At 58.9% G+C, this 57671-nt stretch carries 50 protein-coding genes and 1 tRNA gene (2 of these 51 cut by a window edge); 30 read left to right on the top strand and 21 right to left on the bottom strand.

Annotation, left to right across the window (positions count from 1 at the left end; all coding sequences use genetic code 11):
- Nucleotides 1–324, bottom strand: partial view of an ArnT family glycosyltransferase gene (locus tag HU773_RS02310; RefSeq protein WP_186625108.1) — the start only. Its footprint begins 1317 nt before the window's first position; the window shows 324 of its 1641 coding nt (coding positions 1–324); its start codon is at nt 322–324; the stop codon falls past the left edge of the window.
- A gap of 326 nt (nt 325–650) precedes the next feature.
- Here HU773_RS02310 and HU773_RS02305 point away from each other — a divergent pair, with 326 nt between their 5' ends.
- A complete protein-coding gene (locus tag HU773_RS02305; protein ID WP_186625107.1) occupies nt 651–1559 on the top strand; it encodes an alpha/beta hydrolase family protein in 909 nt (302 codons plus the stop codon).
- Nucleotides 1560–1629: 70 nt separating this feature from the next.
- The gene (locus HU773_RS02300) at nt 1630–2043 is read left to right on the top strand and encodes a hypothetical protein (protein WP_186625106.1); all 414 of its coding nucleotides are present in this window, start codon (nt 1630–1632) and stop codon (nt 2041–2043) included.
- A 255-nt stretch (nt 2044–2298) separates the two neighbouring features.
- On the opposite strand, the gene gabP is transcribed toward HU773_RS02300, so the two are convergent.
- Nucleotides 2299–3690 (bottom strand): GABA permease, encoded by a 1392-nt coding sequence (gabP, locus tag HU773_RS02295; protein WP_057437117.1) that lies wholly within the window; start codon nt 3688–3690, stop codon nt 2299–2301.
- 553 nt (nt 3691–4243) lie between these two features.
- On the opposite strand from gabP, the gene HU773_RS02290 reads away from it, so the two are divergent.
- From HU773_RS02290 to HU773_RS02270, 5 genes are all read left to right on the top strand, one after another.
- Nucleotides 4244–5017 carry an ABC transporter ATP-binding protein gene (locus tag HU773_RS02290; RefSeq protein ID WP_128593020.1) on the top strand — a complete coding sequence of 258 codons (774 nt, stop codon included), beginning with the start codon at nt 4244–4246 and terminating at the stop codon, nt 5015–5017.
- 13 nt (nt 5018–5030) lie between these two features.
- A complete protein-coding gene (locus HU773_RS02285) occupies nt 5031–5783 on the top strand; it encodes an ABC transporter substrate-binding protein (protein ID WP_032862321.1) in 753 nt (250 codons plus the stop codon).
- 74 nt (nt 5784–5857) lie between these two features.
- The gene (locus HU773_RS02280) at nt 5858–6553 is read left to right on the top strand and encodes an ABC transporter permease (protein ID WP_057437111.1); all 696 of its coding nucleotides are present in this window, start codon (nt 5858–5860) and stop codon (nt 6551–6553) included.
- 38 nt (nt 6554–6591) lie between these two features.
- A complete protein-coding gene (locus tag HU773_RS02275) occupies nt 6592–7281 on the top strand; it encodes an ABC transporter permease (protein WP_029295855.1) in 690 nt (229 codons plus the stop codon).
- Nucleotides 7262–8485 carry a methyltransferase gene (locus HU773_RS02270; RefSeq protein ID WP_186625105.1) on the top strand — a complete coding sequence of 408 codons (1224 nt, stop codon included), beginning with the start codon at nt 7262–7264 and terminating at the stop codon, nt 8483–8485. The genes HU773_RS02275 and HU773_RS02270 overlap by 20 nt, the downstream gene beginning before the upstream one ends.
- A 230-nt stretch (nt 8486–8715) precedes the next feature.
- On the opposite strand, the gene bcsQ is transcribed toward HU773_RS02270, so the two are convergent.
- Together bcsQ and HU773_RS02260 are read right to left on the bottom strand one after the other, a co-directional pair.
- Nucleotides 8716–9621, bottom strand: a complete 906-nt coding sequence (gene bcsQ / locus HU773_RS02265) for a cellulose biosynthesis protein BcsQ (RefSeq protein WP_437181144.1) — start codon at nt 9619–9621, stop codon at nt 8716–8718.
- Between the two features lie 136 nt (nt 9622–9757).
- A complete protein-coding gene (locus tag HU773_RS02260) occupies nt 9758–10606 on the bottom strand; it encodes an SDR family NAD(P)-dependent oxidoreductase (RefSeq protein ID WP_186625104.1) in 849 nt (282 codons plus the stop codon).
- 252 nt (nt 10607–10858) lie between these two features.
- On the opposite strand from HU773_RS02260, the gene HU773_RS02255 reads away from it, so the two are divergent.
- Nucleotides 10859–10934 (top strand) — tRNA-Thr (locus tag HU773_RS02255).
- 747 nt (nt 10935–11681) lie between these two features.
- Nucleotides 11682–14042, top strand: a complete 2361-nt coding sequence (locus HU773_RS02250; protein WP_186625102.1) for an AAA family ATPase — start codon at nt 11682–11684, stop codon at nt 14040–14042.
- A 558-nt stretch (nt 14043–14600) separates the two neighbouring features.
- Here HU773_RS02250 and HU773_RS02245 read toward each other — a convergent pair.
- A complete protein-coding gene (locus tag HU773_RS02245; RefSeq protein ID WP_186625100.1) occupies nt 14601–15578 on the bottom strand; it encodes a retron St85 family RNA-directed DNA polymerase in 978 nt (325 codons plus the stop codon).
- Nucleotides 15575–16570 (bottom strand): retron St85 family effector protein, encoded by a 996-nt coding sequence (locus HU773_RS02240; protein WP_186625099.1) that lies wholly within the window; start codon nt 16568–16570, stop codon nt 15575–15577. The genes HU773_RS02245 and HU773_RS02240 overlap by 4 nt, the downstream gene beginning before the upstream one ends.
- Before the next feature lie 1040 nt (nt 16571–17610).
- Between HU773_RS02240 and HU773_RS02235 the strand changes: the two genes are divergently transcribed.
- Nucleotides 17611–17901: a DUF3077 domain-containing protein gene (locus HU773_RS02235; protein ID WP_057437100.1), complete on the top strand. Its 291-nt coding sequence runs from the start codon at nt 17611–17613 to the stop codon at nt 17899–17901.
- 43 nt (nt 17902–17944) lie between these two features.
- Here the strand turns inward: HU773_RS02235 and HU773_RS02230 are convergent, their stop codons facing one another.
- Nucleotides 17945–18742, bottom strand: coding sequence for an AraC family transcriptional regulator (locus HU773_RS02230; protein ID WP_186625098.1), 798 nt, complete (start codon nt 18740–18742; stop codon nt 17945–17947).
- A 119-nt stretch (nt 18743–18861) separates the two neighbouring features.
- On the opposite strand from HU773_RS02230, the gene HU773_RS02225 reads away from it, so the two are divergent.
- The 4 genes from HU773_RS02225 to HU773_RS02210 all read left to right on the top strand — a co-directional run bounded on the left by HU773_RS02225 (nt 18862) and on the right by HU773_RS02210 (nt 23204).
- Nucleotides 18862–19740 carry an EamA family transporter gene (locus tag HU773_RS02225; protein ID WP_186625096.1) on the top strand — a complete coding sequence of 293 codons (879 nt, stop codon included), beginning with the start codon at nt 18862–18864 and terminating at the stop codon, nt 19738–19740.
- A 136-nt stretch (nt 19741–19876) separates the two neighbouring features.
- Nucleotides 19877–21223, top strand: a complete 1347-nt coding sequence (locus tag HU773_RS02220; protein ID WP_186625094.1) for a CHASE2 domain-containing protein — start codon at nt 19877–19879, stop codon at nt 21221–21223.
- 37 nt (nt 21224–21260) lie between these two features.
- A complete protein-coding gene (locus HU773_RS02215) occupies nt 21261–21626 on the top strand; it encodes a hypothetical protein (RefSeq protein WP_057437096.1) in 366 nt (121 codons plus the stop codon).
- 12 nt (nt 21627–21638) lie between these two features.
- Nucleotides 21639–23204 (top strand): M48 family metallopeptidase, encoded by a 1566-nt coding sequence (locus HU773_RS02210; RefSeq protein ID WP_186625093.1) that lies wholly within the window; start codon nt 21639–21641, stop codon nt 23202–23204.
- Nucleotides 23205–23279: 75 nt separating this feature from the next.
- Here the strand turns inward: HU773_RS02210 and HU773_RS02205 are convergent, their stop codons facing one another.
- Nucleotides 23280–24575, bottom strand: coding sequence for an OprD family porin (locus tag HU773_RS02205; RefSeq protein WP_057958017.1), 1296 nt, complete (start codon nt 24573–24575; stop codon nt 23280–23282).
- A 460-nt stretch (nt 24576–25035) separates the two neighbouring features.
- Between HU773_RS02205 and HU773_RS02200 the strand changes: the two genes are divergently transcribed.
- Nucleotides 25036–27108 carry a TonB-dependent receptor gene (locus HU773_RS02200; protein ID WP_169989230.1) on the top strand — a complete coding sequence of 691 codons (2073 nt, stop codon included), beginning with the start codon at nt 25036–25038 and terminating at the stop codon, nt 27106–27108.
- A 186-nt stretch (nt 27109–27294) separates the two neighbouring features.
- Here the strand turns inward: HU773_RS02200 and HU773_RS02195 are convergent, their stop codons facing one another.
- From HU773_RS02195 to HU773_RS02180, 4 genes are all read right to left on the bottom strand, one after another.
- Nucleotides 27295–27507, bottom strand: coding sequence for a hypothetical protein (locus HU773_RS02195; RefSeq protein ID WP_057958013.1), 213 nt, complete (start codon nt 27505–27507; stop codon nt 27295–27297).
- A 243-nt stretch (nt 27508–27750) separates the two neighbouring features.
- The gene (aguA, locus tag HU773_RS02190) at nt 27751–28857 is read right to left on the bottom strand and encodes an agmatine deiminase (protein WP_057437092.1); all 1107 of its coding nucleotides are present in this window, start codon (nt 28855–28857) and stop codon (nt 27751–27753) included.
- Nucleotides 28858–28862: 5 nt separating this feature from the next.
- Nucleotides 28863–29741 carry an N-carbamoylputrescine amidase gene (gene aguB, locus HU773_RS02185; protein WP_057437091.1) on the bottom strand — a complete coding sequence of 293 codons (879 nt, stop codon included), beginning with the start codon at nt 29739–29741 and terminating at the stop codon, nt 28863–28865.
- A gap of 211 nt (nt 29742–29952) precedes the next feature.
- Nucleotides 29953–32862, bottom strand: coding sequence for an aminotransferase (locus HU773_RS02180; protein ID WP_186625092.1), 2910 nt, complete (start codon nt 32860–32862; stop codon nt 29953–29955).
- A gap of 213 nt (nt 32863–33075) precedes the next feature.
- On the opposite strand from HU773_RS02180, the gene rfbB reads away from it, so the two are divergent.
- From rfbB to HU773_RS02150, 6 genes are read left to right on the top strand one after another with little or no spacing between them, the layout of a single operon-like run.
- Complete coding sequence (gene rfbB, locus HU773_RS02175; RefSeq protein WP_120731259.1) at nt 33076–34158, top strand: dTDP-glucose 4,6-dehydratase; 1083 nt, start codon at nt 33076–33078, stop codon at nt 34156–34158.
- Nucleotides 34155–35030 (top strand): glucose-1-phosphate thymidylyltransferase RfbA, encoded by an 876-nt coding sequence (gene rfbA, locus HU773_RS02170; RefSeq protein ID WP_120731257.1) that lies wholly within the window; start codon nt 34155–34157, stop codon nt 35028–35030. Before rfbB ends, rfbA begins: the two co-directional genes overlap by 4 nt.
- On the top strand, nt 35027–35917 hold the full coding sequence (gene rfbD, locus HU773_RS02165) for a dTDP-4-dehydrorhamnose reductase (protein WP_225923831.1): 891 nt from the start codon (nt 35027–35029) through the stop codon (nt 35915–35917). The genes rfbA and rfbD overlap by 4 nt, the downstream gene beginning before the upstream one ends.
- Before the next feature lie 35 nt (nt 35918–35952).
- Nucleotides 35953–37761, top strand: a complete 1809-nt coding sequence (locus HU773_RS02160; protein WP_186625091.1) for a sensor histidine kinase — start codon at nt 35953–35955, stop codon at nt 37759–37761.
- A complete protein-coding gene (locus HU773_RS02155) occupies nt 37758–39140 on the top strand; it encodes a sigma-54-dependent transcriptional regulator (protein ID WP_120731254.1) in 1383 nt (460 codons plus the stop codon). Before HU773_RS02160 ends, HU773_RS02155 begins: the two co-directional genes overlap by 4 nt.
- Nucleotides 39141–39166: 26 nt before the next feature.
- Entirely contained in the window at nt 39167–39622 is a 456-nt protein-coding gene (locus tag HU773_RS02150; protein WP_057437082.1) for a thioesterase domain-containing protein, read from the top strand.
- A gap of 81 nt (nt 39623–39703) precedes the next feature.
- On the opposite strand, the gene cysQ is transcribed toward HU773_RS02150, so the two are convergent.
- Together cysQ and nudE are read right to left on the bottom strand one after the other, a co-directional pair.
- Nucleotides 39704–40540 carry a 3'(2'),5'-bisphosphate nucleotidase CysQ gene (gene cysQ, locus HU773_RS02145; protein WP_057958007.1) on the bottom strand — a complete coding sequence of 279 codons (837 nt, stop codon included), beginning with the start codon at nt 40538–40540 and terminating at the stop codon, nt 39704–39706.
- On the bottom strand, nt 40537–41103 hold the full coding sequence (gene nudE / locus HU773_RS02140) for an ADP compounds hydrolase NudE (RefSeq protein WP_057958006.1): 567 nt from the start codon (nt 41101–41103) through the stop codon (nt 40537–40539). The genes cysQ and nudE overlap by 4 nt, the downstream gene beginning before the upstream one ends.
- A gap of 91 nt (nt 41104–41194) precedes the next feature.
- Here nudE and yrfG point away from each other — a divergent pair, with 91 nt between their 5' ends.
- Complete coding sequence (gene yrfG / locus HU773_RS02135; protein ID WP_057958005.1) at nt 41195–41857, top strand: GMP/IMP nucleotidase; 663 nt, start codon at nt 41195–41197, stop codon at nt 41855–41857.
- A gap of 127 nt (nt 41858–41984) precedes the next feature.
- Here the strand turns inward: yrfG and lysM are convergent, their stop codons facing one another.
- A complete protein-coding gene (gene lysM / locus HU773_RS02130; RefSeq protein ID WP_057437074.1) occupies nt 41985–42425 on the bottom strand; it encodes a peptidoglycan-binding protein LysM in 441 nt (146 codons plus the stop codon).
- 133 nt (nt 42426–42558) lie between these two features.
- On the opposite strand from lysM, the gene HU773_RS02125 reads away from it, so the two are divergent.
- The 4 genes from HU773_RS02125 to HU773_RS02110 all read left to right on the top strand — a co-directional run bounded on the left by HU773_RS02125 (nt 42559) and on the right by HU773_RS02110 (nt 47430).
- Nucleotides 42559–43428, top strand: a complete 870-nt coding sequence (locus HU773_RS02125; RefSeq protein WP_057444600.1) for a LysR family transcriptional regulator — start codon at nt 42559–42561, stop codon at nt 43426–43428.
- Nucleotides 43429–43543: 115 nt separating this feature from the next.
- Nucleotides 43544–44383, top strand: a complete 840-nt coding sequence (gene fdhD / locus HU773_RS02120) for a formate dehydrogenase accessory sulfurtransferase FdhD (protein ID WP_057958003.1) — start codon at nt 43544–43546, stop codon at nt 44381–44383.
- Nucleotides 44380–46728 carry an FdhF/YdeP family oxidoreductase gene (locus tag HU773_RS02115; RefSeq protein ID WP_186625090.1) on the top strand — a complete coding sequence of 783 codons (2349 nt, stop codon included), beginning with the start codon at nt 44380–44382 and terminating at the stop codon, nt 46726–46728. Before fdhD ends, HU773_RS02115 begins: the two co-directional genes overlap by 4 nt.
- Nucleotides 46729–46950: 222 nt before the next feature.
- The gene (locus HU773_RS02110) at nt 46951–47430 is read left to right on the top strand and encodes a glycine zipper domain-containing protein (protein WP_057437072.1); all 480 of its coding nucleotides are present in this window, start codon (nt 46951–46953) and stop codon (nt 47428–47430) included.
- Nucleotides 47431–47564: 134 nt separating this feature from the next.
- Here HU773_RS02110 and HU773_RS02105 read toward each other — a convergent pair whose 3' ends face one another.
- The 3 genes from HU773_RS02105 to HU773_RS02095 form a co-directional block, all read right to left on the bottom strand.
- Nucleotides 47565–47996, bottom strand: coding sequence for an acyl-CoA thioesterase (locus tag HU773_RS02105; RefSeq protein WP_057437070.1), 432 nt, complete (start codon nt 47994–47996; stop codon nt 47565–47567).
- A gap of 23 nt (nt 47997–48019) precedes the next feature.
- Nucleotides 48020–49957 carry a RecQ family ATP-dependent DNA helicase gene (locus HU773_RS02100; RefSeq protein WP_169989225.1) on the bottom strand — a complete coding sequence of 646 codons (1938 nt, stop codon included), beginning with the start codon at nt 49955–49957 and terminating at the stop codon, nt 48020–48022.
- A gap of 273 nt (nt 49958–50230) precedes the next feature.
- Nucleotides 50231–51406: a tetratricopeptide repeat protein gene (locus HU773_RS02095; RefSeq protein WP_057437068.1), complete on the bottom strand. Its 1176-nt coding sequence runs from the start codon at nt 51404–51406 to the stop codon at nt 50231–50233.
- Between the two features lie 292 nt (nt 51407–51698).
- Between HU773_RS02095 and HU773_RS02090 the strand changes: the two genes are divergently transcribed.
- Together HU773_RS02090 and HU773_RS27600 are read left to right on the top strand one after the other, a co-directional pair.
- On the top strand, nt 51699–52181 hold the full coding sequence (locus HU773_RS02090; RefSeq protein WP_120731243.1) for a hypothetical protein: 483 nt from the start codon (nt 51699–51701) through the stop codon (nt 52179–52181).
- Nucleotides 52182–52455: 274 nt separating this feature from the next.
- The gene (locus tag HU773_RS27600) at nt 52456–52812 is read left to right on the top strand and encodes a DUF1493 family protein (protein ID WP_057437676.1); all 357 of its coding nucleotides are present in this window, start codon (nt 52456–52458) and stop codon (nt 52810–52812) included.
- A 115-nt stretch (nt 52813–52927) separates the two neighbouring features.
- Here the strand turns inward: HU773_RS27600 and HU773_RS02080 are convergent, their stop codons facing one another.
- Together HU773_RS02080 and hslO are read right to left on the bottom strand one after the other, a co-directional pair.
- Nucleotides 52928–54469 carry a phosphoenolpyruvate carboxykinase gene (locus HU773_RS02080; protein WP_057437065.1) on the bottom strand — a complete coding sequence of 514 codons (1542 nt, stop codon included), beginning with the start codon at nt 54467–54469 and terminating at the stop codon, nt 52928–52930.
- A 179-nt stretch (nt 54470–54648) separates the two neighbouring features.
- Nucleotides 54649–55551, bottom strand: coding sequence for an Hsp33 family molecular chaperone HslO (gene hslO / locus HU773_RS02075; RefSeq protein ID WP_057437064.1), 903 nt, complete (start codon nt 55549–55551; stop codon nt 54649–54651).
- Nucleotides 55552–55677: 126 nt separating this feature from the next.
- Between hslO and HU773_RS02070 the strand changes: the two genes are divergently transcribed.
- Entirely contained in the window at nt 55678–56478 is an 801-nt protein-coding gene (locus tag HU773_RS02070; protein ID WP_057957999.1) for a phosphatase PAP2 family protein, read from the top strand.
- A 41-nt stretch (nt 56479–56519) separates the two neighbouring features.
- Here the strand turns inward: HU773_RS02070 and HU773_RS02065 are convergent, their stop codons facing one another.
- A complete protein-coding gene (locus tag HU773_RS02065) occupies nt 56520–56927 on the bottom strand; it encodes an RNA-binding S4 domain-containing protein (protein ID WP_186625089.1) in 408 nt (135 codons plus the stop codon).
- 282 nt (nt 56928–57209) lie between these two features.
- On the opposite strand from HU773_RS02065, the gene rimB reads away from it, so the two are divergent.
- Nucleotides 57210–57671 carry the 5' portion of a retropepsin-like aspartic endopeptidase RimB gene (gene rimB / locus HU773_RS02060; protein ID WP_057958014.1) on the top strand. It continues 21 nt past the right edge of the window, so only the first 462 of its 483 coding nucleotides appear in the window; its start codon is at nt 57210–57212; the stop codon falls past the right edge of the window.

The following is a 57671-nucleotide window of genomic DNA, read 5'->3' as shown; positions in this document are numbered from 1 at the left end:
GGGCACCAGCAAGCGGTAGACCAGGGCCACGACCCCAGCCGACGCCAGAGCGGTGGGCAACACGTTAGCCAGGTCGTTAGGCGCACCGAACAGCCGGGCAAAGAGCAGGCTGAAATAGGTCGCCGTGCCCGGATAATCCGGGTAAGGCTCACCGTAGGTGGTGGGGAAGAGGCTCGCGCCGTGGCGAAACATCTCCTGCATAAACACCGCCCAACGCCCGTCAAACCCTTGCGGCGACTGATCCCAGATGCCCAGGGTAAATAACAACAAGGCCACCAGGAAAACACCCAGGGCCTCCACACGAAAACGGTTGCGGTGTTCCATGGTTTAACCTGTCAGGGCGGGGGAGATGCTGGCGTATATTGCCGGCAGCACGGCTGAATCACGCCTGAACCGAATGCAACATTTACCTGTACACACACACCTGTGGCGAGCGGGCTTGCCCGCGCTGGGCTGCAGGGCTGTCCCATTTTTTGGGGCCGCTGCGCGACCCAACGCGGGCAAGCCCGCTCGCCACAACCGCCTTTTTTACGGGATTGGCTGGCAGGTATCGCGCGCCTTTGGCTGGCGATTTTGTTAGTGTCAGCCTCCAATAAAAACTGCGCACGGGTCGTCACCCCCCATCGAAAGCGCATGGATCGAGGCCAGTGATGAACCTGCCCAGCCGCCCGCACCCCGAGACATTCCACGAGCCCGCCGCCGACCACTACCCCATCGGCGGCTTCACCTGGCGCCATATCCGCAGCGATATCGAACGCCCAGTGGTGATCATCAACGCCGCCACCTCAGTGTGCTGCCGCCACTATTCGCGCTTTGCCGAGTACCTGTTTGCCAAGGGTTTCGATGTCATCACCTACGACTATCGCGGCATCGGCGAGTCGCGCAGTGGCTCGTTGCGTGGGTTCAAGGCCTCGTGGTCAGACTGGGGCCGGCTGGATTTCGAGGCCATCCTGCGACGGGCGCAACGCGAGTTTGCCGGGCAGCCCATTGATGTAGTCGGCCACAGCTTTGGCGGCTGCGCGGCCGGTCTCGGGGCCTCCGGCGCCGCGATCAGGCGCCTGGTAACGGTGGGCGCGCAGTTCGCCTACTGGCGTGACTATCAAGCGAGCGGGCGCTGGCGGATGTTTGCCAAGTGGCACCTGGTGATGCCGCTGGTGACTGCCGTGTGCGGGTATTTCCCGGGCAAGCGCCTGGGCTGGCTGGAAGACACGCCCGCCGGCGTGGTGCGCGACTGGAGCACACCCACCCCCACCTACGAGACACGCCCCAGCGGACGGGCCTTGGACGAGTTGCCCTTTGCCCGCGTGCAGGCACAGATCCTGGCGATCAGCATCAGCGACGACCCGTTTGGCACCGTGCCCGCCATTGAGCGCCTGCTGAATTACTTCCAGGCCAGCGAGCGCACGCACCTGCGTATCGCGCCGGGGGATATTGGCGAAGAGGTCGTCGGGCATTTCGCGTTTTTCCGCAGTGAATATCAGGATCGGTTGTGGCCGATTGCACTGGCGTGGCTGCAGCACGGCCAACTGGCGCCCGACACACCGGGCACCCGGCTGTAGAAACCCTTGGGATTTCGCCAGACCTGCGCTTCAATACGCCACCCAGATCCTGAACCAAGGACGTGAGCCCATGGCTTCGCCAAACAAGCAGCAAAAACGTGCCCAACGGGCAAAAGCCAAGGCCAAGCAGAACCGCACCCAGCGCGCCAATGCGCCGAAGCCGGATGCGTTTGCCGGTGACGACGACCGCATTGACCTTGAGTCGGTGGACTTGACCGAACTGTTCGTGGAAATGCGCGCGGCCGGCGAGACCAGCCAGCAGGCGCTGTGTGCGGCATTCCTGGCGCACCCGTTGCTGGCGCTGGTGCTGGAGCAGGAGGGCGAAGAAAACGCCACGGACTTTATCCTGGCGGCGCTGATCGAGTATCGGCAGTGGTCCACCGACAGCGATGATGAAGCGGCGGCGTTGGCCTGGATTGAATCGCCACAATTCCAGGCGGACTACGTGGCGGCATCCCAGGCGCTGACCAGCGCGCAGGATTGATACAAAACCAATGTGGGAGCCGGGCAAGCCCCAATGCCGATCAGTTAAGCGAACGCAATGCTCAAAGCAGTGAAGATCAAATGTGGGAGCGGGCTTGTCGGATCGCCGCATCGCCGCGAAGACGTCGGCCCAGCCAACATTGATGTTGACTGACCCACCGCTTTCGCGAGCAAGCCCGCTCCCACAGGGGATCTGCGCTTAACTGCCCGGCTCCCACAGTGCTTTGTGGTGCCAGGCAGCAAGCATTTCAACTCGTCAGTTGAGTACCGCAGCCCCCAACTTCTGGGCCCGGCGCCGGCTCGCCACCAGCAACCCCGCCAATACCACCAGCAGGCTCAACACACCGGTCGCAATAATCTCCACCCGGTGCGCTTCCTGGAACAGCATGATGGTCAACGCGCCGACGATAAACACGATCACCGCATAGGTCAGGCCCGGAAACAGCCACATCTTGAAGGCAATCTTCTCGCCCGCCGCGGTCCGTTTCTGACGCATGCGCAGTTGCGACACGGCAATCACCAGGTACACCAGCAGCGCAATCGCGCCGGAGCTGGCCAGCAGGAATTCAAACACCGCCGCCGGGGCCACGTAGTTGGCGAATACCGCGAGGAACGCCGCGCCGGTAGACAGCATCACCGCCCAGTAAGGCGTGCCGCTCTTGTTGGTGCGTTTGGCCACTGCCGGCGCATCACCACGCCGGCCCAGGGAAAACAGCATGCGCGACGCGGTGTACAGCGCCGAGTTCAAGCAACTGGTTACGGCGACCAATACCACCAGGTCGACGATCAGCTTGGCATTCGGGATGCCCATGCGTTCCAGCACAGTCTGGTAGGAACCAACGGCTGCCAGGGTCGGATCGTTCCATGGCACCAGGGCCACGACGATGAAGATCGACACCAGGTAGAACAAGCCGATCCGCCAGATCACCGAGTTGGTGGCCTTGGTGATCTGCTGGCCAGGGTTCTTTGACTCTGCGGCCGCGATGGTCACGATCTCGGTGCCCATGAACGAGAACATGGTGGTCAGAATCGCCGCCAGCACCGCGCCCATGCCGTTGGGCAAAAAGCCTTGGGTGTCGAACAGGTGCGAGACGCCGCTGACCTGGCTGCCTGGCAGCAAGCCAAAGATCGCCAGTACGCCGAGGATCACAAAACCGATGATCGCCACCACTTTGATCAGGGCAAACCAGAACTCGAACTCGCCGTAGTTCTTCACACTGAACAGGTTGGTCGCGGTCAGCAGCAGGGTGATGACCAAGGTGAAGGCCCAGATCGCCACATCAGGGAACCAGGCATGCAGGATGGTCGCGGCGGCGTTGGCTTCCAGGGGAATCACCAGCACCCAGAACCACCAGTACAGCCAGCCGATGGTAAAGCCGGCCCAATGGCCGATGGCCCGGTCGGCGTAGGTGGAAAATGAACCGGTGTCTGGCGAAGCAACGGCCATCTCGGCCAGCATGCGCATCACCAGCACCACCAACGTACCGGCTGCGGCATAGGCCAGCAGCACGGCAGGCCCGGCTGCCGCAATCGCGTGGCCGGAGCCGACAAACAAACCGGCGCCGATCACACCGGCAATCGACAACATGGTGACATGCCGCGGTTTGAGCCCCTGTTCGAGGTCATTGGAGCTTTGCGTACTACTCATTGACACACCTTTGCGAGGAATTGCGTATTCGGTCCACCCGGCTTGCTGATTCTTCGTGAAAAGAAACAAACGGGGCGTTCTTTATTTTTTACGCAAGATTTGCGCCAAAATGTTACAAAGCCAAGGTTGACGCGGCCTGTAGGACAATCCATCAGCGCTCGCAAGCCATTGAGATTACTGGCAATCCGCCACAGCGTTACCGCTCGACTCACTTCAAGAACGAATGAGCGCACCAAAAACACACACAAAAAGTCAGTGACGCCCAATTAAAGGGCCGATAGGTGCCGTTTACCCGTTTAACCCTTCCAACACCCGGCCAAAGCTGGCACCATCGCGCCCTTTTTTACGCGACTGCCACGGGTTTATCGGTTAAAACGGCTGTTCGGTTGTTGATGGCGCGACACGCTACTGTGCCGATGCGACAACCTGTCACACACCGCCTGTTTAACGCCCGTGGCGCTGTTGGCTGTCATCCGAACGCTATGCTAGCTTGGCGCCACGCCAGGAAGGCGACCCAACAGCAGGAACGCAATGAACACAATGAGGACCGCACATGGCTTTGGCCGCGCCCGCGCTTGAAATCCGCAACTTGCATAAACGCTATGGTGAGCTGGAGGTGCTTAAAGGCATCTCGCTGACCGCTCGCGACGGCGATGTGATCTCGATCCTGGGTTCGTCCGGTTCCGGCAAGTCCACATTCCTGCGCTGCATCAACCTGCTGGAAAACCCGCACCAGGGCCAGATCCTGGTGGCCGGCGAAGAGCTCAAGCTCAAGGCCGCGAAAAACGGCGAGCTGGTGGCCGCCGACGGCAAGCAGATCAATCGCCTGCGCAGCGAAATCGGTTTTGTCTTCCAGAATTTCAACCTCTGGCCGCACATGAGCATCCTCGACAACATCATCGAGGCCCCACGCCGCGTGCTCGGCCAGAGCAAGGCCGAAGCCATCGAAGTGGCCGAAGCGCTGCTGGCCAAGGTGGGCATTGGCGACAAACGCCACGCCTACCCGGCGCAATTGTCTGGCGGCCAGCAACAACGCGCGGCCATCGCCCGCACCCTGGCGATGCAACCTAAAGTCATTCTGTTCGATGAGCCCACTTCGGCACTTGACCCGGAAATGGTTCAGGAAGTACTTAATGTGATCCGCGCGCTGGCCGAAGAAGGCCGCACCATGCTGCTGGTCACCCACGAAATGGGCTTTGCCCGCCAAGTGTCCAGCGAAGTGGTGTTCCTCCACCAGGGGCTGGTCGAAGAGCAAGGATCGCCACAGCAGGTGTTTGACAACCCGCTTTCGGCGCGCTGCAAACAATTCATGTCCAGCAACCGCTAACGGAGCAACATGCATGCAGAACTATAAAAAATTCCTCCTGGCCGCCGCCGTTTCCATGGCGTTCAGCGCCACGGCCATGGCCGAGACTTTGAAAATGGGGATCGAGGCGGCTTACCCGCCCTTCAACAATAAAGACGCCAGCGGCAACGTTGTCGGCTTCGACAAAGACATCGGCGACGCCCTGTGCGCCAAGATGAAAGTCGAGAAGTGCGAAGTGTATGTCTCGGACTGGGACGGCATCATCCCGGCCCTGAACGCCAAGAAGTTCGACTTCCTGGTGTCGTCGCTGTCGATCACCGACGAGCGCAAGCAGGCCGTTGATTTCACCGACCCGTACTACTCCAACAAGCTGCAATTCATCGCGGCCAAATCCATCAAAGACTTCAAGACCGACGCCGGCTACCTCAAAGGCAAGATCATCGGTGCCCAGCGCGCGACATTGGCCGGTACCTACCTGGAAGACAAACTGCCAGACACCACCGCCAAGCTCTATGACACCCAGGAAAACGCCTACCTCGACCTGACGTCCGGCCGCCTGGACGGGATGCTCGCCGACAAGTACGTGCAATACGAATGGCTCAAGAGCAAAGACGGTTCGGCCTACGAGTTCAAAGGCGATCCGGTTGTAGAAAGCGACAAGATCGGCATCGCCGTGCGCAAAGGCGACCCACTGCGCGAGCGCCTGAACAAGGCCCTGGCGGAAATCAAGGCCGACGGCACCTACAAGAAGATCAACGACAAGTACTTCCCTTTCAGCATCGAATGATCCTGATTGGCCAGTCCGGCGCGCTCGCTTGAGCGCGCCGGCTTTTCGCAAGCCTTGCGCGATATGAAAAAACCATGAATTTCGATCTCTACGGATTCGGCCCCGCACTCGCTGCCGGCGCGCTGATGACCGTCAAACTGGCACTCACGGCGTTATGCCTGGGGCTGGTGCTCGGCCTGGCCGGCGCCTTGGCCAAGACTTCCCCGTACAAGTTCCTGCAATGGCTTGGCGGCGCTTACTCGACCATTGTCCGGGGCATTCCCGAACTGCTGTGGGTCCTGCTGATTTATTTCGGCACGGTCAATATGATGCGTGCCCTCGGGGAGTTCTTCGGTAACCCCGACCTGTCGCTCAGCGCCTTCGCTGCCGGCGTGATTGCCCTGGGCCTGTGCTTTGGCGCCTACGCCACCGAAGTGTTTCGTGGCGCGATCCTGGCGATCCCCAAAGGCCATCGTGAAGCGGGCATCGCCCTGGGCCTGTCGAAGCTGCGTATTTTCACCCGGTTGATCATGCCGCAGATGTGGCGCATCGCCCTGCCGGGCCTGGGCAACCTGTTTATGATTTTGATGAAGGACACCGCGCTGGTCTCGGTGATCGGCCTGGAAGAAATCATGCGCCACGCGCAAATCGGCGTGACCGTCACCAAGCAGCCTTTCACCTTCTTCATGGTCGCGGCCTTCATGTACCTGGGCCTCACCGTGCTGGCCATGGTCGGCATGTACTTCCTGGAAAAACGCGCCGCTCGCGGCTTTGCGAGGAGCACGCAATGAACGGCGACTACAGCTGGCTGTCGCATTTCGACCTGGGCCTGAACTGGGCCGTGATCATCAAGTGGCTGCCACGACTGGCCCAGGGCGCGACCCTGACCCTGGAACTGGTGGCCATCGCGGTCATCGCCGGGCTGCTGCTGGCGATCCCCCTGGGCATCGCCCGTTCTTCGCGCCTGTGGTACGTGCGCACCCTGCCCTACTGCTACATCTTCTTCTTCCGTGGCACACCGTTGCTGGTGCAGCTGTTTTTGGTCTACTACGGCCTGGCGCAGTTCGACGCCGTGCGCGAGAGCGCCCTGTGGCCCTACCTGCGGGACCCGTTCTGGTGCGCCACCGTCACCATGACCCTGCACACCGCCGCTTACATCGCGGAGATCCTGCGCGGCGCGATCCAGGCCATCCCGCCCGGGGAAATCGAAGCGGCGCGGGCGCTGGGCATGTCCAAGCCCAAGGCGCTGTTCTACATCATCCTGCCGCGCGCCGCGCGCATCGGCCTGCCGGCCTACAGCAACGAAGTGATCCTGATGCTCAAGGCCAGCGCCCTGGCCAGTACCGTGACCTTGCTGGAACTGACCGGCATGGCCCGCACCATCATTGCCCGCACCTACCTGCCGGTGGAGATCTTCTTTGCCGCCGGGATGTTCTACCTGCTGATGGCCTATGTGCTGGTGCGCGGCTTCAAGCTGCTGGAACGCTGGTTGCGGGTCGATGCCTGCCAGGGACGCTGACAGCGGGTTGACGGGCGAGCGACTGCTGGCCCGTTTTCTCGCGCTGGATGCGTTCCTCACCGAACATCAAGGGCTGTGGCGACCACGGCCCTTCACCCATCTGCAATTGCCTTGGGAGGCCCAGCATCCAGCGCTGGCCCAATGGTTGCGCCGGCGCTCCCTGGCAGAAGCCGAAAGCAGCCATAACCTGCCCACCGAACTCCAGGCCCCAGCGCCGTTTCCCCAATGGGCGCAGCTGGCCGCCCAGCTCAGTGCTGTGGATAAGTTACCGGCGGGCGCGCTGCATGCGCCGTCGGCGCGCCTGAATGTCGATGTACCGGGGCGCAAATGGCAGCAAATCGAGGCGTTTGGCAGCGCCCTGCAGTTTGCCGAGCGCCCCACCCATTGGCTCGACTGGTGCGCCGGTAAAGGCCACCTCGGCCGGCGGCTGCTGCAACCGGGGCAACACCTGACCTGCCTGGAGTACGACCCGGCGCTGATCGCCGCAGGCCAGGCCCTCAGTGACCATCATCACATGCCCGCCCGCCACCACCCACAAGACGTGATGGCCGAGGACGCGGTGCAACAACTGCGCGGCGAACACACCCCCGTCGCCCTGCACGCCTGTGGCGATCTGCACGTACGCCTGCTGCAATTAGCCAGCGCCGCCGGCTGCAAGCACCTGGCCGTGGCGCCCTGCTGTTACAACCGCATCAGTAGCGAGCAGTACCAGGCGCTGTCGGCCCCGGCCCGCGCCTCGGCGCTGCGCTTGTCGCGGGAGGACCTGGGCCTGCCCCTGAGCGAAACCGTCACCGCCGGCTTGCGGGTGCGCCTGCAACGCGACACCTCCATGGCCCGGCGCCTGGGTTTCGATCAGTTGCAGCGGCAACTGCGCGGGTGCGATGAGTACCTGCCCACGCCTTCGTTGCCCAGCGAATGGCTGCATCGGTCCTTTGCTGACTACTGCCAGCACCTGGCGGCGCTCAAGGGGTTATCCACAGGCGAGCAGGACTGGGCCGCGCTGGAGCAGCACGGCTGGCAACGCCTGGCGCAGGTACGAAACCTGGAGTTGGTGCGTGGGCTGTTTCGCCGCCCGTTGGAAATGTGGCTGGTTCTGGATCGGGCACTGTTTCTTCAAGAGAACGGCTACCAGGCTCAAGTAGGCCGCTTCTGCGAAACAGCACTGACCCCGCGCAACCTGATGGTGCTCGCCGAGCGCGATTAAAGGGCAGGACGCCCTGTGGATAAGTCTGTTGATGAAATTCTGTCGAGTGCCGTAAAGACGGGCGCCACAGGCACAAATGCTGACTGGTCATTATTTGCTCACAAAATAAAACGCACGCAAAACAGGCAGTTGCAGCGTAATGAGAACATCTTCACAAAATGGCTGTTTCAACACTTGTGCGACCAACAAATTGTGCATAAGCATTTGCGCCTAACCGTATAAGACGTGGTTCAGGCCGCGCCTGGAGGGCCATCCAGTAACTGGCACAGCCCATGGATATCGTCACAGGCCAGGCTCGCGGCCTCGTTATCCAGGGGGTCCTCGCCAAAGGCCAGCGCCTCGCTGATCTGCGAGTCACGATGGATCACTTCCACGCCACCCTCCCCAAGACGCTGCTTGAACAGGTCCAGCATATCCAGGCTGAAGGCACTGCCCTCATCCAGTTGGTTGACCAACACCAGGCAACGTGGCGCCGACGGGCGCGCAAGATACGGCGCCAACAATCGCTGCATCTGCTCCAGCGTGCCCAGCGACGCCGCGTCTGCCAGGGCCAGCACCACCACGGTATCGGCGACGTGTAAGGCCTGGTGCAGGTAAACATTATTGCCGGCGGGGGTGTCGATGATGACCGTGTGTTGCTCACGCAAACCCAGGCGAGACAAGTGCTGCGCCAGCCACTCCGGGTCCTGCTTGAGCCAGCGCTGCAGGTCTTCCTGCTGCTGCATATCGGTCTCGCCGAAGACCACCACCTGGCAGCCGCAGAAACCGGGCTGGGCGAGCTGATCCCAAGGTTGATTACACAGGCTGGCACGACCGAGGCCCGGGGTGCCTTGGGGCAGGTCAAAGTGCAGGTACAGGGCGTTTTGCGGATCCAGCTCCAGCACCGTCACCGCCCGCCCGAGGCGCTGCAAGCCGCTGCCCAGTGCCGTCGCCAGCGTGCTGCGGCCCACCCCACCATTGACCGAGGCCAACACCACCACCCGTGGGCGTTTTGCTGAAGCGTCGATTGGCTGGGGTTGCTCCGCAGGGGAAGGCGCGTCGTCGATGGGGGTGTCTTCGAAGAACTGCAATGTCGCCGTCATCGGGTGATCCTGACGGATAGCATGCATTGCAAAACCTTCGTCGGCCTGGCTCACAGCCCCTCCTTGTCCCGGCACCGCTTGCAGAGCATGGGCGCACATGTTGTTCAGGCAGTCTGGGACAGGTCGGTGGAGGTGTCATTATTTTGGTGTTTTTTATCATGTTCATTTAGACGAGCGGTGAAGAGTCAATCTAGTGACTCTGCTTTATGCGCTCCCACTGCTGCGCAACGTGCTCGGCACTGGACGCACTCACTCGCGCCAGGTCGACGGGATACTCCACACCCTGATTCTCGACAAACCGCGTCGCGGTAAATTGACCATTACTGGCGCGCAGTATGTAGCCCGTGTCCTGGCATTGCCCCGACGCCAGGAACACCACCCCCGGCGCCACCCACTCCGGCTTGAGATTGTCCGGCTCACCCTCGATGCCCCACATGCGCGTCTTGGCCACCGGTGACACCGCATTGACCAGGATCCCGTCCTTCGCGCCTTCCATACTCAGGGCATTCATGATGCCCAGTTGCGCCATCTTGCCCGCCGCATAGGCCACCAGCCCGGGCTGGGCATATTGCTGGTACATCGCCCGATCAGACGACGTCAGCACCACCCGCGCGGCAGTGGATGGCTTGAGGTATTGCCAGGCATGTTTGCATAGCCAGATGGGCGCATAGACATTGATATCCAGCGCACGCCCGATAAACGCCGCGTCCGCCTCCTCAATGGATTGATAACCCACCCAGCCGGCGTTATGAATCAGGATATCCAACTGCCCAAACGCCGCGATGGCCGTCTCGACCAATTGCCGACAGCCTTGCTCGCTGGACAAGTCACCCTGATGAGCAACCGCGCTCAACCCCTGGGCCTCAAGGCGGCGTGCCGCGTCCAGGGCGATGGCGTAGTCGCTTCCCGAACCGAGGTTATCGGCGCCGATATCACTGATCACCACATTGGCCCCGCGCTGGGCCAGTGCTTGTGCGTAGACAAACCCCAAGCCACGGCCTGCGCCGGTGATAACGGCGGTTTTCCCTGCGAAATTCATTGGCTTTTCCTCATTGAGTGCCACTTCAACTTAGCAATGAACAACGGCGTTGTTTAATACTGATCAAGGGGCGGTTTGATACCTTCTGCGTATCAAGCCCTACGCCCCCCAAGGCCTCGGCACCGGCACGCATCACCCCTTGCCAAAGCGCTGGAGCGCGCGACCGGCAGCGGAAAAACCACGTTCTGAAAAATAGTCAGAATTCAGGGGTTTACAGAACCTTTCCAATCGCTATAATCGTCGCCCTAACACGCCGGTATAGCTCAGTTGGTAGAGCAACTGACTTGTAATCAGTAGGTCCCGGGTTCGACTCCTGGTGCCGGCACCATACAAAACGAAGCCTCCACAGAAATGTGGGGGCTTTGTTGTTTCTGGGGTTTGGGGGTTTGAGCGTACCCGTGTTTTCCACTCTGCCGCGTAAGCCCTCACCTGGCTACTTACCACCCGACGTACTCACTGCCTGCATATTACGGGTGAAAATAAATCCGTCCTCTTTTCCGAGCATGAGGAAGCCATTTAATATGGAGCTGTTATTAGCCAGGGTGCTGAAGGGTGCAAATGCCACTCGTGAACGTCACATACGCCAAGCCAAGGCTATTCAGGCAGCCATTTCTAAATGCTGGGGTCGAGATAATCCTTGGGAGTGGCAACAAAAACATCTGATTTGGTTTTTGAGCCATTGCCTTGAAGCGCGGTCCCAATCGACACGCTGTTACTACCTTTTGACCATACGCCTAATCGGTCAGCGCACTAGCAGGTCTTGGTATCTCAGATGCTACTCAAAGACTTAGCCTTCCAACCTGAGCACGTCACACGCAGGACACATTAAGCCGAAATTATGAGGCTAATTCAGGCCAATCTTTATCCAAAGAATCGGCCACCGATCGGCATCTTGCCACGACAGACAAAGCTCGCTACAAAGTAGCGTATCTCGTGCAACCAAGCACGGCATACACAGGAATTGCGGCATTATGCACATTGGACCCTATGGACCTTTTTCTCGAGTTACTGTCCTCTTGGTGAATCCTTTTACCCAACCGATCTATAGCAGCTGTTTATCGACACGGACTGAGAGATGCTAACAAAATTTCGTCACATCAAAAACTTTGCTGTATTCAAGGAATGGGACTGGGATACAAGCATTAGAGACAAAGGAAACAACATTGTAAGCCTCAAAAAATTAAACATAATTTACGGAAGAAATTACTCAGGAAAGACAAGTCTTTCTCGAATAATTCGAAGCCTCGAAACAGGCGTGAAACACCCAAAATATTTAAATTCCTCATATGAATTTTCGCATACGAATGGGGGATCGCTAAGTGACAAGAACCTCTCAGCGTGCCCGTATACAGTCAGGGTTTACAATAAAGACTTTTTAGATGAAAACTTAAAATGGCTTTCAAATCCAGACGGGAGTATCAAGCCGTTTACAATTCTCGGCGAGAAGAATATTGAGATTGAAAATGAAATAGCAAAAAACGAAAAGATGTTGGGTTCAATAAAAGAAAAAATGGGTCTACACTGGGATTCGTTCTGCAAAGCATCCGAGCACAGAGAGCTTGAGGACAAAGTACAACGAAAGAAACGTGAACTGGATGACAAGCTCCGTGAAAAGGCAAACACAGACATAAAGCAAAACCCCATCTATCGAAATATTAATTACAACATTGGAACAATAAAGTCTGATATTGCAACTATTGGAATCGATAAAGCTTCAATATTGAGCGCAGAACAAAAAAGCGAACTCACTCTGAGCCTGACAGAGGAATCAAAGGGCATAATTGATTTCCAGCTTAGCATTGATAACAAACTACCTATCTACAGAAACGCTGCTGCAGATCTGCTGAGAAGGACGATTAACCCAACGCATATCACTCAAGAGCTTCTTGAAGACCCTCTCCTTGAAGAATGGGTTAGGAATGGACTGGCTCATCATAAGCATAAGGAAAGCTGTCATTTCTGCGGAAACAATCTTACTGCCCAAGTGTGGGAAAAACTAAATGGCCACTTTAACAAAGACTCCGAGAACCTAAGGGATTTAATAGACAACTTAATAGTCAGCATTCGTGATGAGCAAAAAAGAGCTAGAGAATTTTCTTTGCCTAACGATGCAGGCTTCTATTCATCCCTACAAGAGAAGTTCCGAGATATCAAATCCCGACTTACTGAAGAAGTAAAGCAATACATTAAAGCTCTTGAAATCCTAATTACCGAGCTAGAGTCAAGAAAAAGCGACATCTACAAGAATCGATGCCTTCCCGATATACGCCAGGATTACAAAATCTCCGCAACCATTCAAGAAATAAAGGGCGTCGTAAAAGCCCATAATTTCAAGACATCATCATTATCCAGTGACCAAGATCAAGCAAGACGAATACTAAGGCTTTCAGAGGTGGCCACTTTCACTAGGGATATCGACTACAGCAATAAGTCTCATGAAATCGATCGCCTCTCAGGTGAATTGCGTCAATTAAAGATCGCCATTGAAAACCTCAATGAAAAATCCGCAGAGACTTTGGGGAAAATTTCAGAACTTCACAACCAACTTCAAGACGAGCACAAAGGTGCTAATCTTGTAAACCACTACCTGAAAAATCATTTTGGGCATGAAGCTTTACAGTTGAACGCCACAGAAAATAATGACTCCAAGGTTATAACTTTTAGCATTACAAGAAATGGGGAGCTAGCGTATAACTTGAGCGAAGGGGAATGCAGCCTAGTTGCATTCTGCTATTTCATTGCAAAGCTTCAAGACACAAACACCGTAGGCAAAGAATTAATCATTTGGATAGACGACCCGATCTCCAGTCTTGATAGCAATCATATTTATTTCATCTTTAGCTTGATAGAAAATACTATAGCCAAACCGATAAAAGAACCGACAACATCTGTCACCACCTATAGATACAACCAACTATTTATATCCACTCACAATTTAGATTTTTTGAAGTACCTCAAGAGAATCTCTAAACCAAAAAATGATAACGAATTTTTTACCATTGAGAGAGGCGCCGGATCCAGCAAAATAAAACTGATGCCACGCTATCTCAAAAGGTTTGTGACTGAGTTCAACTACCTCTTCAGCCAAATTCACAAATGCGCCAACCCAGATGCTGAATTGGAAGATCACGATGCCTTCTACAACTTCGGAAACAACCTGAGAAAATTTCTTGAAGCTTACCTTTTCTATAAATACCCGAACAATAAGTCAAATGACGAAAAACTATTACTCTTCTTCGGCGGCAATGACTTACATACAGATTTAACCAACAGAATCAACAATGAGCTTTCTCATCTGGAGGAGATTTTTGATAGAAGCATGAGGCCTATGGAAGTCCCCGAGATTCCAAAGTTAGCGAAATTTGTACTGGAAACAATTCAGCAAAAAGATCCCGATCAATATTCTGCACTTCTTGAAAGTATAAGAGACATTTAATTAGTTTTCACGAGCAGCTAGGTAGGTGTATTCCGCGAGTTTAAAGGCTTGACAGATTACAGGCTTTGACTTAGTGCACACGCGTACAATCAGTTTATGGAAACAAAAGTTTGAGGCGATGGCGTATGTATCAAGGTGGACGCCGCCCGCTCTTAATGCGGAATTAGCTAGATGTATTCGATGCAGCGTATGCCGTCACGAGGATTTAACCCTTCCAAGGCAATTGCCTTGGGAGTGCAGTTAGGCATGAAACCCGGTCACGACCTGCTCACTGCCAATACAGCCAATGTCGCACGAACCAAGGGGGAGCCTTCGCTATCAGTGGCGGCGCGACCTGTCGACCTGCGCCTTGCTCAAGCCAACTCTAGCTCTTGGCCGTAAGAAGCCGTAAGTCCCGTGTTAGTGGACAACCCTCAAAGGCCGCAGGGGCCTTGATCCTTGATAACACTCAACATTCTTGGCGGGACGACCTAGTGAAGGTGCTTCAAGAGGCGTTTGATTATGGCTTTACCTCCCCCCGAAAATTGATCACCGGCGGATATTACTTAAAAACGTCACTTACGGGAACTGCCTCTTTATTTCCAGAGACTCAATGACTTTTGGATTAGATTGAAAGGTTTCGATCAAGTACAAAGCCGGCAGACCATACTTGTCAAGTACGGACTTGTAGAATGTAGGCTCAATATATTTTGCAAATGCCAGCAACCCCTTCAAGTTATGCATTTCTTCATCTGTCAGACCTCCTAGGGAGCTCTTGTGGATCAAGGATCGTATATATCGCTTACGCTCTCTTCCTAAAGAAATTTGGTTTTCATTATTTATAACTAGGCCAGTAACATGACGATTACTTTTTTTAGAAGAGAATACAGTTTTTTGTTCATTCACCTTAAGGGTCGGATAAGCGATTTCCTTGCAGATGCTTCTAACGTAGTTTGGCATATTTAGAAGCAAACCCTTCACGTTTGTGGTAAGGGTGATATCGTCTGCATATCGAGTGTAGGTAACTCCTATTTTTTCGCAATAATCTTGGAGCACACAATCAAAACTATACATAAGAGTGTTAGATATAAAAGGAGAAGATGGAGCGCCAATACTTAATCTATATGTAGGATCCTGCTTTCTGGCCCAAAAAAATAATTTTCGGACCATGTATGCGTCTTCAGACGTTATAGCTCCCTTATGTTTCACTATATGATTTATAAGGTCCGCTGGTGCCATCGAAGGAAAAAAATCTGAAAAATCCATTTTAAGTAAATATTGATTCTTTGCATGAGCCTCTGCATTATCCTTAATGCTCAACCCTTCTCTGTAGGCTGCTGCGCATGAATGAACAGGCAATTCGGACAAGAACTCTTCAAGTACCATCCGCTGCATCATTTTTAACACATCACTCGGCTGAGCAATTAACCGAAAGCCTTTTCCGCTCCTCTTAGGTATGGGATAAACCTTGTACCTGTACGGAGCAGTTTTTATAAAGGAGCGCAATTCATTAGCGCTAATCATAAATTTTTGCGAAAGTGATTCAAGAATACTCATACTGCCGCTCCAACTTCAGGTAGTGCTGCTACAACTGGCGGAGGTGGCGTTGATGAAGGCGGTAAGCACACAGCCTTTATCACTTGAAGCCTTTTAGACTCACTATCATTAGTTAAATAGAATCTCATTGCAGAAAGCTTTGCCGCTGTTGGCTCAAATTTCCCAGCGAAATTAACCTTCGCAATGTCTTTAGTGGCATAGTAATACTCTGCATGTCCGCGCTTAGCCATGCCTATGAGCTTGAACTTTGTAAGTAGAAATATAAGCCGCTTCGTCTTTTCTCTTCCGATAGCAAGCCCCAACTTACCAAGAAAACTTTCAATCTCTGTAATTTTTAATGCTTGAAAAGTTTTTACAATTTCATATATTACAAAGCTAACGTGCCCCTCGTTATCTTTATTGAAAAGTTCTGACTTATCTTGATCTGAGACGATGGCTAAAATATCGCTTCGCATTTCAGCCAAAGAATCCTTAAGGGATCCTTTCATATCTACTTTTTCAGTGTTTTCAATTTTTTCCCATGGGTACGCGCACACACTTGACTCTTTAATATCTTGTAAATGCCGAAGAGGGCCAAGCTTAATAAACGAATTTTCCTCATAGTGTTTTTCGTTCACAAAAACTAGAATCTTATTTCGCAGAGCTCTATTTCTTACAAATAACCCTAGCTCAGTAAGCGCTCCAGCACTCTCCAATATTATGACTATAAGGGATGATATGTGGGCTATATCACTTTCAAAGACCAATAGATCACGATATATGGAGTCATGTATCCAGTCCTTAAATTCCTCAGCGAGAGTTATGCTTTCTGCGAGGTCACAACGTGTTTTATTTAGATGCTCGACAAGAGCCCCGCGTACCGACTCGGGCTCAACAAGCTGGACATCAACCTTTCCGCCGCAAAGAAATAGGATCGGTTGATCATGCACAATTCGAGAGGTTTCGAGCGTGATCTGAGCGAGATGTTCTTCCCTTTTATCATCGAACTTCACTGTTATCACTCAAATGCGTGTTTCTTATCTCATGTCACCGCCACCCTAATGGCCTGAGAGAATAGAGGGAGGGCTCTTTACCAAAGATATAGCGACGAAGTCCCGCGTGGGCTTTAGGAGGAGGAACGACGACTGAGGCCCACGCGGGACTTCGTCGCAACTAAAGCCGATCAATAAATTAGAGTCTGGCTATACACCCGACTAGAGCACGAAGCCCCAAAGCACGTAAAGAGACCTCCATTCTAGGGGCGAAGTGCCAGCAGTCAAGGGGGGTGGCGGCTTTTTTTAAAAAAACTCATCTAGGCTGCTTCACTCAAAAACGAGGCAAAGTGGCCTCACACTGAGGCTTAAGGATTAATTCGTTCCTTTCAATTTTAGGCTACTGGATTTCGAAAGAGTGGTCACAATGCTCTCGCTCCAAGATTGCGAATTCAACCATAGACTGGGGCAAGTAAACACTCCAATAGAACGGGGCCAACAATAAGGATAGCCTTGGGGATAAAAAATAAATCTGAACATAAAGTTGTTTATTTACATATAGTTATGATGCTTTTCGACTCTTGGTGCCGCACCATACAAAACGAAGCCTCCACAGAAATGTGGGGGCTTCGTTGTTTCTGGGAATTGGGTTTCAGAACCGCCGAGATTCCGGAGAACTGCTCCACCAGAAAAATCCCACACCCTGCAAGTTGCAGCCCATAAGCCATCGCGCTAACCTCCTCCCCGTCGCTGCTCATCAGTGACCGGGCCTGGAAACCCGATGCTTAAGGACGCTACAGCGTCGTCAATCACTCAGCAGGCGCTTTTTTTATGCCTGTTGTTTGTGCTTTTTGGCGGCTGTACGTGGGAGGCCTTGTGCCTGCCGGGTTCCTTTTGCCTCGGTTTCCAGCCCGCGTACAGCTGCCACCTTTCGCCTGGAAACGTCTGGGGCAGCTCTTTTTGTTCATGCAAAGGGAGTTAGCTATGCCGTACGAAATACCGCCTGAAACCATTCGCTCCTTGGGTAGCATTTGCCGACTTCCACTATCCGGAGGCCAGCAATGAACACTTCCCCCCCAGCAACCACCCTCGGTGCCGTAACCTTCGCAGACTGTGGCGAAAGCAAACACGATATGAAGGTCTTCCGCGTCAATGCCGGCATTCCCTTCCAGGAAGCCCTTGAACACGCCTCCCACCTGCTCTACTACGCCAATGTTCTCTCGCTCGATGCCGCCATGGATGTAGACGGGGAAAAGTATGCGTTTTCTTCGCACTACCTGGGCGAAATGGGTAAAGCGATCCTCGACGATGTGCTCCTGGCCATGCAGCCCGAGGGGCCTGAGCCGCAGTAAGCCGTTCGCGCCCGATGCTGTGCGTCGGGCGCCTAAATGCTCATTAGGCCTGAGCCCAAGCAACCGAACTCTTCGCAAAGTACCGACTAGGCACCTCCCCCAACACCCGCCTGAAAACACTCGTAAACGCACTCGAGCTGCTATACCCCAAATCAATCGCCACCCGCGTCACCGACTCCCCGTTCCCCAACCTGACCACCGCCGCCAACAGGCAGGCTTGCTGGCGCCATTCCACAAAGCTGATGCCCGTCTGCTGGCGAAACAAGCGGGTGAAGGTGCGGCGGCTCATGCCGAGGCGCTGGGTCATGTCGTCGATGCTGGTTTCCAGTGATGGCTGTTCCAGCAGGTGGCGGCAGATGGGGGCCAGCCGGGGGTCGTTGGGGAGTGGGGCGTTGAGTGACAGGGGGCGCATGTCGGCTATTTCGTCGAGCAGCAGGGTCATCAGACGGCCGTGCAGATGGTCCTTTTCGTACAGCGCCGGTATGTCGATGGCGCGGGTCAGCAGTTCGCGCAGCAGCGTCGATACGCCGAATACCTGGCACTGCACGGGCAGGTTCAGGCGGGTTGCGGCATGGGGGCGGATGTAGGTGTTGAGCATGGTCACCGGGCCGCTCATGCTCATTTCGTGGGGCACGCCCGCCGGGACCCAGATGGCGCGGTGGGGTGGCACCACCCAGTTGCCCTGTTGGGTGAAGACGGTGATCACGCCGCAGGCGGCGTAGGCGAATTGCCCGCGGCGATGGGTATGCACCGCAAAGTGCTGGCCATCGGCATAGTCGTTGGCGGTGACCACGGCGTCGCGGGGGGTGTTTTCGTAGGGGTCGATGTCAGTTTGGCGCATGGCCCGAATTTAATGATTTATGACCTGATAGTGCAAGCGAGCCATCGCGCCTATTGCGCATAGTTGCGCCTTGGCTGGCGCACACAGGTGCCGGCGCTGCTTTGTGGAATCAGAACACCATGCAAAAGAAGCATCTGGCCCTGGCCGTGTTGGTGACGGCTGTCTGGGGGCTGAATTTTCCGATTACCAAGTTGGGGCTGGCGGGGGTTGATCCGCTGTTGCTGACTGCGCTGCGCTTTACGTTGGCGGCGTTGCCGTGGGTGTTTTTTGTGCGGCGCCCGGCCATTGCCATGAAGTGGTTGGTGGCCTACGGGCTGATTTTCGGGGTGGCAATGTGGGCCTTGATCAACCTGGGGATTGAATGGGGTGTACCGCCAGGTACGGCAGCCTTGTTGATCCAGTTCAGTGCGTTTTTTACCCTGGGTTGGGGGGTGTTGTTGTTTCGCGAGCAACTGAGCGTCGGCCAGATCCTCGGGGTGGCGCTGGCGGCTGTAGGACTGGTCGGTATTATCGCCAGCAGCCCGGGCGAGGCGACAACCCTGGGTTATGGCCTGTTGCTGGTAAGTGCGTTCAGTTGGAGTGTGGGCAACGTCATCATCAAGCAATCAAAAGTGCGCGAGATGTTTGCCTTTGTGGTGTGGGCCAGTCTGTTCCCGCCGCTGCCGTTGCTGCTGCTGACGTGGCTGGCCCATGGATCGGCGCCGTTCACTGCGCTGGTCACCCATATGGAGTGGCTGACGGTGTTCTCGCTGTTGTTCCAGGTGTACGCGGCCACGCACTTTTGTTACTGGGGCTGGAACCTGCTGCTGCGCGAGTACCCGGTCTCCAAAGTGGCGCCGTTGTCGTTGCTGATCCCGGTGTTTGGCGTCACCGGCTCCATGCTGTTGCTGGGGCATCAGGTCGATCTCAACGAGGGAATCTCGATTGCGCTGATTTTGTCGGCCTTGGCAGTGGGGCTAGTGAAATGGCGCCCAGCGAGGACGTCATCTGCCGCTTGATGCCAAGGGCGACGCGCGCAAGATGGCACTTAGCCATATTTCTAATTGACACCCCCCTCCCCGTCCTTTAAAACCCATGCATTCGCTGCGGGAACCCTGCCCCCAACAGCACCCGCCGTTTTTTATCGAGACATGGATGTCGAAGAACCCGCCGCTTTTTAATCGTCGTCGCTATTTGCTCGCGTTTTTTATCGTGTTGCTGGCGGTGCTCGACCCCTTCGGCCTGGCCAGTTCCAGTGACAAGGCATCCGCCCAGTGGCTCAACCGGATGTTCTCCAGCAATTACCCGAGCACCGGCCAGCAACATATCACCGTGGTGTTGATCGACGACGCCTACCTGATGCGCAACAACACCTCATGGCCGATGCCGTATAGCGAGCAGAGCAAGTTGTTCAAGCGCTTGCTGGCCTACAAGCCCAAGGCGGTGTTTGTGGATTTGCTGTACAGCCACGATCACTCCCTGGGCGACCCGACGCGGGGCAGCCAGTTGTTGGCGAATGTGTTCGAGCGCTATCAGCGCCGGGGCATTCCGTTGCTTCTTGCCAACACCGGGGTGACACGGGGCGAGAATGGGCAGGCCAATACCCTCGAGCAATTTTCCGCGTTCAGCCAGCCAGGGCTGGTGGTCTGGGACGGTGTGGACGACAAGTACCCCTTGGCGATGCCGACCGCGCTGGGGGTAATGGAAACCCCGGCCCTGGCGCTGTACCGCCAGTTCTGCAAGGGCCAGCCGTGTGCCGACCAACTGCCGCGGGATGCTGAAGCCGCTGCACAGCTACAGCCGATCGCCGTGCAGTGGGGCTTGAAGCTGGCGCCGCAGCAGGCGCAGATCGCGGATATCCGGCACTGCGCACCACCGCGCAACTTTGTGCTGGATTGGGTCGCGCAATTGTTCCAGGCGGTGTTCTGGAAACTCGACGACTCCGCCCAGGCACGCTGCCCGTATAGCCTGACCCTGTCGGCCAGCGACCTGGAGGTCAGCTCGCCGGAAGACCAGGCGTTGGTGGCCGGGTTGCTGCGCGACCGCCTGGTGATGGTCGGGGCCAGTATCACCTCCACCGGCGACCTGGTGCAGTCGCCCGTGCATGGCCTGATCCCCGGGGTGTACCTGCATGCCATGGCCCTGGACAACCTGATCAACAAGGGCATGGATTACGACCGCGAGCCGGCCAATTTCCCGAGGTTGAACCTGCACTGGGTAGACGTCCTGGAGCTTGGGCTGCTGGCGCTGATTATTGTGCTCAAGGCCCTGCATGCACGGCGCCTGGCCGGTTTGCAAACCTGGACTCGCTGGCGGGATCACGAAACCCGCTTCTTCACCTCGCCCTACCCGTCGTGGGGGCTGGTGATGCTGGTGCTGCTGGCGGTGTGCTGGGTGCTGTATCTGAACCACATCACCCTGGTCAACGTGCTGGGTATTGTTTTGCTGTCATTGGCGCTGTTCAGCGAGCGGATCGAAGCTTTCTTCGACCGTGGCCGCTGAGGGTGCCGCCATGTCGTCTCACTCAAGGAAACCAAGGATGAACAGAATCCTCATCGTGTTACTCGCCGCGCTCTACAGCCAGGGTGTGCTGGCCGAAACCCACGTCATCAAGGAGTTCCTGGCCGACCCGGTGGAGGTGGTGGACGAGCAGGGCAAGCTGCAGCGGGAAATCGCCCGTAAAGACACCCCCAAGCAACCCGTTCAGGTGTTGAAACTCAACAAGGAACTGGAACTGGTCCAGGTGGAGCTGGCTGGGCAGAAAGTCTGGCTGGATACCGGGGACCTGCGCATCGAGCCGCCCTTCCACGTCACCGAGCTGCCGTGCCAGCTCATGCCCCAAAGCCTGGCCAAGGACAGTAACAACAAGTCCACCCTCGGCTACGGTGCCGGCTGCAATCAATAAGGGAGTATCGCGGTGAAGGGATATCTATTGCTGGCCAGTGCATTGCTCAGCGGCTGCGCCACCTTGAAGGGGGCAGACCAGGCGTTTATGAACCTGGTGGGGCCATCGACGCAGTCGCGCGTCGAAGGCCACTATGTGGATAACGCCGACGTGCGCCAGTACTACAAGCTCGACCCGCAGCGCGCGGGCCAGCAGCGCTTGAGCTACGACGGCCGCACCGTACCTGCCGCCGAGGCGCGCCAGCAGAACCTGGTGGATATCCCAATGCTGCAGGTGTACTTGCAGGGCATCGTCACGCGCCTGTCCAAGGGCTGGCCGGGGCAGTTGCCGCTGTTGCAGGTGAAGATCACCGACAGCTACACCTTCGGGCCGTCGGCGGACCCGTACGGCAATATCTTCGTGCCCCTGGGCATGCTGGAAAACGTCGGCAGCGAAGATGAAATCGCCGCCATGCTCGGCCATGAAATGAGCCATGTGCTGCTGCATCACCACGACCGCGCCGCTGCCTTCCAGCAGCAGAAGGATATGTTCACCACCGTGGCGTCCACTGTGGCCCTGGCAACCGTGGCGGCCAACACCGGGGTGGACCGCAGTTCGGGCACCATGAAACTGTTCAGCAAGGACCCGGCCGGCACGCAAAAAACCATCGGCAATACCGTGTTGTATACCTCGCTGGCCAACAGCTTTTCCGACAACGTGTGGAGCACTGCGTGGGGCCGCAGCCAGGAAGACCAGGCCGACCTGCTCGGCACCGACCTGATGATCCGGGCCGGCTACGCGCCCCGTGCGGCCACCCACAGCCTGGAGCGCCTGAATGATTTCCAGGGCAAGCAGAAACCATTGCTGACGGGTTTTCTCACCGCCCGCAAGGATGCGATGCAAGACTCATTGCAGCAGTTCAACCTCGACCGCTTTACCAAGGAGCTGGACGTGCTGGTCAAGGACGGCCTGACCAATACCATCACCGCCACCACCGATTACTTCAACCGCTCCCACATGTCCGCCATCGACCGTGACACCGAGCTGCGCCAGTACCTGCAACGCGAGTACCGCAAGGAGCGCCGCGCCCGGGTCAACACCACGAACTGGCCGAAGGTGCGTGACGCCGCCCCTGTGGCCAAGGCCATGCAGGGTTACAAGGACGCCTACGCCGCCACCGCTGCCCTGGCAAAAAACAAGGTGCCCGAAGCCGATGCGTTTATCCGGCGCGCCTTGAGTTCACCGGTCAAGGACCAGCCAAACATCCGCCGCACCGCCTACGCCGTGCGCCTGGCCCAGGGCAAAAACGCCGAGGCGCTCCAGCAATTGCAGGCGATCAAGGACTGGTCCCTGGCCGGGCCTTCGACCTATGACTTGATGATCAGCTACTACCTCAAGCGCGGCGATGGCAAGGCCGCGCTGGCCATGATCGACACAGCCGAGCGCCACTTGGGTTCGGAAGAGTTGTTTATCACCGAGAAGCTGCTGGCCAATCAGCAACTGCAGAACACCCAACAGGTGCAAAGCGTACTGCGCAAATGCGGGCAGTACCCGACACGCAAGGCCAACTGCCAGAAGTTGGCGCAGGTCAAGGCGTAAGGTTTCAGGCAGCCATAAAAAAACCCCGACACGTCGGGGTTTTTTATTGCCTGGTATCAGGCACGACGCACGATCTTAGAACACGTTGATCGGGTAGTCGGCGAACAGACGGATTTCGTTACCACCAACGTTGTAGTTGTTGGCGTTGGTCGAAACACGCAACCAGGAGGCACGGGCACGCAGGCTCAGGTCTTTAGCCGGGCCGCTCTGTACCACGTACTTGAACTGGTTGAAGATTTCACGCTCGGTGCCATCGCCACGGTTGCTACCGTCGTCGATGTTGGTGCCGCGCACGTAAGCGATGTTGTAGCTCAGGCCCGGTACGCCAAAGGTGGTGAAGTCAATGCCGTAGCCGACCTGCCAGGAGCGCTCGTCTTTACCGTTGAAGTCAGACCAGAAGGAGTTGGCCAGCAGGATGGTGTTACCACCGTCGCCGATACCACTACCCTTGGTGTTGTTACGGTAGCCGCCGTACATGTAGCCGGTGTCACCGGTGCTGCGCTGGTGTGCCAGGGTCAGGCTGTGCGGACCGAAGGCCCAAGTGGCGCCCAAACTCCAGATTTTATTGTCGCGAGCGTCGGCATCACCTTGAGTCAGCTGGGCGAAGCTCTTGTCCAGCTTGGTCTTGTAGCCGTTGAAGTCAAACGTCAGGGACTGCTCTTGCGGCAGGGCCAGCACGTAGTTGACGTTGACGTATTGCTTCTTCAGCACGTCTTCCATGTCGGATGCGTACAGCGCGGCCGACAGGCTTTCGGTGAATTTGTAGCTACCGCCCAGGTAGGCGATGTTTTTCAGGTTGCCGCTGTCGGTGCCTTCGGCGCCTTTTTGGGCTTCCTTGGTGAAGTAACCGCCTTGCAGCTCCAGACCCTTGATCTCTTTGGAAACGATCGAGGTACCGGTGTAGGTTTCCGACAACAGACGGGAGTTGTCGTACTGCAGGACCGGCACGGCTGGCATCTGGTCACCGTACTTCAGTACGGTGCTGGAGATGCGTGCCTTGACGGCTGCGCCGCCCTTGGCCAGGTCGTGTGGTGCTGCGCCGCTGTCGCCTTGCTTGAAGAAGTTGATGCCACCAGCGCCGCTGCGACCTTTACCACCGTCCAGACGGATGGCGTATTGGCCGATCACGTCCACACCCACACCGACGGTGCCTTGGGTGAAGCCGGACTCAAACTTACCGATAAAGCCTTGGCCCCATTCAGCTTTATCTTTACCGCCGTCTTTGTAATCGCGGCTGATATACGCATTACGCGCCGCGATGTTCAGGTGGCTGTCTTCCACGAAGCCTTTGGATTGCTCCTGGTCGTTTGCCATTGCCTGAGTAGCGCTCAAAATCCCCAGAGCAATCAGACCCATCCGTTTATTCAACATTTTCTTATTCCTTATTACTGGTTGAGTACGCGCTGTGACACCTGGCTCCATTTGGCTTTTTTGGTATCAACTTTCCCCGGATAAAAAAAGGCCCGCGGACGACCGAATATGCCGCGGGCCTTTTTTTATAGGGAAGTCATGGCGGTTAGCCACAGGCGTTGAGGCGAATCCTATCCGCGCCCTCAGCCGCATGTCAATTTAGTGAATCGTCTGTATTTAGGCAAAAAAAGTCTAAGCGATATTATTTAGCCATTATTTACGCGATATATACGCTCGGCCAATTCATCGCCTGAATAAGCCGCTGGTGGGTAACGCATTTTCCCCTGCGGCGTAAAATTCTATAAAAAACACATCTTGAAACATTTGTTTTCGTGGAAGGTCGAGGAATGATTAACGCGCGCAAATAGCAAGCATTATCATTCGCGCGTTTTCTTCCTCCTTCTTACGGATACGCCCCTAGATGCCTGCCTCTCGCCTGACGCCCATAACCCTTGGGCTTTCCGCACTGCTGTGCGCCGGATTTGCCTGCGCCGCGACCACACTGCCCGCCACCTCCATCAGCGCCGAAGCTGACGAGGACGACCCGCGCGTCAAAGACACCAACACCGCCACGCGCACAAGCACGCCGGTGCGCTACGTGCCCCAGGCGATCGACTCGGTAAAGACCGAGAACCTGCGCGCCTACGGCACCAACGATCTGGGCCAGGCCCTGAGTGGCATCCCCAACGTCAGCAGCGGCGCCGACACGCGCTTCGACAGTTTGCGCATCCGTGGCTTCGATGCCAGCAACGACTTCTACCTCGATGGCATCCGCGACGACAGCCAGTACGTACGCGACCTGCACAACATCGAACGCATCGACGTGCTCAAGGGCCCCGCCGCCGTGTTGTACGGCCGTGGTGGCCAGGGCGGGATCGTCAACCGCGTCAGCAAAATGCCCCAGGCCGGGCGTGCTTCCAGCCTCGAGGCCCAAGGCGGCACGAACGGGCTGCGCAGTCTGTACACCGACTTGAGCGCTGACCCGACCGAGAACATCAGCCTGCGCCTGAACATGGGCAACGAGGACACCGACAGCTTCCGCGACGGCATCAGCGGCAACCGCAAACTGTTCGCGCCGTCGATAAGCTGGCAACTGACCCCGCAACTGAACTGGCTGGTGCAATACGAATACAGCCGCTACGACCGCACCCCGGACCGTGGCATCCCCGGCGTGCGCGGGCGTCCGGCCGATGTGAGCCGCGACACCACCTACGGCGACCCACGGGACTATATCGACGACACCACCCAGTCCCTGCGCTCCAAGCTCGCCTATGAACTCAACGACAGCTGGCAACTGCGCCACACCCTGGGCGTGTTCAAGCTCGACAGTGACTTCGACAATACCTACCTGAACGGCTACGACCCCAAGACCAACACCGTCGCGCGCCAGCGCTGGCAGCAAGACCTGACGACGCGCAACGTATTCAATAACGTCGAACTCGAAGGTGGCTTCAATACCTTTGGCCTGGAACACCGCCTGCTGACCGGCGTGGAGCTGGGCAGCCAGCGCCGTGATCCGAAGTTGTACAGCGCGGTAACGGCCACAGTGCCCGGCCTCGATCTGAACCACCCCAACCGCCACCTGAGCCATACCGGGCCGATGACGATCTCGAGCAACAACCACACCGAGGTCGAAAGCCAAGGCCTGTATGTGCAGGACCAACTGCGCCTGAACGATCAGTGGCAGTTGCTCGCAGGTTTGCGCTACGACCGTTTTGAAGTGGACACCACCAATAAAATCATCAACCTGGGCAAAAAGGTCGACAGCCACAACACTAGCCCACGGCTGGGCGTGGTGTGGACGCCAGTGGAGAACCATTCGTTCTACGCGTCGTGGAGCAAGACGTTTTCCCCCACCGGCGGCGGCCTGATCGGCATCACCCCGAATGCGAAGGACAATACCAATGACCTGAGCCCCGAGCTGACCAAGCAAAAGGAAATCGGGGTCAAGAGCGACTGGTTCGACGACCGCTTGAGCACCACCCTCGCCGTGTATGAACTGGAACTCTACAACCGCCGCACCCGCGACCCGGAGAAACCACTGATCACCCTGCTCAGCGGCCTCCAGCGTTCCCGTGGTATCGAGCTGACCACCACCGGCAAAATCGCCGGCAACTGGTATGTACGCGGCGGCATCGGCGTACAGGATGCCAAGGTGGTGAAAGACAACAATAGCTTTGAAGGCAAACGCATCAGCGACGTGGCCAAGCGCAACGCCAGCCTGTTCGTTACCTGGAAACCGGAAATGGGCTGGTACGCCGAAACCGGCCTGACCCTGGTGGGTGATCGTTATGCCGATAACGCCAACACCGTGGTGTTGCCGGGCTATGGCCGCTGGGACGCCCTGGCCGGGTTCCGGCACAAGGACTGGGATGTGAAGGCGGCGCTCAATAACATCAGCGACAAGACGTACTACGCGTCGGCGACCAGCGCCAACCAGATCCAGTTTGGTGAGCCGCGCAGCCTGGTGGTAACGGGGACGTACAACTTCTAAGCCACATGCGGCTCATGGGGGAGCGGGCTTGTCGGATCGCCGCATCGCCGCGAAGACGTCGGCCCAGCCAACATTGATGTTGACTGACCCACTGCTTTCGCGAGCAAGCCCGCTCCCACAGGGGATCTGCGCTTAACTGACTGGCATTAGGGCAAGCCCGCTCCCACACTTGCAGATCAGTGGCAGTCAGTTGCGGATCAATTCGCATAGCACTTGCACCTCATCCTCACTGAACAACCCCAGCGGGTAGCGCTCACTCATCACCCTGCGTGGATCAGCCTGCCGGATCCGGCGCGAGCCGTTTTCCTTCAACCAGAGTGCCAGCGCGTGAATCGCTTCGCCCCGAACTGCCAGGGGGTGGGGCGCGCGTGTATAGACCAGGTTGATATCGGCGTTCATTTCAGCGCTCTCTCCTACTGCTTGAGCGGCTAACTTACTCAAGGTTTATGACAGAACTGTGCAGTCACAAACCCCGATCACTGTCACAACGCCGATACAAGAGCTATGCCAATAAGCCCGATTTACGGGCTTGCACACACAAAAAAGCCCACGGCCCCAATGGGCCGTGGGCTTGTTGTTATTGCCCAGTGCAGTGGCTGACGATCAGCCGTCGTACGGCGAAATCGCCTGTTACAAGTGCACTCAGTTTTTGTGCGGCGCGGGCTGTTGTTGGGTCAGACAGTGGATATTGCCGCCCCCCAGTAACAGTTCACGACCTGGCACCATCACCACTTCATGTTGCGGGAACAGACCCTGAAGGATTTCCTCGGCGCGGCTGTCCAGCGGGTCATCAAAACTCGGCGCGATGATGCCGCCGTTGACGATCAGAAAGTTGACGTAGGAACCGGCCAAACGCACGGTCGGATTACGCTCCTGGGAACCGTCCACCGGATCGACACCGGCGCACTCTTCCTCAGTGGCGTACAACGGCCCCGGGATCGGCATTTTATGTACGATAAACGCGCGGCCCTTGGCGTCTGTGCTGTTTTGCAGCACGTCCATGGCGGCATGGCAGCGTGCATAGTTCGGGTCTTGCGGGTCGTCGGTCCACGCCAGCAAGACTTCGCCCGGGCGCACGTAGCAGCAGAAGTTATCCACATGGCCGTCGGTTTCGTCGTTGAACAGACCGTCGGGCAGCCAGATGATCTTATCCACAGCCAGGTTGGCGCTGAGGACCGCTTCGATCTCTTCGCGGCCCAGGTGCGGGTTGCGATTACGATTAAGCAGGCATTCCTCGGTGGTGATCAGCGTGCCTTCACCATCAACGTGGATCGAGCCGCCCTCCAGCACAAAACCTTCGGTGCGATAACGCGGGCTGCGCTCGATCTCAAGGATCTTGCCGCCCACCTGGGAATCGCGGTTCCACGGGGCATACAAGCCACCGTCAAACCCGCCCCAGGCGTTGAAATCCCAGTTCACGCCACGCACTTCGCCCTGGTCATTGATCACGAAGGTCGGCCCGCTGTCGCGTACCCACGCATCGTCGCTGGACATCTCCACCACTCGGATATTCGGCACATCCAGGCGCGCCCGGGCGTTTTCGTACTGGCCGGCGGAGACCGCAACCGTCACCGGTTCAAAACGCGCAATGGCCTTGGCCACTGCCGCATGGGCCGCCTGCGCCGGCTTGCCGCCCAGGCGCCAGTTGTCGGGACGCTCGGGCCAGATCATCCAGGCCTGGGTCTGGGGCGCCCACTCGGCTGGCATATAAAAGCCGTCAGCGCGAGGCGTGCTGTGCAAAGTGGTCATGGCGATCAGGACTCCAGGGAACCGTCGAGGGTCTTGAGCGCGCCGTACAGGTTCGGCCGGCGATCACGGAACGAGCCCCACGCGCTGCGGATGTGCTCCAGCTCATCGAGGTCGAAACTGTGCACCAGGATGCCTTCTGCGGTTTCGTTGAGCTCTTCGACTTTTTCGCCGAACTGGTTGGCAATGAACGACGAGCCGTAGAAGGTAATGTCGTAGCCGTCCTGCTCTTCGTTGCCGATGCGGTTACTGGCGATCAGCGGCATCAGGTTGGCGCCGGCATGGCCTTGTTGCACGCGCTGCCAGTGGTCGCGGGACGAAATGGTCTTGTCGTGTGGCTCGCTGCCGATGGCGGTCGGGTAGAACAGGATCTCTGCACCTTGCAGCGCCATGCTGCGGGCGCATTCCGGGAACCACTGGTCCCAGCAGATGCCCACGCCGATCTTCGCGTAGCGGGTGTTCCACACTTTGAAGCCGGTATCACCCGGGTTGAAGTAGTACTTTTCGTGGTAGCCAGGGCCATCCGGGATGTGGCTTTTACGATAAATCCCGAGGTTGGAGCCGTCGGCGTCGATGATCGCGATGCTGTTGAAACGCGCACGGCCAGCCAGTTCGAAGAAGCTGATCGGCAGCACCACTTGCAGTTCCTTGGCGATTTTCTGGAAGTGCTTGATGGCCACGTTGTCGTCAACCGAGGTCGCCAGTTGCAGATAGTCCGGGTTCGGCTTCTGGCAGAAGTACGGGCTTTCGAACAGTTCCTGGATCAGGATGATCTGCGCGCCTTTGGCGGCGGCCTCACGGACCAGCTTTTCAGCGGTCTCGATATTGGCTTCGAGGTCCCAGGAACAAGCCATCTGGGTAGCGGCGACGGTAACGATACGGCTCATGAATCATCTCCTGGGCGGTGGTCAGCGGCCAGGATAACCAGGGCCGATGACAGAAAGGGGAATGCTGCGCGACTTTATAGCGGATAAAAATCGGCTTTTAAAGCACGCAAACATCCGACTATCTAAAAAACTCAAAATATTCCCGATAACAATCGGTTTTAAAAGTGAAACCCCAATCAACTGTGGGAGCATTTCAATTTATTGAAGGGGGTTACAACCCTTCATCCAGCACCTTCGACAACATGTCGACAAAGAAATCCACACTGCGTCTAGACGTGACCATCGGCGGCTTGATCTTGAGGATGTTCAAATAGTCCCCGGTCGGCTGCATAAAAATCCCCAGCTCACGCAAGCGATCACACAGCTTGGCGGTTTCTTGCGTCGCCGGCTCCAGGGTCTGCCGGTCCCGCACCAACTCCAGCCCCAGATAAAAGCCCGAGCCATGCACCGCCCCCACCAGCGGATGGCGCTCGATCAGCGCCTCGAGCCGCGCCTTGAAGTGCCCGCCGACCACCTGGGCGTTTTCCCAGAGCTTTTCTTGCTCCATCACATCCAGCACCGCCAGACCAATCCGGCAACTGACCGGGCTGCCGCCGGAGGACGAGAAGAAGTACCCTTCGGCCTCCAGCGCTTCGGCGATTTCCCGGCGGGTGATCACCGCACCCAACGGCTGGCCGTTACCCATGCCCTTGGCCATGGTGATGATGTCCGGCACCACGCCCTGCTCTTCAAAGCCCCAGAAGAAATGGCCCATGCGCCCATAGCCAACCTGCACTTCATCGGCGATACACACCCCGCCCTGGGCGCGCACCAGGGCATACACCTGCTGCAAATAGCCCGGTGGCAGGGAGATGCCACCGGCATTGCCATATACCGGCTCGCAGATAAAGCCCGCCAACTGGCGCTGGCTGGCGGCGATTTTCGCCAGGTTGTGCTCCACGCTGCGCACGTAATCCGGCGCAGTGTCCGGGCCACGGAATTCGCCGCGATAGGTATTGGGCGCGGTCACGGGGTGCACCCAGTCGGGCCGGCTGCTCAGGGCCTGGGGGTTGTCGGCGATCGAGGTGGACACCGCATCGGCCGCCACCGACCAGCCGTGATAGGCCTCCAGCACACTGAGCATGTCGCGCCCGCCGCTGTAGGCCCAGGCCAGGCGGATCGCCAGGTCGTTGGCTTCGGTGCCACTGTTGACCAGGAACACGCGGTCCATGGACTCGGGCGCCAGCGCCAGCAGACGCTCGGAAAACTCGGCAATTGCGGCGTAATGAAAGCGTGAGTTGGTGTTGAGCAGCGACCACTGCCGCGCCGCCACCTGGGCCATGCGCGGATGGCCGTGGCCCAGTACCGCGACATTGTTGAGCATGTCCAGGTACGAGCGGCCCTGCATGTCGATCAGATGATTGCGCCAGCCACGCTCGATGCGCGGCGGGTCGACGTAATAGTGCTTCTGCGAGCGGGCGAAGCTGGCATCGCGCCGGGCCAGCAAGGCTTCTGGATCCACCTCCGGCTCGGCGTCACAGGCCAGGCCCAGCAGCGTCGCCGGCGATGGGCACAACGCCTGCCAGGCCGCAGCGCGGGACGGCGTGCAGAACAATGGTGGATCAAGGTCAACCCGGCACAGTTGCACGGTCAATGCCCCGCCCGCCTCCCCCAGTACCTGGCCTTTGAGCACCGCGGCACCGGGTTGCAAGGCATTTTTCAGGCCCTGTAGCCGTACATTCAGTTGCGCGCTATGCAGACTTAATACGCCATCGGCAGTGCTGCGCAGGATGCCGGCGAACGGCGCCTCTACGACGCTGCCCTGGGGCACATACAGTTCGACGTGCAGGGCGAACGTGTGCGGTTCGCTCGCGCAGTCCGGACGCGTGCGGGACAAGCGATACTGGCCATAACGACTGGCCGCCAAGCCGTGGACCGTTGCAGCCTGCTGCAATAGATGTTGGTCGATGCCAGGGGTTTCCCAGTTTCCGGCTTCGAAATGTTCACTGAGTACACCCAGGTCGATCAGCGCGAACTCGCGCCCCACCAGGCCCGGCAGCAGCGGGGCAAAGCCTTCGCTGGCCACTGGTTTGGGGGTTGCACCGACGCACGCCTGGATCGCCGCCTCCATCAATTCAAACGGCACCGAGGTGGCAACGTGGAAAATTTCCCACTCGTGCTCGGCATTCTTCAACAGGTAAGAGTTATCTGGGTCCAGGCGCTGCTGCTGTTCGCTGCTCAGGACTAGAACCGCCGCACGGGCCACAATCAGCGGCCACAACGCCTGCAATTCCTGGGGTTGCAAAGGGGTCAACGCGTGACAGGCCTGGATCGCCGGCAGGATCGCAAACGGGTCGCCGTCAGCGTGGTGCAGTAAAGCGGCGCAGGTCACCGACAGGTCGGCAATCCGCCAGGTATGCACCAAATCACCGAAGTCGATAACGCCCTGCACCTGCCAATGCCGCTCGGCATCCCGCTGCCACACCACGTTGTCATCGGTGATATCCATATGCACCGCCTGCCACGGCAATTGCTCGGCCAGGGGGCGCAGGCGCTGCTCGACCTGGGCGGCGACCTGTTCCAGGGCCGCACGCTGGGGCAGGTTGTCGAGTGTCGAGAGTAAATGACGGATCAGTTCCAGGGCGTGGCGCGGGTCCCACTGCAGGGTGCGCTCCAGGCCCCCATGGGCGAAGCCGGCCAACGCCCGGCTCATCTGCCCGCACAGCTGGCCAAACCCGGCGATCAGCTCACGGCCCAGGTGCGGCAGGTGGGTCAGCGGCTGGCCGTCGATATAGTCCAGCAACCGCAGGTGCACCGCCTGCCCGGCCACCGTCAGGCTCAGCAGCTGCTCGCCATCAAGGGTACTGATGACCGTGGGCACCCGAACCGCCGCCTGTGCCTGCAGGTGCGCCAGGGCGGCGTGCTGGGCGTGCAGCTCGACGGCGGCATACTCGCCACGGCAGATTTTCAGGACGAAGCGGCCCCGGTCACTGTCGACCCGGTAATTGAGGTCTTGCTGGCTGCCCAGGGACTGCAGCGTGCCACTGAGGCCGTAATGTTGCTCAAGCATCTGCAAGGCTTGCTCCGGCCCGACTTGAGGGCACGGCAAACTGGCGCGGTGGATCAATGTATCGAGCAACATGTGACGGCCCCTGGTTTTTTGTCCGGCGCTTATATCGCCATTGTTAATAGGTCTGATGCAACCCAAACCCATTGTGATGGTCTTCTTTGAGCACGCAAGCCTTTGAGCACGCAAGTCGGGCCAATCTGACCACCGCCCCTTGCACCGCCCATCGCAAGCCCGCAAGCTATGCCCCATTCGCTCAGTTTCCGTCCAAGGAAAAGGCCTCTCGACATGCGTATTCTTGTTACCGGTGGTGCCGGTTTTATCGGTTCCGCACTGATCCGCCATTTGATTCAAAACACTGAACATGAAGTTCTCAACCTCGACAAACTGACCTACGCGGGCAATCTTGAGTCGCTGACCAGCATCGCGACCGACAGCCGCTATGAGTTCGTCCAGGCCGATATCATCGACCAGGCCACCGTCAGTGCAGTCCTGGCACGCTTCCAGCCCCAGGCCATCATGCACCTGGCGGCCGAGTCCCATGTCGACCGTTCCATCGACGGTCCGTCGGACTTTATCCAGACCAACATCGTCGGCACCTACAGTCTGCTGGAAGCCACTCGCGCCTACTGGCAGCAGTTGGCAGAGCCGGCCAAGAGCGCCTTCCGCTTCCATCACATTTCCACCGACGAAGTGTATGGCGACCTGCATGGTGTGGATGACCTGTTCACCGAAACCACGCCTTACGCGCCAAGCTCGCCTTACTCTGCGAGCAAGGCCGCGTCCGACCACCTGGTTCGCGCCTGGCAGCGTACTTACGGTTTGCCGGTGCTGCTGACCAACTGCTCGAACAACTACGGGCCGTTCCACTTCCCCGAGAAGCTGATCCCGCTGGTGATCCTCAATGCCTTGGCGGGCAAGGCCCTGCCGGTATACGGCGATGGCTTGCAAGTACGTGACTGGCTGTTTGTCGAAGACCACGCCCGCGCACTGCTCAAAGTCGTCACCGAAGGTGTGGTGGGCGAGACTTACAACATCGGCGGGCACAACGAGCAGAAGAACATCGACGTGGTGCGTGGCATCTGCGCACTGCTCGAAGAACTGGCGCCACAGCGTCCGGCCGGCGTTGCCCAGTTCACCGACCTGATCACCTTCGTCAAGGACCGTCCAGGCCATGACCAGCGCTACGCTATCGACGCCAGCAAGATCGAGCGCGAACTGGGTTGGGTCCCGGAAGAAACCTTCGAGAGCGGCCTGCGCAAGACCGTGCAGTGGTACCTCGACAACCTGGAATGGTGCCGCCGGGTCCAGGACGGCAGTTATCAGGGCGAACGCCTCGGTAACACCGAAGCGAAGGACCTGATTGCATGATGAAGGGAATCGTACTGGCCGGTGGCTCCGGGACGCGCCTGCACCCCATTACCCTGGGGGTTTCCAAGCAGTTGCTGCCGGTGTACGACAAACCGATGATCTACTACCCGATTTCCGTGCTGATGCTCGCCGGAATCAAGGAGATCCTCGTGATTTCTACGCCGGTGGACTTGCCGCAATACCGCAACCTGTTGGGCGACGGCAGCCAGTTCGGCGTGCAGATCAGCTATGCCGAGCAACCCTCGCCCGATGGTTTGGCACAGGCCTTCCTGATCGGCGAAGCGTTCATCGGCAATGACCCGGTATGCCTGATCCTGGGCGACAACATCTTCCACGGCCAGCATTTCAGCGAGCAACTGCGCGCCGCCGCCAAGCGTCCATCCGGCGCCACAGTGTTCGGCTACTGGGTCAAGGATCCGGAGCGCTTCGGCGTAATTGATTTCGACGGTGAAGGCCGCGCGCTTTCCATCGAAGAAAAACCCGCCAAGCCAAAGTCCAGCTATGCCGTGACCGGCCTGTACTTCTATGACAACGATGTGGTCAAGATTGCCAAGGCCGTCCAGCCCTCGCCACGCGGCGAGCTGGAGATCACCGACGTCAACAATGCCTACCTCAAGCGTGGCGACCTGCATGTCGAGCGCTTCGGCCGTGGCTTCGCCTGGCTCGATACCGGCACCCACGACAGCCTCCTGGAAGCCTCGATCTATGTGCAGACCATCGAGCACCGCCAGGGCTTGAAAGTGGCTTGCCTGGAAGAAATCGCCTACGAAAACGGCTGGATCGACCGCGACCATCTGCTGGAGCGGGCCAAATACTTCGGCAAGACTGGCTATGGCCAGTACCTGTTCTCCCTCGCAGGGGAAGCCCAATGAATGTGAGCGGTACACCGTTGAAAATCCTCATCACCGGCCAACACGGCCAGGTTTCCCGCGATCTGCAACAGCGGCTCCAGGGCCTGGGTGAACTGGTCGTGCTCGGTCGCGACCAGCTCGACCTGGCCAACCCCGAGCAGATCCGCCAACAGGTGCGCAGCCATCGCCCTGGGCTGATCATCAACGCGGCGGCCCATACTGCTGTCGACCAGGCCGAGAACGAGCCCGAGGTGGCCTTCGCGATCAATGCCACGGCGCCCGGCATCCTCGCCGAAGAAGCCAAGGCCCTGGGCATCCCGTTGATCCACTACTCCACCGACTATGTGTTTGACGGCAGCAAGCCGGCGCCCTACACCGAGGACGATGCGCCCAACCCGTTGGGTGTCTACGGCCAGAGCAAGCTGGCGGGCGAGCAGGCCATCGCGGCGGTGGGCGGTCAGTACCTGGTCCTGCGTACCAGTTGGGTGTATTCGAGCCACGGCAAGAATTTCCTGCTGACCATGCAGCGCCTGCTCCAGGAAAAACCGCAGATGCGTATCGTCGCCGATCAGATCGGTGCGCCGACCTGGGCCGGGACCATCGCCAACAGCACCCGGGCACTGATCGAGCGCTGGCAGGCCGGCCAGGCCGGGGACTGGGGCGTCTATCACTTGACGGCCCAGGGCGAGACCTCGTGGTTCGGCTTTGCCCAGGCCATTGGCGAGCAACTGCTGGCCGAAGGCAAGGCGTGCGCCGAGCTGGAAGGGATTCCCGCCAGCGACTACCCCACGCCCGCCAAGCGCCCGTTGAACTCGCGCCTGGACTGCAGCCGTCTGCAACAGCAATGGCACGTCGGCCAACCGCAATGGCGCGAAGCATTGCGCGAGTGTCTTGCACAGCAGCACTAGGCATAATGCGCCTGTACCCACAGGCGCAGACTTACATGACTCCACCCCTTCCACGAAGACCCCGCTGGCGCAGCCTGGCGTTGCTGGCGTTATGCCTGGCACCGCTGCTGTGGCCGCTGGAGCATCTGGCCGAACGTTACTACCGCAGCGAGCTGGCCGGGCAGAACCGCCAGACCCTCGACCTGTACGTCGCCAACCTGCTGGGCACCCTGCACCGCTACGAAATACTGCCGCAAATCCTCGGCGAATTGCCGGCCTTGCGTACCGCCCTGGAAGCGCCTCACATCAGCACCAACCTGGTCGCCGCCAACCAGTTGCTCAAGGAGGTGTCAGTCCAGGCGGGCGTGGAAGTGATGTACCTGATGGACACCCGTGGCAAGACCCTGGCCGCCTCGAACTGGGACAAACAGGACAGCTTCGTCGGCCGCAACTTTTCCTTTCGTCCGTATTTCAGTGAGGCCATGGCCGGGCGCCTGGGGCGTTTCTTCGGCCTGGGCACCACCTCGGCCAAGCGCGGGTACTTCTTCGCCGCTGCGGTGCGCGAAGACGAACATGTGATTGGCGTGCTGGTGGTCAAGGTCGACCTGGACCACACCGAAAGCCTCTGGGGCCAGACCCCCGAGCAACTGCTGGTCACCGACCACAACGGCGTGGTGATCCTGACCTCACGCCCACAATGGCGTTTTCGCGCGACCCGGCCACTGACCGAGGCCGAGCACCAGGCGATCGTCGCGATCCAGCCCTACCCGACCCGCGACCCACAGCCCCTGACTTTCAGCTCCAATGCCTGGCTGCGCCAGTCCACCGAAATCGCCGAAACCGGCTGGAATGTGGAGATTCTTGCGCCGCGCACCCTGATCGACCGCCCTGTGCGCACGGTGGTTGCCGTCGGCGGCGCGACCTTACTGGTGCTGATGCTGCTGCTCGGCCTGATGATGCAGCGCCGTCGCCACTACCTGGAACGCATCGCCTTTGAAGCCAAGGCCCGGCGCGAGCTGGAAATGCGCGTGGCCGAACGCACCAGTGACCTCGAAGGCCTCAACCGCCGCCTGCGCCAGGAAGTACTGGAGCGCGAAAATGCCCAGCAGGAATTGGTGCGCGCCCAGGATGACTTGGTGCAGGCCGGCAAACTGTCGGCGCTGGGTACCATGTCGGCGAGTATCAGCCATGAACTCAACCAGCCCCTGGCGGCCATTCGCAGCTACGCGGAAAACGCTGAGATTCTCCTCGATCACCAGCGCACCGACGACGCGCGGGGCAACCTCAAACTGATCAGCGAACTGACCGGGCGCATGGCCTCGATCATCGCCCACTTGCGCGCCTTTGCCCGCCGCGACCGGCATGCCCCGGAAAGCGTGGCCTTGCAACCGGCCCTGGACGATGCGCTGGCATTACTGGCCAAGCGCCGGCGGGCCATGGAAGTGGAGCTGATCCGCGACTTGCCAGAAGCCTCCCTGTGGGTGGAGGCCGGGGAAACCCGCCTGCGCCATGTGCTGGGCAACCTGCTGGCCAATGCCCTGGATGCGTTGACCGAAAAGGGTCCGCCGCGCAAATTGTGGCTGAGTGCCGAATCCACCGAGCAGGGCGTCAACCTGTACATCCGCGACAATGGGCCGGGGTTCTGCATGGAAGCCCTGGGTCGCGCCAGCGAGCCCTTCTATACCACCAAGACCCGCACCCAGGGCCTGGGGTTGGGCCTGGCCATCTGTGACACCCTGATGCGTGCCTTTGGTGGTGAACTGCTGTTCGCCAACCACAAGGAAGGCGGCGCACTGATAACCTTGAAACTGCGCGCCGGGGCACCCGGCGTCAGTCTGCAACCGTCCGAGGACCGCAGTGTATGACTATCGATAACCAGATTCAGGTGGTGTTGATCGACGATGATCCACACCTGCGTCAGGCCCTGTGCCAGACCCTGGACCTGGCCGGGCTGAAAGTCCTGCCCCTTGGCGAGGCCACCGGCCTCACGGCGCGCCTGACGCGGGATTGGCCAGGGGTGGTGGTCAGCGATATCCGCATGCCCGGCATGGACGGCCTGGAGCTGCTCACCGAGCTCCACGGCCAGGACCCGGAGTTGCCAGTACTGCTGATCACCGGCCACGGCGATGTGCCACTGGCGGTGCAAGCAATGCGCGCCGGCGCCTATGACTTCCTCGAAAAACCCTTCGCCAGCGACGCCCTGCTCGACAGCGTGCGCCGCGCCCTGTCGCTGCGCCGGCTGGTGCTGGACAACCGCAGCCTGCGCCTGGCCCTGAGTGACCGCCAGCAATTGAGCACGCGCCTGGTAGGCCAGTCGGCGCCGATGCTACGCCTGCGCGAGCAGATTGGCGCGCTGGCGGCGACCCGCGCCGACGTGCTGATCCTCGGCGAAACCGGCGCCGGCAAGGAAGTGGTGGCGCGCGCCCTGCACGACCTGTCGAACCGCCGCACCGGGCCCTTCGTCGCTATCAACGCAGGCGCCCTGGCCGAGTCCGTGGTCGAAAGCGAGCTGTTCGGCCATGAGCCGGGGGCGTTTACCGGTGCGCAGAAACGGCGCATCGGCAAGTTCGAATTTGCCAACGGCGGCACGTTGTTCCTCGATGAAATCGAGAGCATGAGCCTGGATGTGCAGGTCAAGTTGTTGCGTCTGCTACAGGAGCGGGTGGTTGAGCGCCTGGGGGGCAATCAGCAGATCCCGCTGGATATCCGCATCATCGCCGCGACCAAGGAAGACCTGCGCCAATCCGCCGACCAGGGGCGCTTTCGCGCAGACTTGTACTACCGCCTGAACGTCGCGCCGCTGCGCATTCCGCCGCTGCGCGAGCGGGGCGAAGATGCCCTGATGCTGTTCCAGCACTTCGCCGACGAGGCCAGCAGCCGCCACGGCCTGCCGCTGCATGAGCTGCAGCCGGGCCAACGGGCAATGCTGTTGCGCCATAACTGGCCGGGCAACGTGCGCGAACTGCAAAACGTCGCCGAGCGCTTCGCCCTCGGCCTGGAACTGGCCCTGGACAACGCACCGGACGGCCCGGCGCCGGGTGTACCGATGTCGACGGGGGGCTTGAGCGAGCAAGTCGAGCACTTTGAAAAAGCCCTGATCGCGGCCGAACTCGGCCGCCCCCACAGCTCTGTGCGCAGCCTGGCCGAAGCCCTGGGCGTGCCGCGCAAAACCCTGCATGACAAGTTACGCAAGCACGGCCTGAACTTTGCCGACAGCGGCAACGCCCACGCTGACGACGATTGACCTTTTCCCCCTGCCAAGAGACTGCCATGAGCCGCGATAGCCGTTACCTGGAATCCATTCTGCACCATGACATCCCCCTGACCCGGGAGATGGGCCTCAAGGTGCTCGACTGGCAGGACCGGCAACTGCGCCTGCACTTACCGTTGCAAGCCAATATCAACCACAAGAGCACCATGTTCGGCGGCAGCCTGTATTGCGGCGCGGTCTTGGCGGGCTGGGGCTGGCTGCACCTGCAATTGCGCGAGGAAGGGATTGAAGACGGGCATATCGTGATTCAGGAAGGGCAGATCAGCTACCCATTGCCTGTCACCCAGGACGCCACGGCGATTTGCCAGGCCCCGGAGGACAAGGTGTGGAAGCGCTTTTTGGCGACCTACCGGCGCCATGGCCGGGCGCGGCTGGCGTTGCAGGCGTGGATCGTGAATGAGGGCAGTGACGCGCGGGCGGTGGCGTTTACCGGGCAGTACGTGTTGCACCGCTAGGCAAGATCATCCAAGGCCTATCTGGGAGCGGGCTTGTGTGGGAGCAGGCAAGCCAGCTCCCACATTTGATCTGCATTGCCTTCAAGAACGGGCCAGAGTCAGCAAACGCTCGCGCCAGGCGGCCTTGGCCGGCAAGGCCAGGAAGAACGGGTTCAACAGCGACTCGCGCGCCGGGTAGCTGAACGGCTGGCCATTCAACTCCAGCACTTCGCCGCCAGCACCTTCCAGCACGCCCTGGGCGGCGGCGGTGTCCCACTGCGACGTCGGCGCCAGGCGCGGATAGCAATCGGCGCTGCCTTCGGCCAACAGGCAGAATTTCAAGGAGCTGCCGATATTGGCCAGCTTCAACTCCCCCAGCCCTTCACTCAACCCATCGAGCAAGCGCTCCTGTTCGGGGCTGGTGTGGCGACGGCTGGCAACCACGGTGAACGCCTCGCCTGCGGCCGGCTTCTGGCGCACCTGGATCGGCCGGGGTGCGGCATTCACGTCGGATCGCCACGCCCCAAGCCCGGCGCCGCCGAAGTAGCAGCGGCCACTGGTGGGCATCGACACCACACCAAACACCACCTGCCCCTGTTCGATCAAGGCGATGTTGACGGTAAATTCTTCGCTGCCGCTGATAAATTCCTTGGTGCCATCCAGCGGGTCCACCAGCCACCAGCGTTGCCAACCGGCACGCACGCTCTGGTCGATATCGGCATCTTCTTCCGACAGCACCGGGATGCTTGGGTCCAGCGCAGTGAGGCCGGCGAGAATCAGGTGATGGGCGGCCAGGTCGGCGGCGGTCACCGGCGAATCATCCGCCTTGGCCGTCACGGCTACATTGGCGCGCCAGTACGGCAGGATGACCTCGCCGGCCTGGCGGGCCAGTTCAATCACCGGGGCAATGTACGGGTGGCCGAGGAACAATTCGCTCATGGCTGGAAGGCTCCACGCTGGGTCAACAAGTCCCGCACCAGGTACAACGCGGCCAGGGCCCGGCCTTCGCTGAACTGCGGGTTCTGCGCCAGTTGTGCCAGCTCGCGCAGGTTGACCCGGTCCACGCGCATCGGCTCGGGCTCGTCGCCTTCCAGGCGCTCTTCGTACAGCTCGGTGGCCAGCACCACCTGGATTTTCTGGCTCATGTAGCCAGGGGACAGGGACAGTTCGGTCAGGTGCTCCAACTGCCGGGCGCCATAGCCCGCCTCTTCCTTGAGCTCGCGGTCTGCCGCTGCCAGCACGTCTTCGCCCGGCTCGATCAGGCCCTTGGGCAATGACAGTTCATACTCATCCGTGCCACCGCAGTATTCTTCCACCAGCAGCGCGTGGTCAGCGTCGATCATCGCCACGATCATCACCGCGCCATACCCTGCACCCCGGCCCACCAGGCGCTCGTAGGTCCGTTCAACGCCATTGGAAAAGCGCAGTTGCACTTCCTCCACGCGGAACAAACGGCTACTGGCGACAATTTCGCGGGCGAGGACGGTGGGTTTCTGGCGCATAGAGGGCTCCTTGGCGTGATCGGGTTACTATACCGTGGCTTTTCCGATTGTCTGTGTCGGATATATTTACTTACCTGCTTGAGAACCCACCATGCCGCCACTGCCCTGGTCCGATATCGACACCGTCCTGCTGGACATGGACGGCACCCTGCTTGACCTGCATTTCGACAACCACTTCTGGATGGAACACCTGCCCCGGCGCTATGCCGAACTGCACGGTGTGAGCCTTGCCCTGGCGGAGATGGAGTTGCAGCCGCTGTTCGAGCGTAACGCCGGCCAGTTGCAATGGTATTGCCTGGATTTCTGGAGCACCGAACTGAAGATCCCGGTGCGCGAACTCAAGCTGGAAACCGCCCATTTGATCGCCCTGCGGCCGGACGCCGATACCTTTCTGGCGGCCATCAAGCAGGCCGGCAAGCGCGTGATCCTGATCACCAACGCCCACCGCGATTCGCTGTCGTTGAAGTTGGAACGCATTGAGTTGGCGCCGTATTTCGAGCGGCTGATCAGCTCTCACGACTATGGTTTTGCCAAGGAAAACCCGCAGTTCTGGGACGCCCTGCAAGCGGACATCGACTTCGACCCGGCGCGCAGCCTGTTTATCGACGACACTCTGCCGATCCTACGCAGTGCGCGGGATTTTGGCGTGGGGCATTTGCTGGCGGTGAAAGAGCCGGACAGCCGCAAAGGGCCGAAGGATACGGCGGAGTTTGATGCAGTCGGGGATTACCGGGAATTGATCAGCGGGCTCTAAAACTAGATGTGGGGCCCCTGTGGGAGCGGGCTTGCCCGCGATAGCGGTGGGTCAGAGCTAGATCTGCTGACTGACACACCGCAATCGCGGGCAAGCCCGCTCCCACATTATTCATCTGCTCCAGGTATTACTCAGGAATACGCAGCGTCTGCCCTGGGTAGATTTTGTCCGGGTGCGACAACATCGGCTTGTTGGCCTCGAAGATTTTGTTGTACAGATTGGCATTGCCGTAGACCGACAGGGAAATCGCGCTGAGGGTGTCGCCCTTTTTCACCACGACAAAACGGGCAGCCGCAACAACAGGGCCCGACACAGTGATCTGGTCATCCACGGTCGCCACGCCGGCAATGTTGCCCAGCGCCAGCAGAATCTTCTCTTTCTCCTCCTGGGTGGCGACTTCACCGGTCACTGTCACCTTGTCGCCCTCCACGGTGGTCTGCACATTCGGGTTACCCAGGCCGACCTTGGCAACGTGATCCTTCAACTGCTCACTCGCGTTTGCATTACCCGGCGTCAACAGATCAACGATTTTCTCGCCGGCTTCTTTGATAAAGCTAAAAAGACTCATAGTGCGCTCTCCTTGGGATTGGGTTTCCAGATGCCAAAGACTAGACCAGTCTTACAGATCTTGGTTCCAGCCCGACCAATGACGCAAACGCGCTAGAATCCCTGCGCCATTGGCATAAGCCCCCGGAGCGAAGATGGACATCAAACAACTGAAATTCCTCATCGCCCTCGACGAAACCCGTCACTTCGGCCAGGCGGCCGCGCGCTGCCACATCACCCAGCCAACCCTGTCGATGCGCCTGCGCAGCCTGGAAGAAGAGCTGGAGCTGCCGCTGGTCAATCGCGGCCAGCGTTTCGAGGGTTTTACCGCCCCTGGCGAGCGGGTGCTGGCGTGGGCGCGTACGGTGCTGGCCGCCTATGACGGCCTGCAGGCCGAAGCGGCCGCCTGCCGGGGCAACCTGGTGGGGACATTGCGCCTGGGCGTGGTGCCGCTGTCGAGCTTTGATCCGCTGGCCTTGATGCAACAGTTGCACAGGCAGCACCCCAGCCTGCGCTTTGAGCTGTCGGCGTTGAGCTCCGAGCAGATCCTCGAACAACTGGCGAGCAATCGCCTGGACCTGGGGGTGTCCTACCTTGAACGCCTCGACAGCGAGCGCTTTGACTCCCTGGCCCTGGACGAAACCCGCATGGGCCTGTTGTACGACCAACGCTTTTTCAGCTTTGGCGAAAAGCCCCTGAGCTGGGAGGCGCTGATCGAGCTGCCCCTGGGCATGCTCACCAGCGGCATGCATTTTCGCCAGTCCATCGACCATAACTTCCACAGCCGCGGCCTGACGCCACACCCCTTGCTGCAAACCGATGCCGTCCATCAGTTGCTGCAGGCCGTGCATGGCGGCCTGTGTTGTGCGGTGATGCCCCTGGACGGCGGCCTCGACGCCCTGACCGAACACCTGCGCCTGCAACCTATCGAAAACGCGCAAACCCTGGCCAAGCTGGGGCTGATCATGCGGCGCAGCGCGCCACGTTCGGCGTTGGCCGAGGCGTGTTTCGCGCTTTATCAGTAATCGCTACCGAAGCATTGATCGACGTCATCTATCGGTAGATCAGTATTGGCGATTAGACGCGACCCTTTGTCGCGCCTAGTCTTCACTCTGAACACTTCGCCGGTGACTAGACTTGATGAACGCCCAGCGCCCTGCGTGCGCGGCGCCTGCCCTGACAACGCCCGCGCCTGCCGCCAGCCAGAGTTATCAATATTGCAGCCTCGACCACACGGAATCGGCCAGCACCGCGCTGGCCGAGGAAGTTGCGTTGGCGATTGCCTACAACGACATCAGCCAGGCCGTGATGCTGGTGACGCCCACCGATCTTGAAGACTTTATCGTCGGCTTCAGCCTGGGCAGCGGCATCATCAGCGACATCAGCGATATCTATGACCTGCAACTGAGCGGCGCAGGCTCGGCCCAGTACGCCCAGGTGCAGATCTGCAGCCGCGCCTTCTGGAACCTCAAGCAACAGCGCCGGCAACTGGCCGGCACCAGCGGCTGCGGCCTGTGTGGCGTGGAAGCCGTAGAGCAGGCGTTGCCGGACCTGCAGGTTTTGCCGGGCGCACCACTGCCGCCTGCCGCCTGGCTCGAGGGTTTGCGCCAGCGTATCAGCGCCTTCCAGCCGTTGGGCCAATACAGTGGCGCGGTGCATGCAGCGGTGTTCATGAATAACCAGGGCGAACTGCTGCTGGGCCGCGAAGATATCGGCCGGCATAACGCCCTCGACAAACTGATCGGCGCCCTGGTGCGCCAGCGCATCCCGACCGAAGGCGGCGTGGCGATTGTCACCAGCCGTTGCAGCCTCGAATTGATCCAGAAAGTCCTGCGCGCGGGCATCCAGACCCTGGTCAGCCTGTCGTCACCCACCGGCCTGGCCCTGCAATGGGCGCGCCGGCACAACCTCAATCTTATCCACCTGCCGCAAAAAAGCGCGCCGCGGGTCTACAGCCCTGCGATGGAGTACCAGCCATGAGCAATCATCACCAAGCCGACCAAACCCCGACCCCGCGCTACAAGCCCTACAAAGGCCCGGCGGGCGGCTGGGGCGCGCTGATCAGCGTGGCACAGGCGTGGCTGACCAGCGATAACGCGCTGAAAAACCTGCGCATGATGCTCAAGACCAACCAGAACGGCGGCTTCGACTGCCCGGGTTGCGCCTGGGGTGACTCGCCGGAAAGCGGCATGGTCAAGTTCTGCGAGAACGGCGCCAAGGCGGTCAACTGGGAAGCCACCAAGCGCCGGGTGGATGCGGCGTTCTTCGCCAAGCACAGCGTCAGCTCCCTGCTGGAGCAAAGCGATTACTGGCTCGAATACCAGGGCCGCCTGACCGAGCCGATGAGCTATGACGCCGAGACCGACCGCTACAAGCCAATCAGCTGGGAGTCGGCCTTCGACCTGATCGGCAAGCACCTGCAAGCCCTGCCAAGCCCGGACATGGCCGAGTTCTACACCTCGGGCCGCGCCAGCAATGAAGCGGCATACTTGTATCAGCTGTTCGTGCGCGCCTATGGCACCAACAACTTCCCGGACTGCTCGAACATGTGCCACGAAGCCAGCGGCGTAGCCTTGGCGCAAAGTGTGGGGGTCGGCAAAGGCACCGTGACGTTTGACGACTTCGAACACGCCGACGCGATTTTCGTCTGGGGCCAGAACCCCGGCACCAACCACCCACGCATGCTTGAACCGCTGCGCGAAGCAGTGAAACGCGGTGCCCAGGTGGTGTGTATCAACCCGCTCAAAGAGCGTGGCCTGGAACGCTTCCAGCACCCGCAACATCCACTGGAAATGCTCACCAACGGTGATAAACCGACCAACACCGCATATTTCCGTCCGGCGCTGGGGGGCGACATGGCCATCCTGCGCGGCATGGCCAAGTTCCTGCTGCTGTGGGAGCGCCAGGCCCAGGCCGAAGGCAAAGAGGCAGTGTTCGACCACGACTTCCTCAATGAACACACGGTCAATGTGCTGGATTACCTGGCCAAGATCGACGACACCTCCTGGGATGAAATCGTCGAACAGTCCGGCCTGAGCCTGGTGGAGATCGAGCAAGCGGCGCGCATGTACGCCAAAGGCAAGAACGTGATCATGTGCTGGGCGATGGGCATCACCCAGCATCGGCATTCGGTGCCGACCATCCAGGAAATCGCCAACCTGATGCTGCTGCGCGGCAACATCGGCCGCCCAGGTGCCGGCCTGTGCCCGGTGCGTGGCCATAGCAACGTGCAGGGCGATCGCACCATGGGCATCAACGAACGGCCGCCCGTGGCCTTCCTGGATGCCCTGGAGCGTCGCTTCCAGTTCAAGGTACCCCGTGACAACGGGCATAACGTGGTCGAAGCCATTCACGCCATGCTTGAGGGCCGCGCCAAGGTGTTTATCGGCCTGGGCGGCAACTTCGCCCAAGCCACGCCTGACAGCCCCCGCACCTTCCAGGCCTTGAGCAACTGCGACCTGACCGTGCAGATCAGCACCAAGCTCAATCGCAGCCACTTGGCCCACGGTAAACAGGCTTTGATCCTGCCGTGCCTGGGTCGTACCGACATTGATATCCAGGCCGATGGCCCGCAAGCGGTGACGGTGGAAGACTCGTTCAGCATGGTGCACGCCTCCAACGGCCAATTGCAGCCGCTGTCGAAGCTGATGAAGTCGGAACCGGCCATTGTCGCCGGCATCGCCGCCGCCACCCTGGGCAGCAAACCGGTGGACTGGAACTGGCTGGTGGCCGACTACCGCCGCATCCGCGACTTGATCGCCGACACCATTCCCGGCTTCAAGGACTTCAATGAGCGCGTGCAGCACCCAGGCGGTTTCTACCTGGGCAACAGCGCCGGCGCCCGCCGCTGGAACACGCCGTCAGGTCGCGCCAACTTCCGCGCCAACATCCTGCCCAAGGACCTGGTGCATGAACGCACCCGCGCCACTGGCCAGTTACCCGACCTGATCATGCAATCCATGCGCTCCCATGATCAGTACAACACCACTATCTACGGCCTGGATGACCGCTATCGTGGGGTCAAGGGCCAGCGCGACGTGTTGTTTGTCAACGAAGCCGACATCATCCGCCTGGGCTTCAAGCCGGGGCAGAAGGCCGATATCGTGTCGATCTGGGATGATGGCCGTGAACGCCGGGTCAAGGGTTTTACCTTGCTGGCGTTCGATATTCCGGCGGGACAGGCGGCGGCCTATTACCCGGAGGTCAACCCGCTGGTGCCGTTGGAAAGCACTGGGGATGGTAGCCATACGCCTACTTCCAAGTTCGTGGCGATTCGCCTGGAAGCGGCCAGCGACAATGGTCTGATCATGGCCCGGACCGCCTGATCGTCTCCATGTCTGGGAACGATTTTACGGGCACAAAAAAGGCCGCTTTTGTATAAAAGCGGCCTTCCCGAAGTAGCTAAAGACCGGCAAAAACGACTTAAGTTCCCTAGATAAAACAGCAACTTAGCTAATTGTATACAACCTGCACCACTGGTCGGAATTCGATTGTAAGAATATTCCGACAACCTCAGGATCGCGCCGTCATCCCCTTGAGGTTCACCTATGAAGTTCTCCTCGATTCTCTTGTTGTCCCTTGGCTTGGTCAGTGGCGCAGCCATGGCCGGTGGCACCACCGAAGCCGGTGTAGGCGGCGCATTGGGCGGGGTTTTAGGTTCGGTCGTCGGCCAGCAGATCGGCGGCAATACCGGTTCGGCCATTGGTGCGGCCCTGGGCGGCGCCGGCGGTAGCGCAGTGGGCGCAGACAAACGCAGCCGTGGCGAAGCAGCCATTGGCGGCGCACTGGGCGCAGCAGGCGGCAACGTGGTCGGGCGCAGTGTCGGCGGTAGCACCGGCAGCCTGATCGGCGCGGCAGCCGGCGGTGGCGCGGGCGGCGCGCTGGGTAACTATATGGGCAATAAGAGCGATGACGACGACCGTCGCTATCGCGGGCGTGATAACCGCCGCTATGACCGTGATGATCATCGTGGCCGTGGGCATGCTTATGGCCATCGCAAGAACAAGCATCACTACCGTCACCGGTAAACACAGCAAACTCAATGTGGGAGCTGGCTTGCCTGCGCTAGCGCAATGCCAGCAACCAATAGGTGGCCTGACACTGCGCTAGCGCGGGCAAGCCCGGCTCCCACATTAGCTCTTCATTGTTTCGCAGGCCGCCGTCAGACCGCCAGGTGTTGCAGTGCTTCGCGCAGTACCTGTGGAATCGTCACCGGCTGGTTAGTCGCCCGATCCACAAACACATGCACAAACCGCCCCGCCGCACAGGCCTCATCTTCGCCGGCCTTGAACACCGCCAATTCGTACTGCACTGAACTGTTGCCCAATTTGCCCACCCGCAGGCCAATCTCGATACGGTCGGGGAAAGCAATCGAGGCGAAGTAGTCGCACGCCGAACTCACCACAAACCCCACCACTTCGCCGTCATGGATATCCAGCCCGCCCTGTTCAATCAGGTACGTGTTCACTGCTGTGTCGAAGAAGCTGTAGTAGGTGACGTTATTCACATGGCCGTACACATCATTGTCGTGCCAGCGCGTAATGATCGGCTGGAAGTGACGGTAATCGGCACGCTGCGGCATTGAGTCAGGCATGGACAAGTCTCGTTGAAGTGAATTTACAGGTCGTTCAGATGGGCCTCGGCCCAATCCCGCACCTCGGCATACGGATACTCTTCCAGCACCGCAAACCCTGGAATCCCCCGGGCCTTGAGCTTGGTAAACAGTGGCACGCTGATCCCGCATAAAAACCGCGTCAAGCGCTCGGCCCCTGGCAAGCTGCCAGTGTGTTGATGATGCCTGTGGATAAAATCCCCGCACAGCCCCTGGAAGTTTTTATCCACAAGCAGTGCCAGGCCCGGTGGTGCCGGCAGATGGGCGACCTGTCCCGAACAAACCGAGCAATGCCCACACTGGCGGGGGGCGGCTGCGTCGCCAAAATACTCGGCCAACCGAAAGCCCAGGCAACGCTCACTGGCGAACAACGCCAACATCCCATGGATCCGCGCCACTTCCGTGGCTTCGTGCTGCTTGAAGCCTGTGTATAACTCGGCGCTCAAGGCCTGGGGATCAAACCCGGTATCGAGCAGGCTATAGACCTCGGTCATCTGCTTGCTCTCCAGCTCGATCAGGCCCTGCTCCTGGAAATAATCCAGCGCCTTGACCACCCGGCCGCGTTCGGCCTGGTGCTGTTGATAAAGCGCATCAAAGTCCACGGTGGCCCAGCTCCTGGCCCGTTTGCACGCTTGGATAATCGCGGCGACAAACTGCTGTCGCTCACCGGAAAAACGCGCCAGCAATACCTCCGGTTCTACCAGGTACTTGAAGCGATACTCGGCATAAAACGCATAGCGCGGTGCAATCACCCCCTTGAGCTCCAACTGCACCAGCAAAGTCTTGAGCGGTAGCTCGCGGATATTGCTCAGTTCCGCTAACGAGCGCAGCAGAAACTCCCATTGCCCGTCATCACCGGCCGCCAGCAGTTCCTCCAGCACCAGGCGGATGCCTTCCTGCTCCGGCGTATCGCCGTAGACAAAGTTCTCCAACACATTGATGCTGTCGCGGTTGGCCAGCACCAGGCACTCGGAAGGCTGGCCATCGCGACCGGCACGCCCGATTTCCTGGCTGTAGTTCTCGATGGATTTGGGCAGATCGAAATGCACCACATTGCGGATGTCGCTCTTGTCGATGCCCATGCCGAAGGCAATGGTAGCGACGATGCAATTGGACTGGCCGCCCATGAACCGGCGCTGGATGCCTTCGCGCTTATCATGGGGTAAACCTGCGTGATAAGCCTCGGCCTGGATGCCATGGCGATTCAGGTGCTCGGCGATCTGCTCGGCAGTCTTCTGCAAGGTGACATAGACGATGCTCGGCTGGTTGGCCCGCTCGCCCATCCACTCCGCCAGGCGCCGGCGCTTGTCGGCGCCGCTGACCGGCTCCACCCACAGGTTGAGGTTGGACCGGTAGAACCCCGTGGTGATCACGTCGGCGGGGGCGATGGCGAACTTGGCCTGCATGTCCGCAATGACCTTGGGCGTGGCGGTGGCCGTCAACAGCAGCGCCTGGGGAATGTTGAACTGGTGTTGGTAGTCGGGGAGTTTCAGGTAGTCCGGGCGGAAGTTGTGGCCCCACTCGGAAATACAGTGCGCCTCGTCCACCACCAGTAGCGAAATCGAAACGCTGTGCAAAAAGTTGCGAAAGCGCTCGTTCTTCAGACGCTCTACGGAAATCATCAGGATCTTCAATTCGCCGGAGCGAGCGCGGGCCATTACGTCATTGGCCTGCTCACGGCTTTGTGTCGAATCAATGCTGCCGGCCGAAATGCCATGGCGCTGCAAAAAGTCCAGTTGGTCCTGCATCAACGCCAACAACGGCGACACTACCAGTGTCAGGTGCGGCAGCAACACGGCTGAGAGCTGATAACAGAGGGATTTGCCGGAGCCGGTGGGAAAGATCGCCGCCGCCGAGCGGCCGGCCAGCACGGCGCTGACAGCCGCCTCCTGGCCTGGGCGAAACTGTGGATAACCAAAGACCTGCTGGAGGGTGTCGTGCATAAGCTGTCACTCCATTGACCGCTGAACAGGCCTAAAACATAGCCCGGGATTTTCAGCGAATCGAGAAAGGTCGCGTGGAAAAGAGAGACAGGATGATACACAGGCGGCGAGGGTGAAGCCGGTAGCAAACGGCAATCTATAAAACACCCCAAAACAAAAGTGGGAGCGGGCCTGCCCGCGATGGTGGTGCCCCAGTCGATACTGCTGTTGACTGTTACACCGCTATCGCGGGCAAGCCCGCTCCCACATTTTCAGATCTTTGCTACAGCTCAATCAGCGGTTTTGCACACGCTCAATGGCTTTGTCATACACCGGGTTGGCCTTCTGTTCCTTGGCCAACTGATAGTGGCGCAGCGCATCGGCAAACTGCCCGGCCGCTTCGTAGATTCGCGCAATGTTGTAGTAGGAACCGGCGCGCACGGTGGCCGCTGTCGGGCCACTGGCCAGGGCGATTGCCTTGCGGTTGGCCCAGATCGACTCGGCGGTGTTACCGGCTTTCTGATAGGCCAGGCCGAGGTTGCCGTAGGCTTTACCGAAGGAATTGTCCAGTTCGATAGCCTGACGGAAGTAGTCGATTGCCTGGTCCAGGTTACCGGCCTGGTAGGCCGCTTCGCCTTTGAGGTTCAGCTTCTTCGCATCGCCCTGTACCGCAGAACTGACCACCACCGCATCCACGGCAACGCTGTCGTTGAGCAGGGGTTTGACTTCGTTGAGCACATCCTTGGCTTCGACCAGTACGCCGGTAAAGGTATTGATGTCCTGGAAGTCGCCGCTGCCGGTCATGCGGAACACGGTCCACAGGTTACCGGTACGGTTGGTCGGCACGTAGTAGGTGCGAACCAGGGACTGGCCCATGTACACAAACACCTTGGCCTGGCTCTCGGACAGTGCAGTGGAGCCTGTATTGGTGCGGTTGGAGAAGTCATGCACGGCGTAGACGTAGCTTTCGCCGTAGTGTTTTTTCTGCAGGGTGATGGTTTCCGGGCCGTAGCTGTCGGTGTCATCCACATCCAACTCGGCATCGGTGCCGGTCTTGCTGTTGAAGTAGATGTTGTTGCCGGGGAAGATCATGTGGGAGTCGAGGTCCGAAGGCGATTGTCCCCAGGTCAGCACTACACGCAGGCCGTCGAGGTTTTCCATCACCGGGCTGATGGCGTATGTCATGCCTTTGCACGGGCACTTCACCACCAGGTTGGAGTAGCCGGGCTTCTTGATGATCAGCAGATTGTCGGCGCCATCGGCAACTTCGCTGGTGAGGGTGACCTGGCCCTGGGCGTTGGTGCGCCCCACCACGTTCTGTGCGCCGTTGCGTTGCAGCAAGACTTCAGCGTCGGCGATTTTCTGGTCCTTGACCACCGCACTGAGCACTTCAATTGGCAACTGCTCGGCCTGGACAGAAAACGCCACCGCACACAATGACATCGCCGAGGCGATACGAAGCAAACCCATGCTTAACTCCCTTTAAGTAGTGGGCGGAATTGCCCTACAAGATTTTGCGGTGAAACATACGCTGAATTCAGGGGTTTTGCCGGGATTTTATACAAAATGTGACGTGGTTTTTATCACGCCTGCGCCAGGATGCCCGACAGCCAAATTGCCAACATCAGAAGACTCTGTAGGAAATTGCTTGGTCGGGCACCATACGCTTCCCAAACTGCCTCAGGTGCCCACTCAACCCTCTACAGAATCGGCCAAGCCTGACCGAAACTAGCGCCCTCGCAACCTTCTCGGCAAGAAATCCGTGAACCTTGAAAGGACTCAGTACATCGGCCATTACGGCGTCACGTTCAGCGTGATTCGTTTCACTGTACGGCCCGATAACAAGCAAGCACTTGCCAGCCTTTGCTTGCTAGACGCAAAGGCCTCTGCGCCAGAGGTTCGCCTGCGACTACAAAGTCTGTATGAGCGAATGCTCGCCCAGGATCTTCCGTGCCTCATGACAGTGGCCATTTCAAAACCATTGACCAGAAAACAGGCCGATAGCCTGAACAACCGAAATAACGTCGTCAAAGAAGCTATTTCAGGTGCGGTTGCAGCCCCAATTGGGATCATTTCCAGCAAGGCAGAATCACTGATCGAAAACTTCACCCGCGATTTGATATCCCGCCAGCTCCGCAACTTCCAGCGTGCAGACATCATCATCGGCCTAGAGGCTCGGGTCAGCGGGGGAATTGGCCCGCAGCGCTCAAGCCTCTCAATGCATGTGTACTCAGATGAGCCATAGTCAAATGCTGTATCTACAGACGGCGATCTTCTTCGCCTTTTATCTATTGCTGCATTACAAAATCACCGACGGCACACTCAGAAAGCGTTTTGCTGCCACTTTTATCGTAAGCGGCTTGATCCTGACATTCTGGCTACCTTATGTGGCCATCATTCTCAGCATTCAACTCCTCCCCCTCGCTCTATTCTTGATAGGCTTGGCACTCTTTCTGACCCGCAACAAATACTGCCATCATCACGACCATCCCCCTCACCCACTCCTGCGTGCTCCCACCATGAACCTGGCCCCCCACTTCCCCGAAGACCCTGTCATGCAGCAGCTCCTGCAATTGCTGCATGAAGAAATCGGCCTGCCCAAGCACAAGACCCTCCGCCTTAAAACCTCGCTTAACTTCGACCTCGGCTGCGACGGCGCCGAAGCCAGGCAATTTATGGAGGCGCTGGAGCAGACATTCGATCTCGACCTGGGTGACTATGATGCTTATCGTTACTTCAACCCGCCGGTCTTCGATGTATTCCTCAAACACCGCGCCAAGGGCCGGGGCGAGAAAATGCCGCTCACCATCGGCATGCTCTACCTGGCGATCAAGACTCATAGCTGGGATACGCAAACGCTGGAAAATCTGAGCTGAAGAACACTGAGTGGTTAATGTGGGCCTTTTTGCCGCCCTGCTCTACGCTCATCGAGATTTCCACGCGCACAAAAAAGCCGCCCACTAGGGGCGGCTTTTCAACAGCTAGCGAATCTTACAACTTCGGACCCGCTGCCTTGATCGCGTCGCTCACTTCAAATTTCTTGAAGTTCTCGACGAACAGGCCGGCCAGGGCCTTCGCTGCTTCGTCGTAGGCAGCCTTGTCAGCCCAGGTGTTGCGTGGGTTCAACAGGCCGGTCTCAACGCCCGGTACGGCCAATGGCACGTCGAGGTTGATGGTGTCCAGGTGCTCGGTTTGCGCACCGATCAACGCGCCGCTCTGGATCGCTGCGATCACCGCACGGGTGGTCGGGATGTTGAAGCGTTTGCCGACGCCGTAGCCACCGCCGGTCCAGCCGGTGTTGACCAGGTAGACCTTGGAGCCGAAGCCACGGATGCGCTTGATCAGCAGCTCTGCGTATTCGCCAGCTGGGCGCGGGAAGAACGGTGCGCCGAAGCAGGTGGAGAAGGTCGACTTGATGCCGCTGCCCGAACCCATTTCAGTCGAGCCCACCAGTGCGGTGTAGCCGGACAGGAAGTGGTAGGCCGCTTGTTCTTCATTGAGGATCGACACCGGTGGCAGTACGCCAGTCAGGTCGCAGGTCAGGAAGATCACCGCGTTTGGCTCGCCGCCCAGGTTCTTCTCGGAACGCTTGGCAACGTGCTCCAGCGGGTACGCCGCGCGGCTGTTCTGGGTCAGGCTGACGTTGGTGTAGTCGGCGTGCTTGGCATCGTCGATCACCACGTTTTCCAGGACGGCGCCGTGCTTGATGGCTTTCCAGATGACCGGCTCGTTCTTCTCCGACAGGTCGATGCACTTGGCATAGCAACCGCCTTCGATGTTGAACACCACGCCTTCGCCCCAACCGTGTTCGTCGTCACCGATCAGGTAGCGGCTTTCGTCGGCGGACAGGGTGGTCTTGCCAGTGCCGGAGAGGCCGAAGAACAAGGTCACGTCGCCTTCTTCACCGATGTTGGCAGCGCAGTGCATTGGCAGCACGTCAGCGGCCGGCAGCAGGAAGTTCTGCACCGAGAACATGGCTTTTTTCATCTCGCCGGCGTAACGCATGCCAGCAATCAGGACTTTTTTCTGGGCGAAGTTGAGGATCACGCAACCATCGGAATTGGTGCCGTCACGCTCAGGCACACATTCAAAGTTGGCAACGTTGAGCACTTGCCACTCTTCACGCCCGGCCGGGTTGTACTGGGCCGGGTTGATGAACAGGCAACGACCGAACAGGTTCTGCCAGGCAGTCTGAGTGGTCATTTTCACGGCCAGGTAGTGTTCTTCGGCAGAACCTACATGCACGTGGGAAACGAAATGCTCTTGCGCGTTGTTGAAAGCCTCGACGCGAGCCCACAGGGCATCGAACTTGTCGGCCGGGAACTTGCGGTTGATCGGGCCCCAGGCAATAGCGGCCTGGGTGGATGGCTCTTCAACGATGAAACGGTCGACCGGCGAACGACCGGTACGGTGACCGGTTTCTACGACCAGCGCGCCAGTATCGGCAAGCACGCCTTCACCGCGCTGCAGGGCTTCTTTGACCAGATCGTCAACACTCAGATCGGTGTATACGGCGTTATTGGCTTGCGTCATGAGGTTCCCCGTCGGCCTATGGCCGAGTGCTCCAAACGTTTTGTAGTAGAAAGTTGCGCACTACTACCGCGAAAAAAGTGGGCCGGATTATGCCAGAAAAGCCCAAAAAAAGTAGGGCCCTCCCGTCAGAACACCTCTAATCCGGCGTTTGTCAGGTGATTTACCTGTGCTTAAACGTTTTAGTGGTGGGTACCAGAAGGGGTGTCAACGCCAGCGCCAGCGAACAATTGGGCGATATCGGCAGCGTCGAACAGGTAGCGCTGGTTGCAGAACTGGCAGTCGATCTCGATTCTGCCACCGTGCTCCACCGCCAGATTCTGCGCATCCTCAAGGCCCAGGCTCACCAGGGCATTGCCCGAGCGCTCGCGGGAGCAGCTGCAATGGAAACGCAGCGATTGCGCATCGAACAGGCGCACTTCCTCTTCATGGTACAGGCGGTGCAGGATGGTTTCGTTGTCCAGGCCCAGCAGCTCTTCAGCGGTCAGGGTACCGGCCAGGGCAGTGAGGCCGCGCCAGCTTTCCTCGCGCTCATCCTCGTCCTTGATACGGTCCGCCGGCAGCTGTTGCAACAGCAGGCCACGGGCGCGCTTGCCGTCCGCATTGAGCCAGAAGCGGGTGCCCACTTGCTGGGACATGACGAAATAGTTGGTGAAGCAGTCGGACAGGGTTTCCCCGTCCAGATCGACAATGCCCTGGTAACGCTGGCCAACGGTCGGGTCGATGGTCAACGCCAGCACGCCGTTGGGCATCAGGTCGGCCAGGGTCGCGTCCGCCGGGATCTGGTCTGCGTCATAACGTGCCAGGCCACGGATTTCCCGCTCACTGGAGCACTCGATCATCAGCATCGGCACCGGGCCTTCGGAGCGCGCCTGGAGGATCAGCAAGCCATCGAACTTCATGGTGCCCACCAGCAGCGACGCGGCGGCCATCAGTTCGCCAAGCAACTGCGCGACCGGCTCCGGATAGGGATGCTTGGCAAGGACTTCGGCATAGCTGCGCTCCAGGGCAACCAGCTCGCCACGAGCGTCGTTGTCGTCAAAGAGGAAACGTTGGGTGAAGTCGGTATCCGGTAGATCAGTCATAGGTCTGGGTATCTGAATTGATGACAAAGTGATGACAATGTTTCTAAAATTATGCGCTTTAGCACCAATTTGGTGCGCTTTTCTTCTGATAGGTGAAGAGAGTTTAGAGCGAAGAGGAAACAGTTTATGAACAATCCGGGTTTGTTCCAAGCCAAGTGGAACCTCGGGCGATTGGCCCTGTGCAATTTACTCGCTCTGGGGCTGCTGTGTTTTTGGCTATGGCCCGCAGGCCAGATGCTTTGCGTGATATTCGACGAATGGCTGTTTCATCTGCTCAACGACCCGCTGGCCAGCAACCCGACCTGGCTGCATGTATGGGCGATCGCCAGCCTGCGGCCATTTGATGCGGTGGTCGGGGTGATCCTGCTGATGCTGCTGATTCGCGGCGAATGGGTGTTCAAGGCGATTGAAGTGCGCCAGGCGTTTTTCGGTTTCCTCGCGATTCTGCTGTTACTGCTGTTTATCCGCATGCTGTTTTCCAAGCTCGCGGCGCAGATGGGCTGGCAGCACAATAGCCCGTCGATGGTGATCAGTGGAGCGATCCATATGAGCGACTATTTCCCGAACCTGGAAAAAACCTGGGAATTGAAAGACCGTTCCAGCCAGAGTTTCCCCGGTGATCATGCTTCAGTGTTGCTGATCTGGGGGATGTTCATGAGCGTGTTTGCCAAGCGGATCGGCCAGGTGGTACTGATCTGGGGCCTGGCACTGCTGTTTATGATGCCGCGCCTGGTGGCAGGTGCTCACTGGGGGCAGGACGACTACATCGGTGGCGTACTGCTGGCGCTGTTAGCGCTGGGTTGGGGTTACTACACACCGTTTGCGGCGAAGGTCTCGGCTTGGCTGCTACGCATAACCGAACCGGTATTCCGGCTGCTTCAACGGGTACCCGCGATCAATCGCCTGAGCGTGATCCGCAACGCCTGAGCCCTGGTGCAGGAGCCTGATCGGCTCCTGCACGTAACCCCTCAATCATCATTGCCGCTGCCGCGAAACTTGAACAGGTCGCGGCGCTGTTTCTTGCTCGGCTTGCCGTCGGTGCTCATACCCAAGGCTCCGGCCTTGCGCATGGCCGCCGCATTCTCGCGCTTGGCAATACTGGCGGGGGTCTCGGTGTACAGCGCCTGGGCTTCAGGCGCGCCTCGGCGGACGATGGAGAGCGCCTCCACCAACACGGTTTTCTCATCAAAGCCGATGCGAATCTGCAACTCGTTGCCAACACGCGGTTCCTTGCCCGGCTTGCAGCGCTCGCCTCGGCAGTGCACCTTGCCGCTCTCGATGGCGGCCTTGGCCAAGGCCCGGGTCTTGTAGAAACGTGCGGCCCACAGCCACTTGTCCAAACGGACTTTTTCGTCCTCTTCCTGCTTTTGAGCCACTTGAATTCCTCGCTCTGAAAAATGTCGCAACTTAACAGTCGAATCCCTTCGACGCACAAACGCCAAGGCTCACCTAAGATACGCCAGGTGTCAGGCAGTTTCCCTTCAGCCGTCGTTTTTTATGGTGTGAAGATATCTGTCGCCATTTGGTGAATATTCTGCGTGAATACCGCGAATTCGGCGCCAAGCGCTCGTCAACGGTCCTGGGTTGTCACAATCCGTGAGCTATTGGACGCTAGTGTCGTATGACGTCGAAATTTCCCTGATTGCCGGTTGTTCATATTGAAGACATTTGACCATTTGACCGTTGTCGGTCTGCGTGAATGGGTGGCACTTCCCGATTTGGGCGTGGCGGGCCTGCGCGCAAAGATCGACACCGGCGCCAGTACCTCCAGCCTGCATGCCACCGAGATCGAGCCTTTTGAGCGTGACGGTGAAAAATGGCTGCGCTTTACGGCGCACCTGGGCAGCGTGGTGCAACTGCGTCACCGGCGCTGCGAAGCACCGCTGGTGGCCATGAAAACCATTAAAAGCTCCAACGGCCAGGCGCAGGTGCGCTACGTCATCAGCACCACCCTGGCCCTGGGTGATCGGGTATGGAGGGTGGAGTTCACCCTGGCTTGCCGCAAAACCATGCGTTACCGCCTGTTGCTAGGTTCCAAAGCCCTGATCGACGGCCAGTTAGTGGTCAACCCGGGGCTCAAGTATGTTCAAGACAAGCCGGTGTTCCCGGTCTCCACTATT

Source organism: Pseudomonas shahriarae (assembly GCF_014268455.2).
Taxonomy (GTDB): domain Bacteria; phylum Pseudomonadota; class Gammaproteobacteria; order Pseudomonadales; family Pseudomonadaceae; genus Aquipseudomonas; species Aquipseudomonas shahriarae.
The sequence above is the reverse complement of the archived record's forward strand: the minus strand, read 5'-3'. Positions and strand labels throughout refer to the sequence as shown.

Coding starts and splice junctions, on each gene's coding strand:
- HU773_RS02180 (WP_186625092.1), bottom strand. CDS start 32,862: ATGTTGCTCGATACATTGATCCACCGCGCCAGTTTGCCGTGCCCTCAA.
- HU773_RS02230 (WP_186625098.1), bottom strand. CDS start 18,742: ATGCGCCAAACTGACATCGACCCCTACGAAAACACCCCCCGCGACGCC.
- HU773_RS02125 (WP_057444600.1), top strand. CDS start 42,559: ATGGACATCAAACAACTGAAATTCCTCATCGCCCTCGACGAAACCCGT.
- HU773_RS02280 (WP_057437111.1), top strand. CDS start 5,858: ATGAATTTCGATCTCTACGGATTCGGCCCCGCACTCGCTGCCGGCGCG.
- fdhD (WP_057958003.1), top strand. CDS start 43,544: ATGAACGCCCAGCGCCCTGCGTGCGCGGCGCCTGCCCTGACAACGCCC.
- HU773_RS02115 (WP_186625090.1), top strand. CDS start 44,380: ATGAGCAATCATCACCAAGCCGACCAAACCCCGACCCCGCGCTACAAG.
- HU773_RS02110 (WP_057437072.1), top strand. CDS start 46,951: ATGAAGTTCTCCTCGATTCTCTTGTTGTCCCTTGGCTTGGTCAGTGGC.
- HU773_RS02080 (WP_057437065.1), bottom strand. CDS start 54,469: ATGACGCAAGCCAATAACGCCGTATACACCGATCTGAGTGTTGACGAT.
- HU773_RS27600 (WP_057437676.1), top strand. CDS start 52,456: ATGAACCTGGCCCCCCACTTCCCCGAAGACCCTGTCATGCAGCAGCTC.
- gabP (WP_057437117.1), bottom strand. CDS start 3,690: ATGAGTAGTACGCAAAGCTCCAATGACCTCGAACAGGGGCTCAAACCG.
- HU773_RS02215 (WP_057437096.1), top strand. CDS start 21,261: ATGAACAGAATCCTCATCGTGTTACTCGCCGCGCTCTACAGCCAGGGT.
- HU773_RS02270 (WP_186625105.1), top strand. CDS start 7,262: ATGCCTGCCAGGGACGCTGACAGCGGGTTGACGGGCGAGCGACTGCTG.
- rfbB (WP_120731259.1), top strand. CDS start 33,076: ATGCGTATTCTTGTTACCGGTGGTGCCGGTTTTATCGGTTCCGCACTG.
- HU773_RS02105 (WP_057437070.1), bottom strand. CDS start 47,996: ATGCCTGACTCAATGCCGCAGCGTGCCGATTACCGTCACTTCCAGCCG.
- HU773_RS02250 (WP_186625102.1), top strand. CDS start 11,682: ATGCTAACAAAATTTCGTCACATCAAAAACTTTGCTGTATTCAAGGAA.
- HU773_RS02150 (WP_057437082.1), top strand. CDS start 39,167: ATGAGCCGCGATAGCCGTTACCTGGAATCCATTCTGCACCATGACATC.
- aguA (WP_057437092.1), bottom strand. CDS start 28,857: ATGACCACTTTGCACAGCACGCCTCGCGCTGACGGCTTTTATATGCCA.
- HU773_RS02260 (WP_186625104.1), bottom strand. CDS start 10,606: ATGAATTTCGCAGGGAAAACCGCCGTTATCACCGGCGCAGGCCGTGGC.
- aguB (WP_057437091.1), bottom strand. CDS start 29,741: ATGAGCCGTATCGTTACCGTCGCCGCTACCCAGATGGCTTGTTCCTGG.
- HU773_RS02070 (WP_057957999.1), top strand. CDS start 55,678: ATGAACAATCCGGGTTTGTTCCAAGCCAAGTGGAACCTCGGGCGATTG.
- HU773_RS02160 (WP_186625091.1), top strand. CDS start 35,953: ATGACTCCACCCCTTCCACGAAGACCCCGCTGGCGCAGCCTGGCGTTG.
- HU773_RS02155 (WP_120731254.1), top strand. CDS start 37,758: ATGACTATCGATAACCAGATTCAGGTGGTGTTGATCGACGATGATCCA.
- HU773_RS02220 (WP_186625094.1), top strand. CDS start 19,877: ATGTCGAAGAACCCGCCGCTTTTTAATCGTCGTCGCTATTTGCTCGCG.
- HU773_RS02235 (WP_057437100.1), top strand. CDS start 17,611: ATGAACACTTCCCCCCCAGCAACCACCCTCGGTGCCGTAACCTTCGCA.
- rfbA (WP_120731257.1), top strand. CDS start 34,155: ATGATGAAGGGAATCGTACTGGCCGGTGGCTCCGGGACGCGCCTGCAC.
- lysM (WP_057437074.1), bottom strand. CDS start 42,425: ATGAGTCTTTTTAGCTTTATCAAAGAAGCCGGCGAGAAAATCGTTGAT.
- HU773_RS02305 (WP_186625107.1), top strand. CDS start 651: ATGAACCTGCCCAGCCGCCCGCACCCCGAGACATTCCACGAGCCCGCC.
- HU773_RS02225 (WP_186625096.1), top strand. CDS start 18,862: ATGCAAAAGAAGCATCTGGCCCTGGCCGTGTTGGTGACGGCTGTCTGG.
- HU773_RS02245 (WP_186625100.1), bottom strand. CDS start 15,578: ATGAGTATTCTTGAATCACTTTCGCAAAAATTTATGATTAGCGCTAAT.
- HU773_RS02205 (WP_057958017.1), bottom strand. CDS start 24,575: ATGTTGAATAAACGGATGGGTCTGATTGCTCTGGGGATTTTGAGCGCT.
- HU773_RS02095 (WP_057437068.1), bottom strand. CDS start 51,406: ATGGGTTTGCTTCGTATCGCCTCGGCGATGTCATTGTGTGCGGTGGCG.
- HU773_RS02300 (WP_186625106.1), top strand. CDS start 1,630: ATGGCTTCGCCAAACAAGCAGCAAAAACGTGCCCAACGGGCAAAAGCC.
- HU773_RS02290 (WP_128593020.1), top strand. CDS start 4,244: ATGGCTTTGGCCGCGCCCGCGCTTGAAATCCGCAACTTGCATAAACGC.
- HU773_RS02195 (WP_057958013.1), bottom strand. CDS start 27,507: ATGAACGCCGATATCAACCTGGTCTATACACGCGCGCCCCACCCCCTG.
- cysQ (WP_057958007.1), bottom strand. CDS start 40,540: ATGAGCGAATTGTTCCTCGGCCACCCGTACATTGCCCCGGTGATTGAA.
- HU773_RS02100 (WP_169989225.1), bottom strand. CDS start 49,957: ATGCACGACACCCTCCAGCAGGTCTTTGGTTATCCACAGTTTCGCCCA.
- yrfG (WP_057958005.1), top strand. CDS start 41,195: ATGCCGCCACTGCCCTGGTCCGATATCGACACCGTCCTGCTGGACATG.
- rfbD (WP_225923831.1), top strand. CDS start 35,027: ATGAATGTGAGCGGTACACCGTTGAAAATCCTCATCACCGGCCAACAC.
- nudE (WP_057958006.1), bottom strand. CDS start 41,103: ATGCGCCAGAAACCCACCGTCCTCGCCCGCGAAATTGTCGCCAGTAGC.
- HU773_RS02200 (WP_169989230.1), top strand. CDS start 25,036: ATGCCTGCCTCTCGCCTGACGCCCATAACCCTTGGGCTTTCCGCACTG.
- HU773_RS02285 (WP_032862321.1), top strand. CDS start 5,031: ATGCAGAACTATAAAAAATTCCTCCTGGCCGCCGCCGTTTCCATGGCG.
- hslO (WP_057437064.1), bottom strand. CDS start 55,551: ATGACTGATCTACCGGATACCGACTTCACCCAACGTTTCCTCTTTGAC.